At 44.2% G+C, this 54,197-nt stretch carries 39 protein-coding genes (1 of these 39 only partly in view); 11 read left to right on the top strand and 28 right to left on the bottom strand.

Annotated features, from left to right (window positions below; translation table 11 throughout):
- Positions 1–400: 400 nt before the first annotated feature.
- The 3 genes from AAC854_RS00415 to carA form a co-directional block, all read right to left on the bottom strand.
- Complete coding sequence (locus AAC854_RS00415; protein ID WP_340615397.1) at positions 401–1,081, bottom strand: tyrosine-type DNA invertase; 681 nt, start codon at positions 1,079–1,081, stop codon at positions 401–403.
- Positions 1,082–1,274: 193 nt separating this feature from the next.
- A complete protein-coding gene (carB, locus tag AAC854_RS00410) occupies positions 1,275–4,499 on the bottom strand; it encodes a carbamoyl-phosphate synthase large subunit (RefSeq protein WP_340615394.1) in 3,225 nt (1,074 codons plus the stop codon).
- Positions 4,500–4,517: 18 nt separating this feature from the next.
- Positions 4,518–5,678 (bottom strand): glutamine-hydrolyzing carbamoyl-phosphate synthase small subunit, encoded by a 1,161-nt coding sequence (carA, locus tag AAC854_RS00405; protein ID WP_340615393.1) that lies wholly within the window; start codon positions 5,676–5,678, stop codon positions 4,518–4,520.
- 197 nt (positions 5,679–5,875) lie between these two features.
- On the opposite strand from carA, the gene AAC854_RS00400 reads away from it, so the two are divergent.
- Positions 5,876–6,001 (top strand): hypothetical protein, encoded by a 126-nt coding sequence (locus AAC854_RS00400; protein ID WP_340615392.1) that lies wholly within the window; start codon positions 5,876–5,878, stop codon positions 5,999–6,001.
- A 115-nt stretch (positions 6,002–6,116) separates the two neighbouring features.
- Here the strand turns inward: AAC854_RS00400 and dapB are convergent, their stop codons facing one another.
- The gene (gene dapB, locus AAC854_RS00395) at positions 6,117–6,938 is read right to left on the bottom strand and encodes a 4-hydroxy-tetrahydrodipicolinate reductase (RefSeq protein WP_340615391.1); all 822 of its coding nucleotides are present in this window, start codon (positions 6,936–6,938) and stop codon (positions 6,117–6,119) included.
- 565 nt (positions 6,939–7,503) lie between these two features.
- On the opposite strand from dapB, the gene AAC854_RS00390 reads away from it, so the two are divergent.
- Positions 7,504–8,175 (top strand): GNAT family N-acetyltransferase, encoded by a 672-nt coding sequence (locus tag AAC854_RS00390; RefSeq protein WP_340615390.1) that lies wholly within the window; start codon positions 7,504–7,506, stop codon positions 8,173–8,175.
- A gap of 155 nt (positions 8,176–8,330) precedes the next feature.
- Here AAC854_RS00390 and ispH read toward each other — a convergent pair whose 3' ends face one another.
- The 5 genes from ispH to ribF all read right to left on the bottom strand — a co-directional run bounded on the left by ispH (position 8,331) and on the right by ribF (position 14,177).
- Positions 8,331–9,284, bottom strand: a complete 954-nt coding sequence (gene ispH, locus AAC854_RS00385; protein WP_340615389.1) for a 4-hydroxy-3-methylbut-2-enyl diphosphate reductase — start codon at positions 9,282–9,284, stop codon at positions 8,331–8,333.
- Positions 9,265–9,735, bottom strand: coding sequence for an FKBP-type peptidyl-prolyl cis-trans isomerase (gene fkpB / locus AAC854_RS00380; protein ID WP_340615388.1), 471 nt, complete (start codon positions 9,733–9,735; stop codon positions 9,265–9,267). Before fkpB ends, ispH begins: the two co-directional genes overlap by 20 nt.
- A 151-nt stretch (positions 9,736–9,886) precedes the next feature.
- The gene (gene lspA, locus AAC854_RS00375) at positions 9,887–10,393 is read right to left on the bottom strand and encodes a signal peptidase II (protein ID WP_340615387.1); all 507 of its coding nucleotides are present in this window, start codon (positions 10,391–10,393) and stop codon (positions 9,887–9,889) included.
- Positions 10,393–13,206 carry an isoleucine--tRNA ligase gene (ileS, locus tag AAC854_RS00370; protein ID WP_340615386.1) on the bottom strand — a complete coding sequence of 938 codons (2,814 nt, stop codon included), beginning with the start codon at positions 13,204–13,206 and terminating at the stop codon, positions 10,393–10,395. The genes lspA and ileS overlap by 1 nt, the downstream gene beginning before the upstream one ends.
- A gap of 26 nt (positions 13,207–13,232) precedes the next feature.
- A complete protein-coding gene (gene ribF / locus AAC854_RS00365) occupies positions 13,233–14,177 on the bottom strand; it encodes a bifunctional riboflavin kinase/FAD synthetase (RefSeq protein ID WP_340615385.1) in 945 nt (314 codons plus the stop codon).
- Positions 14,178–14,525: 348 nt separating this feature from the next.
- On the opposite strand from ribF, the gene rpsT reads away from it, so the two are divergent.
- A complete protein-coding gene (rpsT, locus tag AAC854_RS00360; protein WP_340615384.1) occupies positions 14,526–14,786 on the top strand; it encodes a 30S ribosomal protein S20 in 261 nt (86 codons plus the stop codon).
- A gap of 158 nt (positions 14,787–14,944) precedes the next feature.
- Here the strand turns inward: rpsT and AAC854_RS00355 are convergent, their stop codons facing one another.
- The 5 genes from AAC854_RS00355 to nhaA all read right to left on the bottom strand — a co-directional run bounded on the left by AAC854_RS00355 (position 14,945) and on the right by nhaA (position 28,178).
- Positions 14,945–20,947, bottom strand: coding sequence for a non-ribosomal peptide synthetase (locus AAC854_RS00355; RefSeq protein ID WP_340615383.1), 6,003 nt, complete (start codon positions 20,945–20,947; stop codon positions 14,945–14,947).
- Positions 20,944–25,047 (bottom strand): amino acid adenylation domain-containing protein, encoded by a 4,104-nt coding sequence (locus AAC854_RS00350; protein WP_340615382.1) that lies wholly within the window; start codon positions 25,045–25,047, stop codon positions 20,944–20,946. The genes AAC854_RS00355 and AAC854_RS00350 overlap by 4 nt, the downstream gene beginning before the upstream one ends.
- A gap of 75 nt (positions 25,048–25,122) precedes the next feature.
- Entirely contained in the window at positions 25,123–25,380 is a 258-nt protein-coding gene (locus AAC854_RS00345) for a hypothetical protein (RefSeq protein WP_340615381.1), read from the bottom strand.
- A gap of 479 nt (positions 25,381–25,859) precedes the next feature.
- A complete protein-coding gene (gene nhaR, locus AAC854_RS00340; protein ID WP_340615380.1) occupies positions 25,860–26,801 on the bottom strand; it encodes a transcriptional activator NhaR in 942 nt (313 codons plus the stop codon).
- Positions 26,802–26,993: 192 nt separating this feature from the next.
- Positions 26,994–28,178: a Na+/H+ antiporter NhaA gene (nhaA, locus tag AAC854_RS00335; RefSeq protein WP_340615379.1), complete on the bottom strand. Its 1,185-nt coding sequence runs from the start codon at positions 28,176–28,178 to the stop codon at positions 26,994–26,996.
- A gap of 206 nt (positions 28,179–28,384) precedes the next feature.
- Here nhaA and AAC854_RS00330 point away from each other — a divergent pair, with 206 nt between their 5' ends.
- Positions 28,385–29,230, top strand: a complete 846-nt coding sequence (locus AAC854_RS00330; protein ID WP_340615378.1) for an EamA family transporter — start codon at positions 28,385–28,387, stop codon at positions 29,228–29,230.
- A 13-nt stretch (positions 29,231–29,243) separates the two neighbouring features.
- On the opposite strand, the gene AAC854_RS00325 is transcribed toward AAC854_RS00330, so the two are convergent.
- The 3 genes from AAC854_RS00325 to dnaK all read right to left on the bottom strand — a co-directional run bounded on the left by AAC854_RS00325 (position 29,244) and on the right by dnaK (position 33,470).
- A complete protein-coding gene (locus tag AAC854_RS00325) occupies positions 29,244–29,984 on the bottom strand; it encodes a hypothetical protein (protein WP_340615377.1) in 741 nt (246 codons plus the stop codon).
- A gap of 334 nt (positions 29,985–30,318) precedes the next feature.
- Positions 30,319–31,455, bottom strand: a complete 1,137-nt coding sequence (dnaJ, locus tag AAC854_RS00320; protein WP_340615376.1) for a molecular chaperone DnaJ — start codon at positions 31,453–31,455, stop codon at positions 30,319–30,321.
- Positions 31,456–31,559: 104 nt separating this feature from the next.
- Positions 31,560–33,470: a molecular chaperone DnaK gene (dnaK, locus tag AAC854_RS00315; protein WP_340615375.1), complete on the bottom strand. Its 1,911-nt coding sequence runs from the start codon at positions 33,468–33,470 to the stop codon at positions 31,560–31,562.
- Between the two features lie 350 nt (positions 33,471–33,820).
- Between dnaK and satP the strand changes: the two genes are divergently transcribed.
- The gene (gene satP, locus AAC854_RS00310; protein WP_340615374.1) at positions 33,821–34,393 is read left to right on the top strand and encodes an acetate uptake transporter; all 573 of its coding nucleotides are present in this window, start codon (positions 33,821–33,823) and stop codon (positions 34,391–34,393) included.
- 72 nt (positions 34,394–34,465) lie between these two features.
- On the opposite strand, the gene AAC854_RS00305 is transcribed toward satP, so the two are convergent.
- The 10 genes from AAC854_RS00305 to AAC854_RS00260 form a co-directional block, all read right to left on the bottom strand.
- On the bottom strand, positions 34,466–35,737 hold the full coding sequence (locus tag AAC854_RS00305) for an MFS transporter (protein WP_340615373.1): 1,272 nt from the start codon (positions 35,735–35,737) through the stop codon (positions 34,466–34,468).
- Positions 35,738–36,037: 300 nt separating this feature from the next.
- Positions 36,038–36,613 carry a flavoprotein gene (locus AAC854_RS00300; RefSeq protein WP_340615372.1) on the bottom strand — a complete coding sequence of 192 codons (576 nt, stop codon included), beginning with the start codon at positions 36,611–36,613 and terminating at the stop codon, positions 36,038–36,040.
- Between the two features lie 21 nt (positions 36,614–36,634).
- A complete protein-coding gene (locus AAC854_RS00295; protein ID WP_340615371.1) occupies positions 36,635–37,492 on the bottom strand; it encodes a metallophosphoesterase family protein in 858 nt (285 codons plus the stop codon).
- Positions 37,493–37,560: 68 nt separating this feature from the next.
- The gene (locus AAC854_RS00290) at positions 37,561–38,025 is read right to left on the bottom strand and encodes a group II truncated hemoglobin (RefSeq protein ID WP_340615370.1); all 465 of its coding nucleotides are present in this window, start codon (positions 38,023–38,025) and stop codon (positions 37,561–37,563) included.
- A gap of 72 nt (positions 38,026–38,097) precedes the next feature.
- Positions 38,098–38,967, bottom strand: a complete 870-nt coding sequence (locus AAC854_RS00285) for a GNAT family N-acetyltransferase (protein ID WP_340615369.1) — start codon at positions 38,965–38,967, stop codon at positions 38,098–38,100.
- A 48-nt stretch (positions 38,968–39,015) separates the two neighbouring features.
- Positions 39,016–40,152: an acyl-CoA dehydrogenase family protein gene (locus AAC854_RS00280; RefSeq protein ID WP_340615368.1), complete on the bottom strand. Its 1,137-nt coding sequence runs from the start codon at positions 40,150–40,152 to the stop codon at positions 39,016–39,018.
- A gap of 24 nt (positions 40,153–40,176) precedes the next feature.
- Positions 40,177–40,902, bottom strand: a complete 726-nt coding sequence (locus tag AAC854_RS00275) for a thioesterase II family protein (RefSeq protein WP_340615367.1) — start codon at positions 40,900–40,902, stop codon at positions 40,177–40,179.
- Entirely contained in the window at positions 40,892–42,553 is a 1,662-nt protein-coding gene (locus tag AAC854_RS00270; RefSeq protein ID WP_340615366.1) for a GMC family oxidoreductase, read from the bottom strand. Before AAC854_RS00270 ends, AAC854_RS00275 begins: the two co-directional genes overlap by 11 nt.
- A 3-nt stretch (positions 42,554–42,556) precedes the next feature.
- On the bottom strand, positions 42,557–45,955 hold the full coding sequence (locus AAC854_RS00265) for a non-ribosomal peptide synthetase (RefSeq protein ID WP_340615365.1): 3,399 nt from the start codon (positions 45,953–45,955) through the stop codon (positions 42,557–42,559).
- A gap of 670 nt (positions 45,956–46,625) precedes the next feature.
- On the bottom strand, positions 46,626–46,985 hold the full coding sequence (locus AAC854_RS00260) for a carboxymuconolactone decarboxylase family protein (protein ID WP_340615364.1): 360 nt from the start codon (positions 46,983–46,985) through the stop codon (positions 46,626–46,628).
- A 506-nt stretch (positions 46,986–47,491) separates the two neighbouring features.
- Between AAC854_RS00260 and trxA the strand changes: the two genes are divergently transcribed.
- The 5 genes from trxA to AAC854_RS00235 all read left to right on the top strand — a co-directional run bounded on the left by trxA (position 47,492) and on the right by AAC854_RS00235 (position 53,313).
- A complete protein-coding gene (gene trxA, locus AAC854_RS00255) occupies positions 47,492–47,812 on the top strand; it encodes a thioredoxin (RefSeq protein ID WP_340615363.1) in 321 nt (106 codons plus the stop codon).
- A gap of 101 nt (positions 47,813–47,913) precedes the next feature.
- Positions 47,914–48,864 carry a thioredoxin-disulfide reductase gene (trxB, locus tag AAC854_RS00250; RefSeq protein ID WP_340615362.1) on the top strand — a complete coding sequence of 317 codons (951 nt, stop codon included), beginning with the start codon at positions 47,914–47,916 and terminating at the stop codon, positions 48,862–48,864.
- Between the two features lie 97 nt (positions 48,865–48,961).
- Positions 48,962–50,365 carry an MFS transporter gene (locus tag AAC854_RS00245; protein ID WP_340615361.1) on the top strand — a complete coding sequence of 468 codons (1,404 nt, stop codon included), beginning with the start codon at positions 48,962–48,964 and terminating at the stop codon, positions 50,363–50,365.
- Between the two features lie 514 nt (positions 50,366–50,879).
- On the top strand, positions 50,880–52,088 hold the full coding sequence (locus AAC854_RS00240) for an MFS transporter (protein ID WP_340615360.1): 1,209 nt from the start codon (positions 50,880–50,882) through the stop codon (positions 52,086–52,088).
- Positions 52,081–53,313, top strand: a complete 1,233-nt coding sequence (locus tag AAC854_RS00235; protein ID WP_340615359.1) for an MFS transporter — start codon at positions 52,081–52,083, stop codon at positions 53,311–53,313. Before AAC854_RS00240 ends, AAC854_RS00235 begins: the two co-directional genes overlap by 8 nt.
- Before the next feature lie 180 nt (positions 53,314–53,493).
- Here AAC854_RS00235 and AAC854_RS00230 read toward each other — a convergent pair whose 3' ends face one another.
- Positions 53,494–53,991 (bottom strand): DUF2938 domain-containing protein, encoded by a 498-nt coding sequence (locus AAC854_RS00230; protein ID WP_340615358.1) that lies wholly within the window; start codon positions 53,989–53,991, stop codon positions 53,494–53,496.
- A 134-nt stretch (positions 53,992–54,125) separates the two neighbouring features.
- On the opposite strand from AAC854_RS00230, the gene AAC854_RS00225 reads away from it, so the two are divergent.
- Positions 54,126–54,197, top strand: partial view of an ArsR/SmtB family transcription factor gene (locus AAC854_RS00225; protein ID WP_340615357.1) — the start only. It continues 570 nt past the right edge of the window; only the first 72 of its 642 coding nucleotides appear in the window; it begins with the start codon at positions 54,126–54,128; its stop codon lies off the right edge, out of view.

Genomic DNA, 54,197 nt, shown 5'->3' with positions numbered 1-54,197 from the left:
AATCCATAGAATGCAAATGTCAGATTGCGATGCGCCTGTTAGGGCGCGGCTGGTAAGAAAGCCTTATAGGCGCATATGAAAAACCCCCGGCTATGCCGGGGGATACTTATTATCATCCTTAAACTGCTTCTTTGGGAAGCAGTGGTTGTTTAAATATTAATCGGAAAATCTCAGACAAGAAACTGCCGAATGGTTAACAATTAGTACCAAACTGTTAACCCAGGATGATTAAACTTAGTTTGAATATTATTTTGGTTTATTACTCCAACATCAATGGTGGTTTTAATTTATACAGCTTTCGATGTCGAGCAATATAAACTTTTGTTCAACGTGATAGCAAAAAAGGAATATTTTGATAAGGGGAAAACAAAGTGTGGGGTTCGAGTAAGAGGGGGATTTTTTAAGCTTGAATCAAAGAGTTATTTTGATTCTTGCGAAAGACGTGAAGATAAATAGTGTTGAAAAAGTGGGAAAATTTATTGGTTAACAGTTTGGTACTAATTGTCGACAATTTTCGTTTCCCTCTTTCTTGCCATATCGTCTCGAAGCGGCCTGCATTACTCGCGGTGTAGCGAACGGTATGACGAATGTTTCGATGGCCTAAGTAGTCCTGAATCAAGCGGGTATCCACGCCATTGTCCGCCAGCGCATAGCCGCAAGAATGTCGTAACATGTGCGGATTCGCGCAAACCGCTAACTTAGCCTTTAAGCTGGTTTGCCGGATGATCTTATAAAACTGTTGGCGTGACATACGCGCCCCGGTTCGTGACAAGAATAACCAATCACTTTGATCACTGTTTTTATAGCGCTGGCGCAGTGAAAGCCATTTCCGTATTAATTGAATTTCCCGCGCTACCATTGGATGGATCGTGGAAAAACCATTCTTCAATCGTTGCACCCGCAGCTTTTTGCCCTCCAAATCGATATCAGACAGTTTCAAACCCAGCAATTCAGACACCCGGAAACCGTGGATAAAACACATAAATATCATGCAGATGTTTCGATCTGCGTGAGGGTGTTTTTCCAATTCCTTCAGCAATACTTCAATTTCCGAGTGGGTTAAATATTTACGCTTTAACATGATGTTTGACACAGTATTTGACTCCCTATGATTATCAAAGATGCCTACTATGATTGTTGCTGATTATTCCCAGACTGCAATATTAAGCATCATTAATAAACAAAACACCAAATAAAACGGCTTCCTTATTCGTTGGATTTCCAACTTTGGGGAAGCCGTTTTTTAAGCGAATACTGTCAGGAATGACGGTATGTTATTTAACAATCCTTGCGTGCATTTCTTGTACAGAAATAACTTGTTCAGTAGGATCTGCGCTGAGTGCCATGGTAGTTGCGAAGCCACCGTTCAGGGTTGTGTCATAGTGCACTTTATATTGCAGTGCGCTACGACGCAGCAGTTTTGAATCTTCAATTGCCTGACGGCCTGCGGTGGTATTGACGATATAGTCATATTCACCGTTTTTGATTCTGTCCTGAATATGTGGGCGTCCTTCGTGAACTTTATTGACCAAACGTGGATTGATCCCTGCTTCACCCAAGACGACTGCCGTACCGTGAGTCGCATCCAGTTCAAAGCCATGTTTAAGCAATTTAGCCGCCAAATCGACCACACGCTCTTTATCACCTTCACGTACTGACAACAATGCACGGCCTTTTTTGCGCATGGTGGAGTTACTGCCCAACATGGCTTTTGAGAAGGCTTCTGCAAAGGTACGGCCAACGCCCATGACTTCACCCGTAGAACGCATTTCTGGCCCCAGAATTGGGTCAACGCCCGGGAATTTATTGAATGGCAGCACCACTTCTTTTACGGAGTAGTAAGGTGGAATGATTTCTTCAATTGCACCTTGCTCAAGCAGGGTTTGACCCGCCATGACACGTGCCGCGACTTTTGCCAGCGGCAAACCTGTCGCTTTGGAAACGAATGGCACAGTACGCGCCGCACGTGGATTCACTTCAATCAGGTAAACTTCGTTGTTTTTCACTGCAAACTGAACATTCATCAGACCACGGACACGCAGTTCAAAGGCCAGTTTTTTAACTTGCTGGCGCATAACATCCTGAATTTCTTTGCTTAAAGTATAAGCCGGCAAAGAACATGCAGAATCACCAGAGTGAACACCTGCTTGTTCGATGTGTTCCATGATGCCGCCGATCAAAACGCGCTCACCATCACAGATGGCATCTACGTCTACTTCAACTGCATCATCCAGAAAGCGATCCAGCAGAACGGGGGCATCGTTGGATACGCTAACCGCAGTCTGGAAGTAACGGCGCAGGTCAGACTCGTCATACACGATTTCCATTGCGCGTCCGCCCAATACATAAGATGGGCGAACAACCAGTGGATAACCCAGCGCATTACCTTTCTCAACCGCTTGTTCGATAGTTGAAACTGTGGCGTTCGCGGGTTGTTTCAGGCCAAGGCGATTAACGGCCTGCTGGAAACGTTCACGATCTTCCGCGCGGTCAATGGCATCAGGGCTGGTGCCGATAATAGGGACACCCGCCGCTTCCAGCTCACGTGCCAGTTTCAGTGGAGTCTGGCCGCCATACTGAACGATCACCCCTTTTGGCTGTTCAACACGCACGATTTCCAGTACGTCTTCCAGTGTCACCGGTTCAAAATAGAGACGATCTGACGTATCGTAATCGGTAGAAACCGTTTCAGGGTTACAGTTCACCATGATAGTTTCATAACCGTCTTCACGCAGGGCCAGTGAAGCATGGACACAGCAGTAATCGAATTCAATGCCTTGCCCGATACGGTTCGGGCCACCACCCAATACTATGATTTTTGGCTTATCATTGTTCGGATTCGCTTCACATTCGTCTTCGTATGTGGAGTACATGTAAGCGGTATCGGTGGAAAATTCTGCCGCACAAGTATCAACACGCTTGTACACGGGATACAGGTTATAGTCATGGCGCAATTTGCGGATCTCTTTATCAGAGATGCCTACCAGTTTCGCCAAATGTGCATCGGCAAAACCTTTGCGTTTAAGCTGACGCAGGAAATCAAAAGTCAGGCTGTTGACGCCCTGCTCTGCAACTTGTTCTTCCAGACGGATTAATTCTTCGATCTGAACCAGAAACCAGCGATCGATGTTGGTCAGGTTGAAGATACCATCAACAGACATGCCGGCGCGGAATGCGTCTGCGACATACCAAATACGCTCAGCGCCTGCACTTTTCAGCTCGCTGCGAATTTTGGTTAGAGATTGTGGATCATCCAGATTGACTTTAGGATCGAATCCGGTCACACCCACTTCCAGACCGCGCAAGGCTTTCTGTAAAGACTCCTGAAATGTACGGCCAATCGCCATCACTTCACCAACAGACTTCATCTGAGTGGTCAGACGATCATTGCTGCCGGCAAATTTCTCGAAGTTGAAGCGAGGAATTTTCGTCACAACATAGTCAATAGAAGGTTCGAAAGACGCTGGAGTACGTCCGCCCGTGATGTCATTCATCAGCTCATCAAGGGTATAGCCCACCGCCAGTTTTGCTGCGATTTTCGCAATTGGGAAACCTGTTGCCTTGGAGGCCAGCGCCGAAGAACGGGATACGCGGGGGTTCATTTCAATGACGATCAAACGACCATTTTTCGGGTTCACTGCAAATTGTACGTTTGAACCCCCGGTTTCTACACCGATTTCACGTAAGACCGCCATCGATGCGTTACGCATGATTTGGTATTCTTTGTCGGTCAGTGTTTGTGCAGGTGCAACGGTGATGGAGTCACCAGTATGGATGCCCATTGGGTCGAAGTTTTCAATGGAGCAGACGATGATGCAGTTATCGTTTTTATCACGCACCACCTCCATTTCATACTCTTTCCAGCCAATCAGGGATTCATCGATCAGCAGTTCATTGGTTGGAGAGAGGTCTAAACCACGTTCACAAATTTCTTCAAATTCTTCGCGGTTGTAGGCAATACCGCCGCCAGTTCCGCCCATGGTGAAAGAGGGGCGGATAATACAAGGGAAACCAACTTCTTCAGCTACCGCCAACGCTTCTTCCATGGTGTGGGCGATACCAGAACGTGCTGTGTCCAAGCCGATTTTTTTCATCGCCTTGTCAAAACGCTGGCGATCTTCGGCTTTATCAATGGCATCAGCCGTTGCACCAATCATGGTGACGCCGAATTCGTTCAGGACTCCCTGACGCTCCAGTTCCAATGCGCAGTTCAGGGCAGTTTGTCCACCCATCGTTGGCAAAATTGCATCCGGACGCTCTTTTTCAATGATTTTGCGTACAACTTCCCAGTGGATTGGCTCGATATAAGTTGCATCCGCCATTTCCGGGTCGGTCATAATGGTTGCAGGGTTAGAGTTCACCAGAATGACACGATAGCCTTCTTCCCTCAGCGCCTTACACGCCTGCGCACCGGAGTAGTCAAACTCACAAGCCTGACCGATAACAATCGGGCCAGCACCTAAAATCAGAATACTTTTAATATCAGTACGTTTTGCCATTTTTTCTTTTTCTCCTGATTATTTAGTGTTCTGAACGTTTGTCTGGCGATATTGCTCAATTAACTCGATAAAGTGATCGAACAGCGAAGCGGCTTCATGCGGGCCTGGGCTGGCTTCAGGATGCCCCTGAAAACTGAATGCCGGCTTATCAGTACGGTGAATGCCTTGCAATGTGCCATCAAAGAGAGATTTGTGGGTCACGCGCAGATTGGCTGGTAATGAGTCTTCATCAACAGCAAAGCCGTGGTTTTGCGCAGTGATCATGACAACATCACGATCCAGATCTTTAACGGGATGGTTGCCACCGTGATGACCAAATTTCATTTTCACGGTTTTTGCACCACTGGCGAGGGCCAGTAATTGGTGACCTAAACAAATGCCAAATACAGGGATTTCGGTATTCAGGAAAGTTCTGATTGCTTCAATAGCATAATCACATGGCTCTGGATCGCCGGGACCATTGGACAGGAAAATGCCATCTGGCGCCATTTTCAGTACTTCATCAGCAGACGTTTTTGCCGGAACGACAGTAACGCGGCAGCCGCGATCGACCAGCATACGCAGGATGTTGCGCTTAACACCAAAATCGTAGGCCACGATGTGGTAAGGTAATTCTTGTTCTTTACGCGCTTCAGGCAAGCCACCTTCAAGTGTCCAGCTGCCTTGTACCCATTGATAGGATTGTGCTGTTGTGACCTCTTTTGCTAAATCCATGCCTTTCAAGCCGGGGAATGCTTTTGCTTTTTCCAGTGCAACTTGGGCATCTGCCTCATTACCCGCGATGATACAGCCGTTTTGTGCCCCTTTTTCTCTTAATAGACGGGTCAGTTTGCGTGTATCAATATCAGCGATGGCTACAATATTATGGCGTTTCAGGTAATCAGACAGATTTTCTTCACTGCGGAAGTTGCTGGTCACTAAGGGTAAATCGCGAATGACTAAGCCTTGGGCTTGAATGGCGGGGGATTCTTCATCAGCGGCATTGATGCCGACATTACCAATATGAGGATAAGTAAGAGTAACAATTTGGCGGGAATAGGAAGGGTCGGTAAGTATTTCTTGATATCCGGTCATTGAGGTATTGAAGACCACTTCTCCAACAGCCACACCTTCTGCCCCAATGGCGCGACCGTGAAATTGGGTTCCATCTTCTAGAACCAATATAGCTGACTTAATCAAAACGCCCTCCAGAATGAATAATAAATCGCATTTACTGCATATTAATTCAGAATTAATCCTTAAAATCAATGCCAATCATGATTTTTATCAAAATTTTGACAAATTGCGCGCATTCTAATGATGAGAGGGGGGCTTGTCTATAAAAAATGGCATTTTTATTGTTTTTTTTACAACTCTTAGCCTTATATTGAGTCAATATGGCTGAAAATCATAAGGAAAGAGGGGGAGATATTCGATTAGTACGAGAGAAAACTGAAAAACGTGAAAAAAGTGTGTCTTTTTTCATGTTGATGGAAGAAAGGCAACAAAAAGGCAAGTTATGACCATAAAAACATAAGATAATGTTTGTTTTTTATATAAATTTATTAATTGCTTGTAATTACGCAATTTTATGATAAAAAATCACGTAATTACAAAGTATTATGAATTTTATATATATTAAATATTTTCGAGATTAAGTACGTCTTTCATGTTGTAAAGCCCGTAATTTTTATCTTTTATCCATATTGCTGCCTTAATCGCACCATTAGCGAAAGTCATGCGACTTGAAGCCTTGTGACTTATCTCTACACGCTCACCAATATCTGCAAAGATTGCAGTATGCTCCCCAACAATATCTCCTGCTCGTATGGTGGCAAACCCAATGCTCTTTGGATCCCGCTCTCCGGTATGACCTTCACGGGCATAAACTGCACAGGTTTTAAGATCCCGGCCTAACGTATTGGCGATAGATTCTCCCATTGCGAGTGCTGTTCCTGACGGGGCATCCACTTTATGGCGATGGTGAGCTTCAATAATTTCGATATCCGCATATTCCCCCATCACCGTGGCGGCTTTTTCCAGCAATTTCAGTACCAAATTGACACCGACACTAAAATTAGCAGCAAAAACAATCGGGATTTCACGGGAGGCTTCTGCAATGGCATGCTTACCGGCATCATCAAAGCCGGTTGTGCCAATGATCATTGACTTGCGATACTGCCGACAAATAGCGAGGTACGTTAATGTGCCTTCAGGACGGGTAAAATCGACCAGTACATCAAACTGCTCAATAACCTGATGCAGATCGTCACTAATTGCAATTCCATTCTTACCGATACCCGCTAATTCTCCGGCATCACTTCCCACTAAAGAGGAACCGGAACGTTCCAGTGCTGCACCAAGTGTAACACCATCCAGTTGTTGAACAGCCTGAATAAGGTTGCGTCCCATGCGACCACTTGCACCTACGATAGCCACGCGAATATCTGTATCAGCCATAAGACCCTCTCTGTAAATCGTTTTTAACTGCGGTGACAAAGAAAATTGTTTTACAGCTTAACTGGCAAGGACTGGCAGCGCCAGATTTATAGCCTGATCATAAGAAAAACAGGGATCATGTTGGAAATTATCAAATTTATCTATCTTCCTGACTCTGGCAATTCGTAATAATTGGCTGAATGACCTTTGGTCAGAAACGCTATGAATACACTAAGCTTTTGTGGTAAACAAGGAAGTAAAGGCAGATTATTAGTGCAATACAATGTGGTATTTCCATCGTAATTCACTTATTGTAGTAAATACTTATTCTTTTTTATTTGAATCTAAAATTTAATTAATCTCCTAACACTCTTTTATATTTTTCTACGATAAAAATAATAAAAACATCTTGATGAGATGATATAAAACAGTAAGTTACTCTGTTACATATCATGATCTGACAAAGTTAATTTATTTTTACACCAATACAAATCATAAGTTATTTTCATTAAATGAAGTTGGTTGTTTATCATGATATTGAGATAATGAAAATCTAATTAATTAAGCCATTGTATGGGGTAGCATAATGTTTAGATCAAAATCTTTTAATATTAATCGGCCTACAATATTGGGTTCCTTAATTCATGCCAAGTCTGTTTTAGGTATAAGTTCAGTGATGGATGCCAGAATGTCTATAAAAATCAATGAAGTTAGTGCAAGTGAAGCATTAAATGTAACCAATATAATAATGACAGAAACCATGGATTGTGAATGGAAATGTGATGATTCCGAACACTGGCTTGATAATCAACAAGAAAAATGGAATAAGAGATATGATTCTGCATTTTCTATTTTTGAACTTGCGCATAATAAAATCTCTCGTTTTATTAAGGAAAAAAAAGCATCAAAAATAAATTCATTATTTTTTGCTGCTTATTTTAAAGGCGTTCCTATCGGAATTTTATCACTTTCTTTTGCAAGTGAAGCTACTTTTGATATGCCTGAGGTCGATTATTTAGCAACTCATTGCGGTATTCGAGGTTGTGGGGTTTTATTGATTGAACAGGCAGTAAATAAATCACAACAATTGGGGAAGAACGGTAATCTAAAACTTAATCCATTATCTGAAGCTGTACCGGCATATATGGAGATGGGATTTGTTGAGACAGGATCTCACATGGAATTACATCCAATTGAGAGAAATGACAAATGGAAATATGATGGGACAACTAAAACTTATAGATATAGGTTCAAATAAATTTCAGACAGAGCACTTAAGAGTTCATTATGTATTCGGATTTTTGTGGGAGATCGGGTCGGGATTAATTTCTTCTCTTTCCCAACCCATCTTCCAATTCCAACCTGAAAAAGCCGAGATTGAATTTGCCTGATCCTGAAAGCGTTGAGCTTAAGTTAATTAACCTCTTTCACTTCAACGCGTAATTCTTTTGGTACTTCGAAAACAATGTTTTCTTCTCGCCCATGCAATTCATTAACTGTCTTTGCACCAAAAGTTTTCAGGCGTTCAATAACTTGCTGCACTAAAATATCCGGTGCGGATGCACCTGCTGTTACACCTACTGCGCTCGCGCCGTTAATCCATTCTTCTTTGATATCATCTGCGGAATCAATCAAATAAGCGGGCTTTCCGACACGTTGTGCCAGTTCAGCCAGCCGATTTGAATTTGATGAATTTTTAGAGCCAACGACTAAAACGATATCAGAACCTGACGCTAAATCACGGACAGCTTCCTGACGGTTAGTTGTGGCATAGCAGATATCATCTTTGCGTGGGCCGACAATATTGGGAAACCTTGCGTTAAGGGCATCAATCACTTCTGATGTGTCATCAACAGAAAGTGTTGTTTGTGTCATAAAGCAGAGGTTGTTTTCATCTTTAACTTGCAGTTTCCACACATCTCCCGGCGATTCTACAAGATACATGCCACCTTTAGGGTTATTGTATTGCCCCATTGTGCCTTCCACTTCAGGATGGCCGGCATGCCCGATCAAAATCGCTTCTTTACCTTTGCGACTCGCCCTTGCCACTTCCATATGGACTTTAGTGACCAGCGGGCAGGTTGCATCAAACAGCATGGTTAGATTACGGGAACGGGCTTCTGCACGAATGGCTTGAGAAACACCGTGTGCAGAGAAGATCAGAATAGCACCATCAGGAACTTCTGATATTTCCTCAATAAAAATAGCGCCACGATTTCTAAGGTTGTCAACCACATAGCGGTTATGTACCACTTCATGGCGGACATAAATAGGAGCACCGTATAATTCCAGTGCTCGCTCTACGATGCTGATGGCACGATCAACACCAGCACAGAAACCACGTGGGTTAGCCAGTAATATTTGCATGGGTTTCCTCCAACTGAGGGTCAATTTCCAACACTTCAATATCAAAAGTGATGTTTTGTTCAGCCAGTGGATGATTAAAATCAACAGTGATGGAACCTTCAGCAACTTCCTTGATAAGCCCGGGCATTTCACTGCCGTTTATGGCGGTAAATAACATGATGGTTCCTACTTCAGGGATACCCGCGTCGGAAAAATCACGGGGAGTGAAATATTGGACTAAATCAGGATTGTGTTTGCCGAAAATGGTTTCTCCCGTCAGCGTGAACTGATGTTTATCGCCAACCGTTAAACCAAGAAGTTGCTGTTCTAATGGGGATGAGAGGCTACCATCACCGAGACGGAATAATGCGGGCTTACCCTGACTATAAGTCGAGTCTGCCGTTGAGCCATCATCCAGCTTTAGAGTGAAGTGTAATAAAACCGCACTGTGCGCTTGCACCTGCATTGACATGTTACTCAAACCTTTTACTTAAAAATGATTGCAAGTATACCGCTATTGGATTGGGTATAGATGAAATTTATCAGCCCCAGTTTTGTTCACTGGGGCTGGTTTATTATCATTTTTTCAATGACTGTTTTTCAATGACTATGTTTTTAACGAGCTATGTTTTTGGTGCTGCTTTTTTGTCATTCGGACTGATAAAGCTCTCAATGATGATGAGAGCTGCACCGATGCAGATTGCAGTATCCGCAATGTTAAAGGTAGGCCAGTGCCATTCCCCGACGTAAAAATCGATGAAATCGACAACAAAGCCATGCACCAGCCGATCGAACAAATTTCCCAATGCCCCACCAATCACTAAAGCGTAGGCAATATTGCTCAGTTTTTGCTTAACACTGGAGCGATACATCATCACCAGCAAAACCGCCGTGATAGCAATGGCTATCAATGCAAAAAACCAACGCTGCCAGCCACCTTTGTCAGCCAGAAAGCTGAACGCCGCCCCCAAATTCTGGGCATAAGCCAGATTGAAATAAGGTATTAATGGCATGGATTCGTACAAAGTGAAGTTTTGCAACACTAAGTATTTGCTTCCCAAATCCAGTATCAATACCACGACAACCAGCCAAAGCCAACGGAGTCCCGTGGAACAAATGGGTTTATTCATTAGGCAAATTTACGCTCTTCACCGTTACCGGCAACGTTAGTCACACAGCGGCCGCAAAGTTCTGCATGTTCCGCCACCAAGCCCACATCTTGAGTATAGTGCCAGCAACGTGGACACTTTTCTCCATCCGCTTTGCGGAAGGTCACTTTAAGGCCGGCAAGCTCGCTTTGCTGCGCATCATCACCTGCTGCTGTATAGGCCGCAACTTCCGCCTGAGAAGTCAGCAGGACAAAACGTAGTTCGTCGGACAGCTTGTTGAGTTTTGCTGCCAGAGTTTCATCTGCATAGAGCGTGACAGCCGCTTCCAGTGAACTGCGGATATGTTTGTCAGTACGAGCCTGTTCCAGAACTTTGTTGACTTCACCACGTACAGCCAGCAGATCAGCCCAGAAAGTATCGTCCATATTTTCGCCGTTTGCCAGACCAAATAGCCCGTCGTACCACTCTTCAGTGAAGACATATTGAGCACGTTTGCCCGGCAGTTCATTCCAGATTTCATCAGCAGTGAACGATAGGATTGGGGCCATCCAGCGAACCAATGCTTCTGCGATATGGAATAATGCAGTCTGACAACTACGACGAGCAAGGCTGTCGCTTTTCGCGGTGTATTGACGATCTTTAATGATATCCAGATAGAACGAACCCATTTCCACGGAACAGAACTGCATTAAACGCTGAACGACGGAGTGGAAATCATATTCGTCATAATATTTGAGGATATCAGCCTGAGCCGCCTGAGCACGACCTACCGCCCAGCGATCCAGAGTCACCATATCTTCTGGTTTCACCCTATGTTGTTCTGGGTTGAAACCGTTCAGGTTTGCCAGCAGGAAGCGGGCCGTGTTACGGATACGGCGGTAAGCATCAGCAGAGCGTTTCAGGATCTCGTCAGAAACCGCGATTTCACCGGTATAATCGGTGGCAGCTACCCACAAACGCAGAATATCTGCGCCCAGTTTGTTCATTACGTCTTGTGGGCTGACAGTATTGCCGATGGATTTGGACATCTTACGTCCTTGCTCATCAACGGTGAAGCCGTGAGTCAGCACTTGACGGTAAGGTGCTTTGCCTTTGATTGCGGTAGACAGCATCAGTGAAGACATAAACCAGCCCCGGTGTTGGTCAGAGCCTTCCAGATAGATATCGGCTGAATTGCCGTTGAATTCCGGACGCGCATCAACAACGGAGGAGTGGGTACTTCCTGAGTCAAACCAAACATCCAGTGTATCTGGAGCCTTGGTGTAATCAGCCGCTTCACTGCCCAGCAATTCTGTTGCGTCCAGATCCCACCACGCCTGAATACCATCAACTTCAACACGCTTGGCAATTTCTTCGATCAACTCAACGGTACGAGGATGTGGCTCTTGTGTCTCTTTATGAACAAACAGAGACATTGGTACACCCCATGTACGCTGACGGGAGATACACCAGTCAGGGCGGTTTTCGACCATCGACTCAATACGTGCTTGCCCCCAGCCTGGGATCCACTGCACATCTTTGATCTCTTTCATTGACTGGGTACGCAGGCCGTTTTTATCCATGCTGATAAACCACTGTGGCGTTGCACGGAAGATGATCGGTTTTTTATGGCGCCAGCAGCAAGGGTAGCTGTGCTGAATTTTGGCCAGATTGAGCAGCGCGCCTTTTTCTTTCAACAGCTCAACGATGATATCGTTCGCTTTGAAAACAAACTGACCATCCAGTGAAGGGTAGGTGCCGGAGATATAGCAACCGTTCGGGCCAACAGGGTTCGCAATCTCAAGGCCGTATTTCAGGCTGATGGAGTAGTCATCAGGGCCGTGACCACCCGCAGTATGCACCGCACCGGTACCTGCTTCAAGCGTTACGTGATCACCCAGAATGGCTGGAACATCGAAGCCCATAAATGGATGGTTAAAACGCATCAATTCCAGATCTGCGCCAGTACAATCACCCATGACTTCCCATGACGTAATATTTGCACGCTGCATGATCTGTTCAACTAATTCAGCCGCCAGAATCAGGCACTCGTTATCAACTTTGACTAACTGGTAGGTAATTTCCGCACCCAATGAAATTGCACGGTTAGCAGGCAATGTCCACGGAGTGGTTGTCCAGATAACCAGAGAGACAGGCAGCCCCTGCGGTTGTACATCAAATTTAGCGTACACGGCACCTGCATCAATGGCAGCAAAGCGTACGTCAATGGAAGGGGAGGTTCTGTCGTAGTATTCCACTTCGGCTTCAGCAAGGGAGGAACCACAATCAGTACACCAGTGAACCGGTTTCACCCCTTTCAGCAAATGCCCATTTTTGATAATGCGGCCTAATGCACGGATGATGTCGGCTTCAGTTTTGAAGTCCATCGTCAAATAAGGTTTATCCCAGTCGCCCAGTACACCCAGACGTTTGAAGCCCGCTTTCTGTGTTTCGACCTGAGTCATCGCATATTTTCGGCACTCAGCACGGAACTCAGCAGCGGAAAATTTTTCCCCGGGCTTACCGATAATTTGCTCAACCTTGAGCTCAATTGGCAACCCGTGGCAATCCCAACCAGGAATATAAGGCGAATCGTAGCCTGATAATCCTTTGGACTTAATAACAATATCTTTGAGAATTTTATTAACTGAGTGACCAATATGAATATCGCCATTTGCATAAGGAGGGCCATCATGCAAAATAAACGATTTCTTGCCAGATTTTGCTTTTCTAATTGCCTGGTACAAACCTTCTTTGTACCAACGTTTTAACATATCTGGTTCGCGCTTGGCTAAATCCCCGCGCATCGGGAACCCTGTTTCCGGTAAGTTCAGGGTATCTTTATAGTCACTCATTATAGATTCTCAGTTCCAATTTTCCGCTAGATACATGACTCGGATCGCTGCAAGAGATAATCCCTCGCAGCAACCACATCATTTGCGATTTGCTGTTTTAGCGCATCAAGCGAAGCAAATCGCTGCTCATCACGCAATTTTTTGCGTAATACCACATCGATATGATGCCCATACAGATCCATTTGGGTATCAATCAAATGCACTTCCAGTTGCTGTCCCTGACCCGCAACTGTGGGGCGGTTGCCTATATTGGCAACGCCCGGTAAGGGGGTGTGGCCCAATCCATGGACTTCAACAGCATAAACGCCTTTAACAGGGGTAACCAAACGTTTCAATGGTATGTTGGCCGTGGGAAACCCGATGGTACGTCCCAATTGGTTACCATGAACGACTCTGCCACTTATGCTGTATGGATGACCCAGTAAGATTTCCGCCAGAGCCAGATCATCGTTTTGCAATGCCTGACGAATGGCTGTACTGCTGATCCGAAGACCGCTGTCACAAAAACTGTCGGTGCTGGCGACATCAAAATTGTATTCTTTACCTGCTCGCTGCAAATAGTGGAAATCTCCGAGGCGATTTTTGCCAAAACGGAAATCATCTCCTATTGCCAGAAACTTAACACCCAGTTTTTCAACGAGCAACTGTGAAACAAAAGCTTCAGGAGAGTTGGCTGCAAAGTGCCTGTCAAATTTCACACACAAGAGATAATCAACGCCATTCTGGGCCAGATATTTTACTTTATCTCTCAGCCGTGTCAGGCGGGCTGGTGCTCTATCTGCAACAAAAACTTCCAGAGGCTGCGGCTCGAAAATCATGACCATCGTCGGTAACCCGAGGCGCAGCCCTTCTTGCTTCAAGTGTTTTAATAAAGCCTGATGCCCGCGATGGACACCATCAAAATTACCAATCGTCAGCACGCAACCATGGTGACGCGCCCGGATATTGTGTATACCGCGAATTAGCTCCATAGCTGGCTCAATACCGTGGAAATTGCCGGATTATACCTTGTACAAAGCACAAGGTTAACCCACGATCACAAAGGGTTTTAATTAATAACCTGATTCATACAATAAAAATAGGCTAGATGCCCGAAAAATATTTAATTTATCGCATTTCTCTGTGATTCATTCAGTTTTTTATTGCGAAAGACTGTATTCCCTTTCAGTAAGCTGATAAAATCCCGCCCCATCACAACGTAACCAGCGTCGTTGTACAGCGACGCTTATTTGCACAAATCCATTGACAAAAGAAGGCTGAACAGGCATATTCCTCGGCCTTTGAATTGTCCTCGATAGAATATATTTGGGAGTTGGACCTTGGCTAATATCAAATCAGCTAAGAAACGCGCCGTACAGTCTGAGAAACGCCGTCAGCATAATGCAAGCCGTCGTTCTATGGTGCGTACTTTTATCAAGAAAGTATACGCGGCTATCGCTGCTGGCGATAAAGAAGCTGCACAGAAAGCATTTAATGAGATGCAACCAATTGTTGATCGTCACGCCTGTAAAGGTCTGATCCACAAAAACAAAGCAGCACGTCATAAATCTGCTCTGGCAGCACAAATCAAAGCAATGTAATTATTGTTTTGGTTATGCTGAAAAAACCGGCTTTAAGCCGGTTTTTTTTCAGATTTTTGGCGGGGTAGTGGTTTTTTATCCAGTACTCCGCCAAAGCCGCGTTGATGATAGTTAGCGCGTTGGCGCGATTTTCAACAGAGATTACCAGTGGTCTGATATCAGTGATAAAAATGACTAATGCTTTCTTTCTCCCGGCCAGTTATGATGACATCAATTAACTGTTCATAATGCCTGATCAGGCTATCAATAGATTCTTCAGAGTACAGTTCTGTATTATATTCAAGCCCACATATGATATTTTTTGGCTTGTTGAGAATATACATCCCAAGTGATTCGAAAGGCGTCGGATCAATCATTATTGGCTCTATGCCGAGGTTCTCGAATAATTCCTTTTCGTCATTAACTACATCCAGATAGTTATCCATATAGTTAAAGACAATGTTAAACATAGCATCCCTTGCTTTTTCACCGACAGAATCAATAACCATCGACATATGAACATCTAAGTTTTCCAGCGCATTGTAGGTAGCCCGGCTAATTTGTTGAATGATATCATGTAAGCTCATCTCCTTATTAAGGCTGGATTTGACGAGCACGGCATTCAAAAACAACCCTATTACTTGCTGGCTTTCGATACTGTCGCGTTCAAATTGTGGTGAAGAAGTCATTATCTGTGACACGCCTGTGTGCATAAAAATACAAGTATGGAACAGAGCCATAAATAGCATATATGGCGTAATTTTATTAACTTCACAATATGGTGAAACCACTTTATTTAATGAATTGGGTATATTGATATAGCGAACTTTAAAGTGACCTTTTGACGCTGCATGTGTACTGAAATCAGCCAGAGAATCAGACTGCATATTGAAATCAGCAAACTGGTTCTGCCAAAACTTAAGCTGTTTTTGACATTTTTCTGCTTTATGGCGTTCTTGCGAAGCATGAATGTACTCAGAATATTGCATGGCAACGGGGGGAAGTGTAGGGGCTTCTCCTTGTGAATAGGACGCATACAATTGTAAAAACTCTTTCATAAAGAGATTGATTGACCAACCATCAAAAATCATATGGTGAATATCAAACAATAATGCAGCATTTGTTTCCGAAACAGGAAAAAAGAATGCTCTGATTAATGGATCATGATAAATATCAAAAGGTATTTTCTGTTCCTCTTTCCAAAATGCTTTAATTTCACTGATTAATTGTTCTTTTTCCATTCCTTCTGGCTGTAATGCAACAATCTGAAAGTCAATTGTCATCTCATTGTCAGGCTGTACGAATATCTGCTCATTTTCTTGATAGAATTTTAAGTGCAAACCTTCATGCCGCCCTAAAAGAGTATTCAAACTTTTTTTCAAAGCATTGCTCTCAAATTTTCCATTTATCACTAAAGCAATTGGTACATGGAAGCATCGTTCTATTATCCCTTTTTGTGTCAACGGCAAAAATGCTTTTTGACAATTATAGAGCGGCATTTTCCCATCAAAAGCAGTTTGTAATGAGTTTAGTGCCGATATTTCAGCTTCTTTAGTGCTCTTAATTATATCTGCAATTTGAGTGATGGTCGGGCTGGCGAATAATTGATGCATACTGAAATTACAGTTCAAACTATTTTTAATGGATGCCGTAACCTTGGCAGCTAAGAGTGAATGCCCTCCCAGTGCGAAGAAATTATCATGAATACCCACTCGATTAATTTTCAACTGTTCTTGCCATAACTGACAAAGTTTTTCCTCAATTTCATCTCTTGGTGCAACGTAATTTTTCTGATGTAAGTCACTTTCTTCCGGAACAGGCAGAGCTTTTTTATCCACTTTATCATTCAATGTGAGCGGCATTCGCTCCAGCGGAATATAAAGGCTGGGCAGCATATATTGCGGCAATTGCTTTCTCAGCGCGGATTCAAGGAGTTCTGAAAGTTCACCGCCAATAGTCGAGATTTGCGGGTAATTGGCTAAGTAGGTTTGTTTATAGTCATAGCGGGCCTGCACGGGCGGCAATTCACCCCGGCTGAAAATCACATCCAGCAAATCAGGCTGCTGTTGTGACCAAGTCACGCCGCACTGGTAGCCACATTGTTCAGCGTATTGAAGCAGTGATTCAAATGATTGAACCTGTTCCATCGCTTCTGAAGAGAAACTGCCGGAATATTCTGATGGGGATATGACCTGATTTGCCGGCCAGTGGCGTAACCCTTCCGCCAATGCAAGATCATCTTTGACTCTGCTGTTTGGAATGCCTGAAACCCCAAACGTGTCATCTGCTCCTGTCTGTAATAGATTTTGCAGATTATCAAAGGCGTCAAAATCATACCAGTTTAAGGGCAAATCCCGACAGAACTCTGCCTTTTCGTCTCGTTTATGCAGAATGACATCGTAACGATAACGCAGCATTTCATTGTCACCGATACCTCGTTTGATCAGGATATCAACCTGACTGATTTCCGCATAACGGGATGGCAACTGAGCAAAATAGGTCGGGCTGAGCAAAAACTCCGGCTCTTGTTGCAGACGGCGTTGAATACGATTTGCCAATATCCCGGCTTCAATACGTTGCCCGTTCAGTCGGCTTTGTTCGATGGCCGTCACATGCGCCGTTAACAAATCTAAGTTGCGGATATCGCCCAGTAAGATTTTTCCTCCTGCTTCGACGGCGGGGATGAGCTGTGCAATCACTTTGTCCATATATTGAATATTAGGGAAGTATTGGACGACGGAGTTGATCACAACGGAATCGAATTCACCGCCTGTCAATCCGCTTAAATTGAGCGCATCTCCTCTTCTTAACTGGACATGTGACCAACCGCGCTGTTGCAGTATCTGCTGATGCCGGTTTAGTACTTCAGCCGAAATATCGGTTGCCAGCACATATTCACATTGCCCGGCATAGTGATACAGCAATAATCCCGAACCACAGCCAATCTCCAATAAACGGCGGGGATGCAACGCGTTAATCCGGTGCATAATACCGGCCTGCCACTCTTTCATCTGGTCAAGGGCGATCGGCTGTTCGGTATAACTGCTCATCCAGCCACCGAAATCACTGCCTGCTTCGCGGTTATTGATGACAACATCAGGTTCATCATGTCCGGCTGTTTCCTGACGGTATTGCCCATCAAAGATTTCTGTCCAGTTATCCAGATAGTCCTCATTATATACCGCCGATTTTTCAGCCAACCAAGCTGCGGTTGGCGTGACATAGGCAATGAGTCTTTTATCCTCATTGTTTTGACTATAGGCGATCACGGCGGCACTGCTTAAGGCGTCATGCCTGCTCAAGGCAGTTTCTATTTCACCTAACTCGATACGGTGACTGCGAATTTTGATTTGAGAATCTATACGACCAATAAACTCCAATTGACCATCCAGTGTCCAACGGACTAAATCGCCTGTCCGATAAAGTCTGTCTTCTGAATCACCGAGTGGATCGCGGATAAATTGCTTTTCTGTGATTTCTGGTGAATTCCTGTAACCACGTGCTAACTGAACGCCACCGATATGCAGCTCTCCGACAGCACCAATCGGGACTAGGTCTCCTTTTGGATCAAGAATACGTATCACGACGTTAGGCAATGGCTTACCAATCGTAATCTTGTCATCAGTTAATAAACCGGCTGTGACAATGGAGGTGCATTCTGTAGGGCCGTACACGTTAAACAATTTTCTGCCTTGCTGCCAATGAACCGCTATTGTCGGGGGGACAGCTTCGCCTGCCAGCAATAAGGCTGAGACTGAACGCCACTGTTCGAAGTTCAAATGAGGCAGTAATGCTGGTGGCAATACCGCATGGGTAATCTGATATTTTTCGACAAAATCATCCAGTAGTTCCGGGATCCGCCGCTGGGTTTCGGAAATCAAATACAATGTTGCACCATAGGCCAATGACATCGACATCTCTAAGATCATGGCATCAAAGCTCCAGGAGGCAAACTGCAATATCCGGCTGTTTGCGTCAGCACCAAATAAGGCCGCTTGTGAGAGTGCCAGATTGACCCAACCTTTATGCTCCAACATTGCCCCTTTTGGTTTGCCTGTAGAGCCAGAGGTATAAATCACATAGGCCAGATGATTTTCCATCAAGGGAAGCGGACGTTCAGTGATATTCTCTGTGGACAGATTTTGTAGATGTGACTGCAATTCCTCTGTATCCAGACAAAACACCTTTTGCTGGCTGATAGGCAACTTTTCCACCAGATGGGTTTCGGTCAGGATAAATTGCGCTCCGCTGTGCTCTAACATATATCGCAGACGTTCTTCCGGGTAGTCGGGATCGAGTGGCACATACGCTCCGCCCGCTTTCAAAATACCCAGCAATGCCACAACCGCCCGTAATGATCTCGGAATGCAGAGTGCCACTGGTGTATCGAGCTTAATCCTCTGCTCAATCAGATAGTGTGCCAGTTGGTTCGCCTGCTCATTTAATGTCCGGTAAGTTAAGGCGTTATCATTAAAATTCAGTGCCGTTTTTTCAGGATGCTGAACGACCTGCTCTTCAAATAACTCATGAAAACAACGCCCTCGTTGGCTATCATCCTGCGGCCCATTCCACTCGTGCATTAAGGTGTGTATTTCAGAGGCAGACAAGAGCGGGATATCATGAACAGAGGGTTCTACAGTGCCGGCAGGACGTTTCAGTATATTGATAATGTTGGCAAGCAGTGTTTCATAATTGGTGAGTAACCGGCTAATCGTCTCGTATTTAAATAAGTGAGTGTCCGCGATCCATACAATGGATAACCCGCCTTCATGTTCATCTTCATAAACATGGACTTCCAAATCAAACCGAGGGGTCAGAAGCGAACCCTCTTTGGTGGTAATAACGGAGGTAATAACGTTAGAGTGTTCCAACTCTGTATTTTGTTGGTTATTTTGACCGGCAAAGACTATCTGGAAGATAGGGTTATGATTTAACGCCCGCTCCGGACTGATTTTTTCTACCAATGCCTCAAAGGGCAGATCCTGATGGATATAGGCATCCAGAATGGTGCGACTGTTCTGTTTTAACAGTTCGCTAAAAGTCGGTTGGCCGGATAAATCTGTTCTGATAACCAGCATATTGACAAAGAGTCCAATGAGCGGCTCAACGTCGCGGTGCATTCTTCCTGCCAGTGCGGTGCCAACCAAAATGTCTTTTTCATTACTGTAACGGCTGAGCAATACTGAAAACGCCGTTTCCAGAAACATAAACAAGGTTACTCCATGTCTGGCACATAATGCTCTGATTTCTTGTGTCAGATGCTTTGAAATATGCTGTAAATGGGCATACCCTTCAATATTCTGTTTTTCCGGGCGTGGGTTATCTAATGGAAAACGGTGAACCGGAGAAATACCGGCTAATTGGTTCTGCCAGTAATTGAGTTGTTTTTCCAGAATATTCCCTTGCAGCCACTCCTGTTGCCACCGGGCGTAATCGCTATATTGGATTTTTAATGGTGGCAGCGGATTTTCCTCATTCTGACAATAAGCCCGGTATAGCGTAAGAAGCTCTCTGAAAAATATCTCCATCGACCAGCCGTCACAGGCAATATGGTGAATGGTATAGAGGATGACATAATCCTCTTCGGCCATTTTTATCAATCGGATACGCAACATCAGATCTGTTCTGAGGTTAAAAACTTGTTGTATTTCTTCTTTGCAAAGTTGTTTTACCTGATATTCTTTCTCGCTCTCTGAGAGTTCAGACAGATCATATTGTGTAATCGGCAAGTCGTAGGAAGTAGCGATAACCTGCCGTGGCTCGTTATCAATCATTTTAAAATGGGTGCGTAAAGATTCATGGCGTTCAAGCAGGGTTTTTACTGCCGCCTCAAACGCCTTGATATTCAACACTTCTTTTATTCTGAAATCCGCCGAAGTATTGTACTGCGGGCTGCCTTCAGCCAGTTGGTCAATCAGCCATAAACGTTGTTGGGCGTAGGAGAGTGGATAGTGTTCTGCATGACTATAACGCGGAATATCCGGCAACTGTTGTGTGTCGGTTTCTTCTGCATCAAGCTGATTCAGAAAATCGATCAGCTCTTGTTTATGGTGTTTCCATTCACTGAGCAGCTCAGGGGGAATACTGTCGCGTTGAGTTCTGTATCTCAATTTATTACCAGAAACAAATAGAGTAATTCCTTGATTTAAAGCTTCATTAATAATTTGTGCTGCATTTCTCATATATCACCTTCCAATAGTTCCAGCGTTGTGTTTTGCTCAGTCGGGAAATTCTTTCTTTTTTCTTTGATGAGATGAACTGTGATGACTTGTGACAACTGCTCAAGCGTCGGATGTTCGAAAATGCTTATTAACGGTACTTCTATCTTCAACTCATTGCGTATTGAACTGATAAGGCGTGTGGCTTGTAATGAATGTCCGCCCAGCGTGAAGAAGTTGTCATCAATACCAACTTGACTGACATTCAATAATTTCTGCCATAACTGGCTGATTTTTTGCTCTATTTCATCTCTTGGCGCGACATATGTTTTGCGATGAAAATCCTCTTCATTGGGTGTGAGAAGCGCTTTTTTATCCACTTTGTTGTTAGGTGTGAGTGGCATTCGCTCCAGCAGGAGATAGAGGTTGGGCACCATATATTCCGGCAATTGCGTTTTCAGGAAAGATTTGAGTAATTCTGACAGTTCGCCGCCGACGGTGGAGATTTGCGGATAGTTAGTCAGTTGAGATTGATTATAGTTATGACGGGCCTGCACAGGCGGCATTTCATCACGGCTAAAAATCACATCCAGCATGTCCGATTGTTTTTGTGACCATGTTACGCCACACTGATAACCGCACTGCTGCGCATATTGAAGCAGAGATTCGAATTCCTGAACCTGTTTTGCTGCCTGTGGGGAGAAGCTGCCAGCATACTCTGTTGGCGATATCATCTGAGTTGCCGGCCAATGGCGTAGCTCCTCCGCAAAAGTCAGATCATCTTTCACGCGGGCATTGGGTATACCAGAAACACCAAAAGTGTCGTTCACACCCGAATGCAACAAATTACGCAGGTTTTCAAAGGAAGAAAAATCGCACCAAATTAAGGGTAAGTTGCGGCTGGATTGCGTATTTTCACCCCGTTTATATAAGATGACATCATAACGGTAACGCAGCATTTCGTTATCGCCCACACCACGTTTTACCAGAATATCGACCCTGTCTATCTCTGGGTAATGTTCAGGCAATTGAGCAAAATAGGCCGGGCTGAGTAAAAGCTCTGATTCTTGTTGCAAACGGCGCTGAATGCGGTTTGCCAATGCTCCCGCCTGAATGCTCTGCCCATCCAACAGTTGGCTTTGTTCTATGGCGGTCGCATGGGCGGTTAACAGATCTAAGTTGCGGATATCTCCCAGCAGGATTTTTCCACCTTCAGAGATAGCCGGCATTAACTGTTCAAGCACTTTTTCCAGATATTGACGATTGGGGAAACAGTGAACAACGGCGTTAATGATGACAGTATCGAACTCATCGGTGCCCAAAGCGCCTAAGTTAAGCGCATCCCCTTTTCTTAACCGGACATGCTGCCAGCCGCGTTGTTGCAGGGTTTGCTGATGCCGGTTCAATATTTCAGCCGAAATATCGCTGGCCAGTACATACTCACACTGTTCAGCATAGCGATACAAATGTAAGCCCGTACCACAGCCAATTTCCAATAACCGGCGCGGCTGTAGTGCGTTAATTCGGTGCATGGTGCCAGCCAGCCACTCTTCCATCTGCTCACGGGCAATCGGTAGTTTGGTATAACTGCTCACCCAGCCAGTGAAATCACTGTCGTATGGTGCTGGGTCGTCAGCGATGCTTTGGCGGTATTGTTCATCAAAGATTTCTGTCCAGCTTTCAATGTTGGCTGTATTAAATTCTGCCGCTCTTTCCCCCATCCACTGTTCATTCGGACAAACGTAAGCAATCAGTCTCTTATCTTCATTGTCTTCACCGTATGCGATCACGGCAGCACTACTTAAAGCATCATGGCGGTTCAGGGTATCTTCAATTTCACCCAATTCAACTCGATAACCACGAATTTTGACCAATGAATCGGTACGACCGATGTACTCCAATTGACCATCTGATGTCCAGCGGGCTAAATCCCCCGTCCGGTAGAGCCTGTTTGTGGCATTGTCATCCGCATAGGGATCGCGAATAAACTGCTTTTCTGTGATTTCCTGTGCATTCCGGTAACCTCGTGATAGCTGACTCCCCCCGATATGCAGTTCCCCAATGACCCCTATAGGAACCAGTTTTCGGTCCGGATCAAAAATACGGGCCACGATGTTAGGTAAGGGTTTGCCAATCGTAACCCGATCACCATTTAATAATCCTGCGGTTACCATGGAAGAGGTTTCTGTAGCGCCATACGCGTTAAAGAGTTTTCTGCCCGGTTTCCAGCGAGTTGCTATTTGTGGTGGTAGCGCCTCTCCCGCCAACAGTAAGGCTGAGACAGAATGCCATTTATCGAAGTTCAGATGAGGTAATAGGGCTTGCGGCAACATGGTATGAGTGATTTGGTATTGTTCAACCACATCATCCAGCAGGTCAGGAGTATGTTGCTGTTTTTCTGAAATCAAACACAGCGTTGCGCCACAAGGAAAAGACATCGCCATTTCTATGGTCATGGCAACAAAGCTCAAGGAGGCAAACTGTAATACCCGGCTGTTTATATCAAGCCCGAATAGCGCCGCCTGCGATAACGCCAAATTAACCCAGCCTCGATGTTTCACCATCACACCTTTTGGTTTGCCCGTCGAACCGGAGGTATAAATTACATAAGCCAGATGCTCTTCTGTCAGAGGAATCGGGCGGTCAGTGATATTCTTTGTTGGCCGTGTTTGCAGGTGTGACCGTAGGGTCTGCGTATCCAGATAAATCACTTTTTGCTGACTGACAGGCAATTTTTCGACCAGATGGGTTTCAGTCAGGATCAGCTCAACTTCGCTGTGTTCCAGCATATACTGAAGACGAGCCTGCGGGTAAGTGGGATCTAATGGTACATACGCCCCGCCTGCTTTAAGAATACCTAACAGCGCGACTATTGCTTGTAATGATCTCGGTATAAAAAGTGCAACCAGCGTATCAGGCTCAACCCCCTGTTCAATCAGATAGTGTGCCAGTTGGTTGCTTTGTTCATTGAGTTCCCGATAACTCAGTGAATCGTCCCCAAAAAGCAGTGCTGTTTTCTCAGGTGTCAACACGGCCTGCTCTTCAAACAATTCGTGAAAACAACGCGCGGGTCGATAATTTTTCTGAGGGCCATTCCACTCATGCAATAACGTATGCTTTTCAGTATCAGATAAAAGCGGGATGTGATGAACAGAAGGCTCCGACCCTCCGCTAATATGTTGTGTTAACGCATCAACGATATTGGCAAGCAGGGTTTCGTAATTGGCAGTTAATCTCTCAATCGTAACGCTTTCAAAGAGGTGAGTGTCATAACTCCATAAAAGAGATAATTCACCTGTATCTTCTTCATAAATCCGAATGTCTAAATCCAGCCGATTTTTTAAAGACAGATATTCTTTGCTATCAATGTGATTATCTTGCTTCAAAGCCGTATCTTGTTGGTGGCTCTTTTCCGGAGTAGAAGTTTCCAGAGTAAAAGCGATTTGAAAGATAGGGTTATAATTTAAATTTCGATTCGGATTTATTTCTTCCACCAACATCTCAAAAGGAAGATCCTGATGTGCATAGGCATCCAAAATAGTGTGGCTATTTTTCTTTAACAATTCACTGAAAGTGGGTTGACCGGATAAATTTGTTCTGATAACCAGTAAGTTTGCGAAAGAACCAATTAAGGAATCAATATCATAATGCTTTCTTTCTGTAAGTAGTGTTCCAACCAGAATATCTTTTTCATTATTGTAACGGCTCAGCAGCACAGCAAAAGCGGTTTCCAGAAACGTAAATAATGTTACTTCATGTCTGGCACACAATACGCTTATTTCTTGTATAAGATTCTTTGGGATGCGTTGCTGACGTGTACACTTTTCGAAGCTTTGTTTTTCTGGGCGTGGGTTATCCAAAGGAAAATGGTGTAATAGAGAAACACCTGATAATTGTTTCTGCCAATAATCCCGCTTCTTTTCCAAAATTATATATTGTGTTTCTTCTTTTTGATAAGGTTGATTGAGAAGGTCGATTAATTTTTTTTTGTTATTTATCCATTCCTTGAATAATTCTGATGGAATGCTGTCACGGTTGGTTTCGTATTTTAATTGTCCATTATCAATAAATAATTTAATGCCTTGATCACCCGCTTCCTTGATCATTTGTGCTGCATTTTTCATATATCACCTTTAAATAATTTTTATTATACCTTATTAGAGATGTTTTATTGTTAAGGGTCATATACCCTATAGTTTTCAAGTTGCATCGCAGAGAATAGTTGACATATTTTCTAATGTACTGGCATCGGCATAAAAATTATTCACTCCTCGGTCATTAATAACTCTTAATCTTTTATCCTGTCTTTTCTGCCAGTGGTTAACGATACAAAAGGCAGAAAGAATGATAGCTATCATTTTTCTCTCTGTTATACCCAATTTAATTTTATCTAATATCGCTAAACTGGATGAGAAAATAGTTTTTGGATTAAACTGAATCTTCGACAATTTGACCATTTGTACTAACCGATATGCTTTTCAATTTATTCTCCTAATTTATTATAAACACTAAGGCTAATGTATGAGATTTTTTTGCTTTTTTTCTTTATGTGTGAATTGAATAATAAAAGTTCATTATATAAACACACCAAAGAAGCTCATTCACCTTTATGGATTAGGAAAAACTATGTGGCTTATTTAATGAGTGCTCATGCGTTAATCCTACTATAAATAAATCTGGCAGAGGGTAAGGAATAATAACGAATAATAATAAAGATAGCCTATATCATTATTCGAATAACAACAAATATTATTGATTAAACATTGTGTGATCTAAATCCTGTCCCAATTCAGCAGTAAAAATAAAGAGTGAGGTATTAAATATCGGAATTAAAAACTAAAAAATATTTTATTACCTCCTTCTGTGAAGGTAATACCGCTCGCTTAAGTTCGTGCGGTATTATTCTATGAAGGGGCTTTTTACTTCTATTTTTTACTTACAAAAGTTGTTCAGGACGACTTTTAGAGGGGGAATGGAGAAGAGGTGCATTAAACAGCGCGGAAAAATCTTTGTTACATACGCGCTGAACGGCGGGATGCTGGATCATCCGCTCTGCAAAGATAACGTAATACTCTTCCTGCACTGAATCCAATCTGCCTACCTCAATAATGTCGCTGTCAGCGAAAGTATCATTGGCATAGAAAGAGGGGGCGATGAAAATGGCATTATGGTACATGCCAAATGCCTTCATCAATGCGGCATCGTCGAATTCTCCCAATACTTCAACTTGCAGGTTTTTATTGCGTATCCATGTCAGCAGTTTCCTGCCCAGCATTGAACGGCGTCCGGGGATCAACAAACGGCGTTCTTCCAGACATTCAGGGAATGGTTTTTCCGGGATTGGCGCACGGCAGTAAAAACTAATGCTGCATTCGCCCAACTTGACAGAAAACAAGCCTTCCTGCTGGGTGGAGTCAACCGGGCAATCTGATAAGATCATATCCAGCTTATGCTGGCTGAGTTGCTCAAGTAACATTTCATGCGTTGATTCAAAACAACGCAAGTGGATTTTCTCATGCTCTACCACGGTGGTTTCCAACACTTTGCTGACTAAGCGCTTGGATAGAGCATCAGCGACACCAACATCAAACAACAGGTTTGATTCCCTGCTGTAAGTGACGATATCCAGCATTTCCTGACTGAGTGTAAACATTTTATCTGCGTAGCGGAAAATCAACTGCCCCAGTTCAGAGGGCACCAGACCTCTTCCTTGACGTTTAAATAACTTCCCCCCCAGGCGTTCTTCCAACGCCTTGATTTGCCCGGTAATGGTCTGTGGTGTTAGGTACAGCGCTTCTGCTGCACCTACAACAGAGCCTTCCCTACAAACATGCCAAAAGTAATAAAGATGGTTAAAGTTTAAATGTGAAACCCGCATATATTTATCCTTGTATTGCCTCACATCTGTACAACAGCCGTGACCAACATTTCAGGCCGCCAGATTATGGCGTTCTCCTATTTTTTGATATGAAATATTCGCGGTACAACATGTTCAATTGCTATACCTCGAATATTAAGAGGATGAATTACTTCGGAAATTACTTCTGATTTTGTGTTTAAATTAGTCTATTCATTTGCTTTTGGCTACGTTTTTTTTCTTCGGTAATAGTATGTTTAATAATCCATAACCGACGAGGGCGGCGGTTGTAGAGCCAATCAAAATACCCAGACGTGAGTAGGTACTGAAAGTGTCATTTAGACCTTCAAACGCCAGACCGGAAATAAAAATAGACATGGTAAATCCGATTCCGCATAAGACAGAAACCGCGAAAATTTGTTTCATGCCAATTTTTTCCGGTAATTTAGCTATTCCCAGTCTTACTGAAATCCAGCTAAACAGGAAAATCCCCAATGGCTTGCCGATGAACAGGCCTAGCGCAACGCCCACGGGCAGCATGCTTATCAGGCCATCCAAAGTGACACCCTGCAATGAAACACCCGCATTGGCAAAAGCAAACAGTGGCAGAATTAAATAAGCGACCCAAGGATGTAGTTCATGCTCGAGTGTTTCGGAAGGGGAATCACCTTTTTTATCGCGCAGAGGGATCAGGAACCCAACGATAACCCCGGCCAGCGTGGCATGAATGCCGGATTTTAAGATACAAATCCATAAAACAACACCGACAGCCAGATAAGCGGATGTTTTGGCTACCCCTTTTTGGTTCATCCAAGCCAGAAGCGCAATCATTGCGGCAGCCAGACCTAATGCTCCTAAAGAAACGGTTTTGGTGTAGAATAGGGCGATGATAATGATGACACCTAAATCATCAATAATTGCTAACGCAAGCAAAAATACTTTTAACGCGGTAGGAACGCGTCTTCCCAATAACGCCATAATGCCAAGCGCAAAGGCGATATCTGTCGCTGCGGGGATCGCCCAACCTTGCCGAGCGATGTCATCACTACCATTAAACAGTAAATAGACCAGAGCGGGAGCCAGCATACCTCCAAGGGCAGCAATGGCCGGAAAAATTGCTTTATCACGACCCGCAAGCGAACCTTCCATGAGTTCACGTTTTACTTCCAGCCCGACAATGAGGAAAAATACCGCCATTAATCCATCATTTATCCATAGTAATAATGGTTTATTAATTTCCAGTGCCGCGAACTGCACTGCGACAGGAAGGTTGAGAAATTGATGATAAATACCCTGCAATGGCGTATTCGCCATAGCCAGCGCAATGATGGCCGCTATGATGAGGAGAATTCCTCCTGCTGCCTCTAATTTCAAGAATTGGCGAATGATTGCAGTCATGAATAGATAACCTATAGAGATGGATCAAAACGGTAATGTTATGTCAGTCATGATATCGGAAAAAGCAGATTATTTGTGCTAAATGAATCGGTAAATACGAATCATAACTTTATGAAAGTAACATATTTTTCAATATTGATAAATTGCATTAGATAGTAGATGATGTTTTTATCACCTATTGTGTTAATAATTGAACAAAATACTTCATGACGACTTTACTTTTCTTGTTTGTCCTCTGCGCAGCTTTATTGCATGCTAGTTGGAATGCTTTAGTAAAGATTAGCGCTGATCGGTTTTTGGGTATTTCAATTATCGTCTTTTTTGCCGGGTTGATTTCAACATCAGGATTATTCTGGGTAGGGTTGCCGGCATTCTCATCTCTACCGTGGCTGATATTATCCGCCATTCTGCATACCGGTTATTGTCTGTTTTTAAGCCGCTCTTATGCCACGGGAGATTTAAGTCAGGTATATCCGATTGCCAGAGGGTGTGCACCCCTCATTACTGCTTTATTAAGTTGGTTAATTCTGCGGGAAGCGTTACCTCCCGTTGCCATGTTAGGGGTGGGGTTAATCATTGTAGGGATCATTTTGATTGCGTTTCCACAAGGGAAAAAATCTTTTTACTTGGATCGCAAGACATTGGTTTCCGCAATGATTACATCAGTATTTACTGCCTGTTATACCCTGTCTGATGGTGTCGGCTCCCGTACCAGCGATAATGCCTTAACCTATATTTTGTGGCTATTTGCTATTAATGGCTGGGTAATGGGTGTGATTATGTATTTCAAGTATTGGAATATGGCTGGAAAAAATATTCGTCAATACTGGAAGCAGGGTTTGATGGGAGGGCTGATGCAATTATTGAGTTATGGCATTGTTATTTGGGCAATGAGCCATGCTCCTATTGTACTGGTGGCTGCATTGCGAGAAACCAGCGTATTGTTTGCCATGTTATTGTCAGTTTTTATCTTGCGGGAACCGTTTAGCAAAATGCGATTATTGGCTTGTGTTGTGATAGTAGCGGGAGTGATTGGGACGAAACTGGGGTAACGAGTATATCTCGTTACCCTTGCGTTATATCAACCTTGCCATCAGGGGATATTGTTGCTATATGTATCACCCTTTTTTTGCTACGCGTAATTGCAAGATAGTTAGCATGTCTTAATGGTGATGAAGAGTCTCTCATCTGATCATCTTGATGTACCGAAGTTGATTTTTCTACCAGATGCCATCTCAGCATTTTAACTTTCCATCTAGTAATATAGTCTTCAGATGGACAAACGATATTAGCCCATGGATCACATACCCAAGAATTATCAGGCAATGCATCATATATTTTATTTATCTCAGGGAGGTCTTGAGTTTGTTCAGGGAGAGTAATAACAGCAATAGTATGATCATAAGGATCATCAAATGCGATAATCAGTATATAAACAGGGATCATTTTATTATTAATATTCCGTTTTCCACTGCTTATAAACGAATTTAAAAGATCATCAACTCGATGTGTAGTTAAATAGCCCAATATTGAGAGTGTTAATTCACCACAATTCCCAATTAACACCTCACCGGCATCTGATTTATATAAGGCATGGTTATACCTGTCCATAATATGTTCTTTCAATAAAAAATCCTCTAAAAATTCATCATGTATATTTTCCTTTTCTTTGATACGTTGAGGGGTATACATTGCTCTTTTATTTTCAGGTAATCTTTCAATGTTAAGATACGTTTTATTCGTTGTTTTTCCACGGAAAAGATTCCGTGCATGCCTAATCGCATCGAGTAAAATATTTTCAGTCATAATTTGCTCCTGTTATCGCTTAGAGTTTTATCTGGTATAGGTTTGTATAATTAAATTAAGCAATTTTCTTAATGTTATTTATTTATTTATTTATTTATTTATTTATTTATTTATTTATATAGATAGGATGCTATTTTTAAGGAGCCCAGAAGAGCCTAGAAGTGATACTTTCTGCTATTTTTAAGGAAGTTTCAAGATTAATCAGATGATGGCGTTGCTTTAAATGGCAAAAATAGAGGGAAAATCAATGAATAAAAAAATAAGCTCCTGATTATCAATAAATTAAATAATAATCAGGAGGAGCTATTATCAGAGATCTTAAAAAAGCATGAAATTACTTAGTCAGATCATCAAAAAATTTCTTCACGCCATCAAGAAAACTCTTGGAGCGGGGGCTATTGGTTTCACCGCTTTTCCCGCCAAAAGAATCTCCCAATTTACGCATCAGCTCTTTCTGCTCTTCATTCAATTTGACCGGTGTTTCTACTACAACACGGCAGAGCAAATCGCCTTGAACGCCACCACGAACAGATTTAACTCCCTTACCCTTCATGCGGAACAATTTACCCGTTTGGGTTTCCGCAGGGATTTTCAGGCTGACACGGCCATCAAGGGTAGGGACTTCTATTTCGCCACCTAATGCCGCGGTTGCGAAGTTGATAGGAACTTCACAATAGAGGTTGCTGCCATCACGCTCAAAGATATGGTGAGTTCTGACTTGAACCTGAACGTACAAATCGCCGGATGGTGCGCCGTGTTCACCTGCTTCACCTTCACCACTCAAGCGAATGCGATCACCGGTATCGACGCCTGAAGGGATCTTAACAGACAGGGTTTTGTATTTTTCAACGCGTCCATGTCCATGACATTTGCCGCACGGATTTTTGATGATTTTTCCGCGGCCATGACACTGAGGGCAAGGCTGTTGAACCGCAAAGAACCCTTGGCGCATTTGTACTTGGCCTGCACCGTGACAGGTTGAACACGTTTCCGGGCTGGTGCCTGCTTTTGCTCCGCTGCCATGACAAGTATCACAGGTTTCCAATGTCGGAATACGGATCTCTTTGGTCACACCACGGACAGCTTCTTCCAGGGTTAATTCCATGTTGTAACGCAGGTCTGAGCCACGGCTAGGGCGCTGTTGACGGCGACCACCACCGAAAATATCTCCGAAAACGTCACCAAAGATATCGCTAAAGTCAGCTCCGCCACCGAAACCACCTGCGCCACCACCCATGCCACCATGTTCAAAGGCAGCATGACCATATTGGTCATAAGCAGCGCGTTTCTGAGAATCCGTCAGGATTTCATACGCTTCTTTAATTTCTTTGAATTTACTTTCTGCATCTTTATCGCCCTGATTACGGTCAGGGTGATATTTCATTGCCAGACGCTTATAGGCTTTTTTGATCTCTTTTTCGTCTGCAGTTTTGGATACTCCCAAAACTTCGTAATAATCTTGTTTTGCCATCGTATTGTTTACCCTTAACACGCACGCACGGGCGTAGAGTTACCTCAACGCCCGTGTCAGTTAACAAGTAACAGGCGCCCTGTTACTTTGCCCGCTAAGGGCTATTATTTTTTGTCTTTAACTTCTTCGAATTCAGCGTCTACAACGTCATCTTCTTTTTTCGCGTTGCTTGCGCCAGCGTCAGCAGCACCAGCCTGAGCTTGTTGCTGTGCGATTTCCAGCAGTTTCTTAGATGCTTCAACCAGAGCTTGGATCTTCGCTTCGATGTCAGCTTTGTCTTCGCCTTTCGCCGCAGTTTCCAGCTCAGAAGTTGCTTTCTCGATTGCTGCTTTATCGTCTGCAGTCAGTTTGTCACCCGCTTCTTCAACTTGTTTACGAGTGCCGTGAACCAGTTGGTCAGCCTGGTTACGAACCTGAACCAGCTCTTCAAACTTACGGTCAGCTTCTGCGTTTGCTTCTGCATCGCGTACCATCTGTTGGATTTCTTCTTCGTTCAGACCAGAAGAAGCCTTGATGGTGATGTTTTGCTCACGACCTGAATTTTTGTCCTTCGCAGAAACATGCAGGATACCGTCAGCATCGATGTCGAAAGTCACTTCGATTTGCGGAGTGCCGCGCATTGCTGGCTGAATGCCATCCAGATTGAACTGGCCCAGAGATTTGTTATCACCGGCACGTTTACGCTCACCTTGCAGTACGTGAATAGTTACCGCAGATTGGTTGTCTTCTGCTGTAGAGAACACTTGGCTATGTTTAGTTGGGATAGTGGTGTTCTTATTAATCAGGGAAGTCATCACGCCGCCCATGGTTTCAATACCCAGAGACAGAGGAGTAACGTCCAACAGCAGAACGTCTTTCACGTCGCCTGCCAGTACGCCGCCCTGAACTGCCGCACCCATCGCAACAGCTTCGTCCGGGTTCACGTCTTTACGTGGCTCTTTGCCGAAGAAGTCTGCAACGGCTTTCTGAACCATTGGCATACGAGTCTGACCACCAACCAGAATAACGTCTTGAACGTCAGAGACAGACAGACCAGCATCATTCAGAGCAACTTTCAGTGGCTCGATAGAACGTCTCACCAGATCTTCAACCAGTGATTCCAGTTTCGCACGAGTCACTTTAACGTTCATGTGCTTAGGACCTGTTGCATCTGCGGTGATGTATGGCAGGTTCACGTCAGTCTGCTGTGCAGAAGAAAGCTCGATTTTCGCTTTTTCTGCGGCTTCTTTCAGGCGCTGCATTGCCAGCGGATCGTTACGCAGGTCGATGCCTTGTTCTTTTTTGAACTCGTCAACCAGATAGTTGATCATACGGCTGTCGAAGTCTTCACCACCCAAGTGAGTATCACCGTTGGTTGCCAGAACTTCATAGGTTTTTTCGCCATCAACTTCGTCGATTTCGATGATAGAGATATCGAAAGTACCGCCACCCAAGTCATAAACAGCGATAGTGCGGTTGCCCACTTCTTTGTCCATACCATAAGCCAGAGCAGCAGCAGTGGGCTCATTGATGATACGCTTAACTTCCAGACCTGCGATACGGCCGGCATCTTTAGTTGCCTGACGCTGTGCATCGTTGAAGTAGGCAGGAACAGTAATAACTGCTTCGGTTACTGGCTCACCCAGATAATCTTCTGCTGTTTTCTTCATCTTTTTCAGAACTTCAGCAGAAATCTGAGGGGGTGCCATTTTCTGGTCTTTCACTTCCAGCCATGCGTCGCCGTTATCCGCAGCCATGATTTTGTATGGCATGATGGATTCGTCACGCTGAACTTCTTCGTCCTGAAAACGGCGGCCGATCAAACGCTTGATAGCGAACAAAGTATTTTGCGGGTTAGTAACAGCCTGACGTTTAGCTGGTTGACCAACCAGAGTTTCACCATCCTGAGTATATGCGATGATTGAAGGTGTGGTACGGTCACCCTCGCTGTTTTCAAGCACACGAGCTGTCGTGCCGTCCATAATTGCTACACAAGAGTTGGTAGTTCCCAAGTCGATACCAATGATTTTACCCATCTAAACGCCTCCACAAAGAATTCATATATTCGGTCAAGTTACTAAGCTATATGAGGACGAATGTTTGCTTTTCAATGGCATTGATTGCCAGAAATTCCTCATTTGATGTTTTCAGTTGATACTGAAATATCCGTAGTAACTGTAGTTGATACTTAGATGGGGCCATTCATCGCATCATCAAGGGGCAGATTGAAAAAAAATTGAAGTTTAATGAAAAATTTTTTTCTAAGGCCATTGTGTAGTTGATGCCATCACATTATGATTCGCCGCCTTTTATAGTTTCTTGGCGAAATAAAGTGCCTTGATAACTTTTTTAATATTTTGTTTTATCTGTATTTTTCAGGGGAATTATGAACTCTAGTAAGTTGGCGAACCCAGGCCCGTTGGGCTTAATGGGTTTTGGTATGACGACCATTTTGTTGAATTTGCATAACGCAGGTTTTTTCCCATTGACGTCGGTCATTTTGAGCATGGGCATTTTTTACGGTGGATTGGCTCAGGTGCTGGCAGGCATTTTTGAGTACAAAAAAGGAAACACTTTTGCTGCGACCGCATTTACTTCTTACGGTATGTTTTGGTTGAGTCTGATTGGTGTGTTTTTCCTGCCGACGATGGGACTGGCAGAAGCAACCAGCCGTGAATTTCTCGGCGTTTACCTCGCCTTGTGGGGCATTTTCACTTTGTTTATGTTCTTTGGTACGTTGAAAGCCAACCGTGTCCTGCAATTTGTGTTTGGCAGCCTGACCCTGCTGTTCGCATTATTGGCGATTGGTAATATCACGGGCAATGCCAGTATCTTGACGTTCGCGGGTTTTGAAGGCGTTATCTGTGGTGCGAGTGCTTTCTATCTGGCAATGGCTGAAGTTCTGAATGAACAATATGGCCGTACTATTTTGCCAATTGGTGAAGTGAAACACGCTTAACCGTTTTTAGACAGGATGAGTATTCGTACTCATCCTGTTTTATGTCAGTTAGCTCACTTTGCCTGCTTTTTCTTATATTGCTTTTTTTCGCAAATAGAATCCCAATAAGATACCGACAGCCGATAACGTCATCATATAGTAGGCGGGTGCCAGTGAAGTATATTTCAACAGCAGGGTAACGAGAATCGGGGTTAGTCCCCCAAAAATGGCATAGGCCAGGTTATATGAAAATGAAATGCCACTGAAACGTACTTCCGGCGGATAACTTTTAACCATAACGAATGGTGCTGAGCTAATCACACCAACAGCTAATCCGGTAATGGCATAAACACTAAATAATTTGAGCGGTTCATCGCTGATATTATGATAGAAAAACCATGTTGCGGCAGCTAATAAAATACAGCCGACGATCAACACGATACCAGCGCCACACTTATCACATAAATAGCCTACAAATACACAACTCGCCGCCAGCGAGATGATCGCAAGGCTGTTTGCTTTCAGGGTAATTGATTGCTCCAGATGAAATACCGTCTGCATATAGGTGGGTGCCATCAAAATAATGACCACGATACCAGCGGAAAGCAGCCATGTTAATAGCATAGAGACCGTGATGGCGCGTTTGTGATTAAAGATAACGGATTTTAGGGGCAGTTCTTCCGCCAGCGCTTTACGTTCCTGCATTTCCTTGAAGATAGGGGTTTCATGCAGCCAACGGCGCAGGTACATGGCACACAGACCGAAAACACCACCCAAAAAGAAGGGGAGACGCCATGCCCAATCCAGGACTTCCTGTCTGGAATAAATGGAAGTAATCATGGTTGCCACTAGAGAGCCAAACAAAATACCCATGGTCAACCCTGCTGTCAAAACGCCACAGGCAAAGCCTATGCGCTTATGAGGGACATGCTCTGCCACAAAGACCCATGCTCCGGGTACTTCTCCCCCAATCGCAGCTCCCTGCATGATTCGCATCAGCAAGAGCAGTACGGGAGCGGCAATACCAATCGTATCATAGGTGGGCAGCATTCCAATGAGCAGTGTTGGTACAGCCATCAGGAATATACTGAGTGAAAACATCTTCTTGCGCCCAATAAGATCACCAAAATGAGCCATGATGATCCCACCTAACGGCCGAGCTAAATAGCCGGCAGCAAAAATACCAAATGTTTGTAGTTGCCTAAGCCATTCAGGTATATCCGCAGGGAAAAACAGTTCTCCAAGCGCAACGGCAAAGAAGACAAAGATAATAAAGTCGTAAAACTCCAGCGCACCACCTAAAGCGGCCAAAGACAGAGTTTTATAGTCCTGCCTGTTTAATGAACGATTTTGATATTGTGACATAAGTTACCGATTTATAGTTATAAAATGAGGTTTTTTATTATTATTTTCAATAAGTCTATTTTTTTTCGACGAATGAAAATAAAACTTATCCTATATTAAAAGGTGTTTATTCTGCAATTTTTTAAATGAACCGATTCTGTGATATGTAGCATAGGTTTGGGTAGAAGGGGAGCTTACGTCTGTATATCAGTTTGTATATCAGGAGAATTTTAGATGGAAGAATACTCAGCCCACACGTTAAATAATCTTTTATCAATTAAAGTGCGGAGTGCTCTTCCACAGAGATATTAATATCAGGGATTATTTTTCCAGATGTTGTTTCAGCAGTGATATAACCGTTTCAATATCCGGTAATGAGGGATGTCCCACCATACGTTGCAATGACGCGTCAAAATTTTCGTGCCAAACGGGATCAACCACGAAATAACCATCTTCTTGCAGCCGGGCAATATTGCGGAGGGTCGCCTTTTTTTCCCACATCACGCTTCCCATTACAGGGAAAAACAGCACCGGAAACGTGGAAGCCAGAACCACGGTCGTTAATCGGTTGGTCGCGCCACCGTGGGCAGCGGTCGCCAGTGTGTTAGCAGTGGCAGGTAAAACGGCCATAATGTCATGATCCGCTACAATGCGTGAAGGTTTATCTGTTGGCCAATCGTGTGGTGACTCTCCGCTGATAACCCGGTCTGCATAAAGCGCAACAGTTGATGCGGGTAAAAAAGTGGTGGCGCTGTTTGTCATCAATACCGTCAATGTACAGTCGATCGTTGCCTTAATTGCTGAAAGGTATTTTGGAAGGAGGGTAATATCCACTGATCCAGTTGCACCAATTAAGATCCGAGGTTTTATCTGTGGAATTATTTCAGCATTTTTCATCGGTAAATTAGCCTCTTATTATTATAAAAATGGATGATTAGGGGTTGCATTAGCGTGTTCCAGCAACCCATCTAGCTGCACCAAGTAAGAATCTCTGCCATGTTCTTGCCATTCCCGCGGATATCCCAAAGAAACTTCCAAATGAGCAACATCTTGAATATATTCGAGATTAGGGATGTGTAAGTGTCCGTATACCACCATGCGAACTCCTTTTCCTGATGCCCACTGATGAGTTTTTTCACTGCCACACCAAATGGAAAATTCAGTATTGCGCAAAGATTCAAGCGGTTTTCGGAGAAGGGGAAAATGGCTTATAAGCACAATATCTTCACCGTCTGGAATAGTGTTTAAACGTTGTTCGGTATATTGGAGACGTTCCCGACACCAGTCGATAATATTTTTATGGGGGTAGGTTTTCAGAAAGAATTCGTCAGAGCTGATGACACCACAGCGACGGGCGCGTTCTATGGCCTGCTCCGCCGTATAGTCATCAATATTTCTGAATGAATAATCATATAGAGTAAAAATAGGGGCAATGGTAACGGTTTTACCATTCCCCATGCGGTAATGGCGAAACTCATCTTCAGGGGTGAGTACGTTATGCTGTCGGCAAATATTGACCAGATGTTCATAACGCAATACGCCGGGTAACTTTAATTGATCTCTTGGCGTACACCAGAGTTCATGATTCCCCGGCGTCCAGACGACTTGGGAAAACCGCTGAGAAAGCATACTGATGGCCCATGTAAAGTCTGATTCCTGCTCTGCAATATCACCTGCCAGCAGAAGCCAATCATCGGGTGTTGATGGCCTGAATGATTCGACTATAGCTCTATTTGTTGCATGAGATACATGTAAGTCACTGATAGCCAGCAGCATGAGCTCACCTCTTTGTTTCTTATTTTCCTAACATCCTATTTCCCTGACATCCTGAGTTTCCTGAAAAATCAGGGTGTTCCCGGAGGGGCTTCTCCCCATCCCCAGTTGGGCACGGTTTCGCGACGTGAAGGTGCGGCATTGGGTTGAGAATTGGCTTCAGCCCTGCGTGAACCCCATTCGATATAGCCTGCAAAGGCGGCACGAAATTCAGGATCAGATGGCAGGCCGATTTCATCAGCAGACTGCATCAGCAAATCTACCCATCTTTTCCTTTGTTCTGGCTGAATGCTTCTGCCTCTGTGACGGCTTAACATGACCTTGAAGCCACCGCGCTCATCGGTATAGCGCTTTTCGCCACCGAGCACTTCTTCCAACCACATGGCGACATGGCCGGGGTGATCGGCTTTCATGTGTTGGAACAGCGGAGCGAGTAGCTCATCTTTTTCAACTTTGGCATAAAAGATGGTCATGAGTTTCATGAGGGCCTCACGACCTCCCATCCATTCAAATAAGGTCGGTGCTTCATTTGCCATAATATAACCTCTCATATGAAGATATTTATTAATGATGTTGCGATTCAGGCAACGGCTATGTGTTGATATCCGTTACCCCAACTCCAAAGACGCAATGGCCTTAACCTTATCTATCTGCCCCTTTGGGATGAAATTGCCTTTGTACATTCTGTATGTGTTAAAGAGTCCCTTTAACCCATACTCGTTAGCCAGTTGGAGAAAGTCGTTGTTATCGGTTTCGGGAACATCCGCCGATATAGGTAAACCATCAGAGGCTTGTGCGAATGCGGTAAGAGCCAGCGTTTCAACAACTTCGGCATTGTCGGCATGGAAAGGGCCTATTCGGTAACCATTTTGGGATCGCCTTATGCCTATGATCCCGGAAATTCCTGTTCTGGAATAAGTACAAAATCCATAACGCTCTTTTCCCCAGAACCAATTGGCAAGCAATGCGCCCCGATAAACGCCGGTGCATTCCGCATCATATTTAATGACTTCATCAATATTGGCTGGTGTGATCAGAATAGCGCCTGCTGGGGGTGTGATTTTTTTCTGGATGGCTCCAGAAAGCCGGACATTACGATAATGTTTAACAAATCCTCTTTTTTCGTAGAGTGAGGTTTTATCCCAGTTACCATCACAGCCAATGGTGCGATGTTCTGCGTAATCCATAGACCATTTCCATATTTTCCCTGCACAAACACTATTGCGGAATTCCGGTGGGATGAGGAAGCTACCACCGAATGTGTAATGGTCTGAATAACTTACCATCGACATTGATGCGATAGGTTGCATATTATGATAGGCGATAAAGAAAGCATCTGGGTCTACATTAAAGAAACAAGCCGTATCGCCCGAACTAATATCCCAGTTTTCATTATTTGCCCAATTGAGAACGATAGAATTCCATTGACTCAGATTCACCGAACGGATGAGACACGTTTGAGTGCTCCTTTCATTCATAATCAATATATCCTCTCGAATAGGGTTGAGTACCAGTATGGTGTGGTCTTAAAGTCCAAGTGATTTACTGATGATTTCCTGCAGTACTTCGCTGGTTCCACCATAAATAGTCTGGGCACGGCTATTCAGCCAATTTTTGCCGGCAGTGGAATCACGCAGGTAGCCCAGCCCTCCGTGCAATTGCAGGCAGCGATCTGCCACTTTCATTTGAAGTTCAGTCGTCCACCACTTGATGCGGGCGGCATCCACCAGGCTGAAAAGGCCTTGGTTAAAGAGTTCAACGGCGTTATCAAGGTAGATGCGGGCAATTTTTACTTCAGTATCTAATTGCGCGAGCATAAAACGGTTGTATTGAAAGGAGCCGATTGGTTGATTGAAAGCCGTTCTTTCTTTCACATATTCCAGTGTGCTCTGCAATATATGTTCTGCACTGGCAACCGCCACAGTTGAAATACTGAGGCGTTCGCGGGGCATCGCTGACATGAAGTAATAGTTACCGAGGTTTTCACGGCCAAGCAGGTTGGTAATGGGGACTTTGCAGTCATGGAAAAAGAGTTCAGCCGTGTCGCTGCCATTCCAGCCAATTTTCTTCAATGGCTCCCCTCTGGTGAAGCCGGGCATATCCCGTTCTATTGCCAACAGGCTGATGCCCTGACCTTGTTGCCCTTGTTCTGTTTTTACAGCGACTACGATCAGATCCGCGTTGATGCCATTGGTGATATAAGTTTTGCCGCCATTGACCAGATAGTAATCACCCTGACGTGTAGCCACAGTTTTGATGTCGGCGGTATTGGAACCCCCACCGGGTTCTGTCATGGCAATAGCAGCAACTCGTTTTCCGCTACACAATTCCGGCAGCCACCTTTGTTTCTGTTCCTCATTACCAAGGGCAAAAATATAGCTGGCAACAACATCATTATGGGCAACGATCCCCGGCACAGTCACACCTGATTTGATGAGTTCTTCTGTCAGAATTACCGCGAATCGGTAATCGCTTTTTCCCAATCCCCCAAATTCGGGAGTGACACTCATGCCTAATAAGCCTGACTGACCTAACTTCTCCCAAAAGGAGCGTTCAACTAGCCCATTTTCTTCCCACCTTTGATGTTCAGGGACGATTTCTCTTTCAAGAAATTCACGGCAGGATTTCCGGTAATTATCAAAACTATCAATCTCAATACGCATATTCACTCCTGATTCTGTGTCAGCTCATTGCTTACTCAGCAGTATTTGTTTGATGACATCCCAGTGTTGGTACACAGCAAAGTGATCCCCTTCAATGTGGATGAGTGAGGTATTGCCAGCGGTGTAATTTTTCCAGGCTTCCATGTCCGCCAAAGTGACATGAATATCGTGGGTAGCGGAAATCAGCACCAGTGGGTAATTCACCTGTATCTTGCCAAGCTGGGGAAATTGGCTGCGTATCCGGTAATCACTGCGCAGTTGGCGGATGATGGGTTTTATTAGCGCAGGCTCGTTCAAAATGGCTTCGGGCGTCCCTTGATCCTCTTTGGTTTTCTGAATCAATTGCTCATCTGTCCATTCATGCCGTTCATCTGCTGGTTGGCGATGAGGGGGGACAGAACTGGACATCACGCCAAACAGGGGAGCAATGCCATGGTTTTTCATTAATGCCTGACCCACCGCGAGACTCAGCACACCACCAAAGCTATGGCCAAAGGTGATCCACTCTGTAATGCCCTGTGCCTGTTTTTGTTGGAAGTCGGCCCAAATATCTGATGCCAGCCGTTCAACCAGTGAATCGAGATCGTGAATTTCAGGCTCTTTAGCCAGATGACCACGACCTGGGATCGCAACAGGTTGTAAAATTGCGGATTTGGTTGTCATAAGATCATTTAGCCAGCGGCGATAGATGGCTGTTGTTGCCCCGGCATGTGGAAAGGCATAAATCACCCGCCTGCAATTAGTGTCCATTTGTTCTCCGATCGCTGGTGGTTTCTCTCTCTGCTTCTCTTTCTATTAAGAAGCTGACAATGCGTTCCGCAACCATAATGGTTGTCAGATTGGTAGGCATGGAGGGAATAGTGGGAAACAGGGAGGCATCAGCGACTGTCACGCCAGTAATGCCATGCACCCGACCGTCTTCCTGTGTGGCGCTATCCGGATCACTACTGCTGCCCATTCTGAGCGTTCCGGATGCGTGCCAGCCGGGATTGACAAGGTTCTTGATTGCACTGTTCATGATTTCGTCGTTATAAATCATGGAGTGTGACCAGAATTGGATGCCATCAAGGAAGGCATCCACTTCTGCATGGTGCAAAACCTCCCAAATTTTACGCACTCCGCCTATAAGGCGAGCGATATCTGATGGGGTACGGGTCAGTGGCAGATCAATTTGGGGCAATACCGTAGGCGTGGCGGAACTGATGAAGACCTGTCCTTGAATCTCCGGACGCATCAACATGACGGAAGCGCCAACTAACATTGGATAAGCAACACGATCCCTGAATCCCGGCACAGTGTCACTGGCAACATTGTTCAGCAAGCCGATTTGCACATCGACTTTTTCGTCATGACCGCTGCTGATGCGGGCAGCAATTTGTCGCCACGGCAGGCCCGTTGTACAGACACCTGCTTTAGGTAGCGCCCAGAGTACCACTGAGGCATGGTCAGTCAGGTTCCTGCCAACGGCAGGCACTTGTGCAACAATAGGGATACCTAATCTGCTCAGGTGTTCTGGATCCCCCACACCTGAGCGCTGCAATAACGTTGCCGAGCCAATTGCACCAGCGCAGAGAATAATCTGTCTGGCCTGATAAACCCGCTCTTCTCCTGCCTGAATGATTTTTATCCCCGAAGCGACGGTGCCGTTAAAAATGATCTGCGTGACCAGTGCATCAGTCATCACGTGCAGATTTTCTCTGTTCAGGATCGGTTCAAGGTATGAACGATAAACATCCACTCTTTCTGCGCCATTAATGACATTGGCGGGCACAGGGCCGACGGCGGGATCTTCACCGATATTGAGATCATCGACATAAGGCACACCAAACTGTTCGCAGGCACGGGCAAAAGCCATATCAAGGGGATGGATCTCGCCATCCGGAGGTCTGCGCAGGCACATCGGTCCCTGTGAACCGTGGTTATCATCACCGATACGATCGGTATCATTTTCCAGATGCTTAAACCACGGTAGAACCTGCTCCCAAGACCAATTGGGGCAACCCATTTGGGCCCATTTATCGAAATCGCTCGGAAATCCTCTCAGGGCAATGGCACCGTTGACTGCGGAGGAACCACCAAGTACTTTTCCTACCCGATAATTGAACGGCTTGCGTTCCTTGTATTTGCGAGTCTGTTGCGTGTCATCTTGTATATGAGCGGGAGGGGCAATGAGAGCGGCGAACCGATCATCATTGCGCACATTGGCTTCGTAATCCCAGTTATATCCTTCCAATACCAGTCTTGAGGCATCTCTGAGTGGACTGGCGGGGTTGTGTACATCAGATTCGTGGCCTGCTTCAATCAACAGTACGGATTTCATGCTGTTTTCAGACAGGCGTGATGCTGCCACGCATCCTGCTGAACCGCCACCTACCACGATATAATCGTATGTTTTGGTCATAGTTCATTCATCCGCTTGAGATTGAACGATTGTTTCGATGATGCGAGAGAAAGACTGAATGTTGGAATTCATGAACAATCCTTCGATGATGTCTTGTTCGCCAACAGGCGTAATGTTAAATTCCTGTCGCAGTGCGCTAAGTAAACCAACGGCATGCAGTGAATCACCGCCAATATCAAAAAAGCCATCGGTGACATCAAAATCATCATGCTGAAGTTGTGCTTGCCAGAGTTTCAGGATCTTTGCTTCTATCTCATTAGCGGGTTTAACCGGCGCATCAGAGTGTTCTTCGGTATCAGACCAAGGGATAGGCAGCGCTTTACGGTCAATTTTTCCATTACTGGTTAATGGCATATGGGGCAATAAGACGTAATAACTGGGCACCATATATGAGGGCAGCGTTTTGCGGGCAATCTCCCTCAACTGGTCTTGAAAATGGCTAGGGGTATCCAAAATTTCTACCGTTTCAGGCACAACATAGGAAACGATATGCCGTTGCCCGGTTTTGGGATGCACGGGAGCATCAATAACGACATGGCTGGCATTTTCATGGCTCAGGAGACAGGCTTCAATTTCACCTAATTCAATGCGGTATCCATTGATTTTTACCTGATTATCTTCGCGTCCTAAAATTTCTATCAAGCCATCGGCAATATATCGTCCCAAATCTCCTGTTCTGTACAGCCGCTCACCCGTGACGGGATGAGTAATAAAGCGCAGTGCCGTTTTTTCTGCGTCTCCCAAATAACCTTGGGTCACCCCGTCTCCGCCAATATAGAGTTCCCCTGTTACCCATTTGGGGCAGGGTAGAAGCCAATTATTCAAAACATGAAAAGTTTGATTTGCCAGCGGTTTGCCATAAGGAATGCTTTTCCAGTTTTTATCAATTTCCTTGATTGGATAGTGTATCGACCAGATAGAGCCTTCAGTCGCTCCCCCGAGGCTGATGATCGCAGTATCTGGCAGGCTTTCCCGAATACGTTCTGGTAGATCGACAGGTATCCAGTCTCCGCTCATCAGGATTAACCTTAATTTGGTCTCGGACAGTGCGGAACCATTTCTGTCTACCAGTACTTTCACGGGAGCCGGAACACTATCCCAGATAGTAATTTGATGTTTGATTAGCATGTCTAACCAGATTTTTGGGTCATTGGCCGTTTCAGGCATGGAAAAAATAACTTTTCCTCCAACTCCCAATAGCCCGAAATAGTCATAGACGGACAAATCAAATCCAGCCGGTGCGACGGATAATACAGCGTCTTTTTCTGTGACGTGGAATTTATGGTTAATATCAAACACCGTATTTGCCGCATTACGGTGAGAAGCCATGACACCTTTCGGCTCTCCGGTTGAACCGGAGGTAAAGATGACATATGCCAGATCATCTAATCCCTGTACTGAAGGCATGGAAGACCAGTGTGTTGTATCCATGGCGTTGTGCATAGGGCACTCATCCAGGTTTATTCGGAGCAAACCCGTCAATTCACCATGTTCAAAAACTGTGCTGCCAGTGATAATCCCTTTGGCTGAACAGCGACTGAGCAAATTCATCCGGCGTTCGGCAGGGAGCTGGGGATCAATGGCCACGTAAGCTGCACCTGACATCAGGACACCCAGTAATCCGATTACCAATTCTGGGCTTTGTGGCAAGGATACAGCGACAATATCATTGGGATGAATTTGGGCCGAGGTTCGAAGTTGTTGCGCGATTACGATGGCTTTATTGACCATTTCCGCATAGGTAACTTGTTTTTCTCCCTGAATGAGCGCGATTTCATTGGGGAATTTGGCGGCGGCCTGCAAAACCATTTCATGTAGCAGTTTAAGATCGAACGCGATATCGGTTGCATTGGATTTTGCCCGCTCTGCCAGATCTGATGCGGGCAATTTCACCAATGATGCACTTGTATCCCATACGGAATCATCTTCAGCGCAAGTTGCAATCAGCGTCAGATATGTATCCAACATGGCTTCTACCATGCCATCAGGGAACAATTCACTGACAGTGTTCCAGTTAATTTGAACAAGACCATCAACCCGAACAATTTGGTTCTCTAACCAGACTTGTGGGGTTTGATTGCTGTTATAAATTTGGGTAGCGTCCGTCCAACCGATATCTGTTACCACATCGTCCAAATTGGCCGTCAGGGTATTGCTAAATACTACGGGAGCTGTTGCTGCCCGGTTGTTATGACCCCGGCGGGTCAGCTCTCTCAAAACCTGAACACCATTATAGGAACAATGCCAGCGATTCATCATCAAATCAGTCTGGATTTGCACTAAACGATCATTGAAGCTTTCTTCTTTTGTTCCCCGTATTCCCAGCAACATGGGTTGAAGAAAATTACCGACAACATTTTCGATGCCGTCAAAATAGGGACGCCTCCCGAATTGAGTGATAGTCAGCGTAAAAATTTGGTGTTTCGACCACTGACGAAGGACTTCTGTATAAATGCCGAGAAGTACCGTTTCCAGCGTTAGCTTGTGTGCTTCCGCTTTCTGCCTGAGAGCCAGCAATGTTTCAGCAGCGATTTTTCTACTGTAACGCTTGGACACAGGAGAGGAAATCATCTCGGGAATTGTTTTCAATGGTAACTCTGGCGGTTGCGGTAAAGTATCTAACTGTTGTTCCCAGTAGGCTTTGTCACGTAGCCCTTGTAATTGCCCTTGTAGATAACGCTCTGAGTTTATATAAGTGTGAAAATTCATATTAGCAGCTAATATGGGTAACTCGTGACCCTGATAAATTTTCCACCAATCACGTAATATCAGGCGGATACTATGAAGATCCACAAACATCATATCGAAATAAACATGCAAGCGAGTAATATCATCATTAATTATTGTTGCTCGTATATCGAATGTAGGGGCTTTATCAAGGGGAAGTAATTGTGTTTCCATTTCCTGACGAATATTTTCCAGCATTTTATCTTTTTCTGATGCTGACCATTTTCTACAATCCTGAATAGGAATGGTGTAATTTAATGGAACAGGTAAAATCCGCTGTTGCCCATCTAAAGATAAAGTCGCCCTTAACATAGGGTGATATTCAATAATTTTGTTCAATGCGTTATTTAATGAATTGATATCTAATGATTTAATATCTAATTCAGTATATAGACAACTGGTTAACCCTCCTAGTTCCAGTCCGGGGTTACGTCCAATTAAATAGGCATATTGAATATCTGTTAATGGAAAATGTTCTGTCTCACTAGTTTCTTCTTGTAGCGTTATAGGGATGGTTATATTTATTAATGGTAATCTATTTTGAAGCATCCCATTAACCTGTTTTTTCAATTGAGATAACTCTATTTCTGAATTTTTGTTTTCTGGTTTATATAATTCAGGAGAGGTAGAAATTTCTAATCCGGATTCTTGTAATGCCTGGAGAAAATTTTGCATGCATTATCCCTTAGTATTTGGTTGATAAGTTGATTTATATTTTTTTGAAGTTATTTTTTATCTTTGAAATAAAATGGCACTGGGAATATGGTTGAACCTCTTAACAAAGAATCCATTTACAGTTCACCAATTTATTTTGGTGAAAATAAACATCATTTACTATCAAAATAATATATTGATTCACGAGCTTAAAATAAACGAAAAGCAGTGCATATTCAGACACCTCATTAATATTAGTAAGGTATTTAGTTTTATTTGTTGGTTTGCCCTTACGCAAAAATAACACTTTTATAACTAAATGTAATATCAAATAATAACATTTTATTAATGATTATTGTTATGTAAAACATATGGATACTGACTAAGTTCAAGTTTGTAATAGCATAATAATTCCTGACGCCTAACAAACTTGCTAATCTTCTGTGGGTAAATTAATAACTTCCGGGCAATGCGGCATACAAGAACTGAAAAAATAGGTCAGATGTCTGGAAATTGAAAAAAGTATCCTGAAGCAGGCCGCTGTGCTGATGAGCGAACTCTGCAATGGAATTATACGTTGATCACACGGATGAGCCTTTGATGGCGTGACCGAATCGTGTTGATGAACATGGTCAGTCGGAGAACTGGCTAAGATCTGCCGGGATTTTGAGATTTTTAGCCAGCTCAATTGTCAGCGTTTATAACTGTTTTTATCAAGATCATATATAGTTAACGCTTTTGCACTGTAAATAAAAGCATTTTCACCTTTCATTAATATTACTACGCCAATCCCCTCAACTAACTCTTCTCGTGTTAATCCACTTTCTATACCAGAACGAATGTGGTTTCTGAGTGATTCGTCAGAAGCAGAGGCTATAGCGATTATGATGGCAATTAACTCTTTGAATTTTTGGGGAAGTTTTCCATTATTCAGTGTTGTAGTGTAAAGTTTTTCAAATGCAGATGCGATATCAGATGAAGCATGAGTCATAGTGGAAATAGCGTCAGAAAAAGTGTGAATTTGTTTATTCACTGTTTGTGTCTTACTCATGTTTTCCTTCCTTAATCTTATGTTAATAGACATTCTTCATTGAAGCTGGTGAGTGTCCATTTCACCTGAATTTTCATTCAATTATATTATTGAATATCTGATTGTGGTCAATGGTTGTTTTCCTTGAAGACTAAAACGTGTGGAGAAGAACGTGACTCAAACTCCAATAATAATTTATGTGGTTGATTTTTTTTTGGTAATTGTATTTATCCGATACTACTTAGATAATTTTTGTGTCATTTGTTTTAAGGGTTTTAATAACTAACCGTCATTAATTGATAGCCTATCCCTATCTTTCTGATAGGGAAAGATCTATTGATCTAACTATAATATTCAATATAATAATTGAATTACGGGTGTCGAGTATTCTGAGTTAGCGATTATCTTGTACATGGCTTCATAAAACGAATGTTCCAATATTAAGTTAACAAATTTACATTCGCATACCCCACATTTTATTTATAAGCTGTGTTTCAGTAACTTGAAAATTTTGTTGAGGATTGAATATGAGTACATTAATTGAATTAACCGAAGATAATTTTGATAGTGTAGTCGATACTAAAGGGATCTGTGTTGTCAGATTCTGGGCACCATGGTGTGGCCCGTGTCGTGCGGTAGCACCAACGTTTAATCAGTTATCAATCGATATGAAAGATAGTGCCACTTTCGGGGAAATCAATATTGATAATGCTAATAATATCGCTATGAAATATGGCATTCGCAGCATACCAATGACAATAGTATATAAAGATGGGCAACCTGTAGATTCTCTTGTTGGCGTTGCTTCATTGACACAATTCAAGAATATGGTTTCTCAAAATTTGTAGTTCAGGTTGAGTTAAATTTGAGGGTTTTAGGAGCCTGCCTTACCTAACAGTCCAAACCAATATCATCATTTGCTTTTAATTGGTAAAACAAGGAGCATTTAATGTCTGTTTATACGAAAGTATTAATTATAGGAACTGGCCCTGCTGGGTATACTGCGGCGATATATGCGGCTAGGGCAGGTCTTTCTCCTATTGTTGTCTCCGGTTTGGAACTGGGCGGGCAATTAATGAATACCACTGATGTTGAGAATTGGCCGGGAGAGCCGGGAGGGACAACAGGCCCTGAACTTATGTTAAGAATGGATAAGCATGCGAAAGAGTTTATTCCGGAAATAACTAATGACCATATAGTTTCAGTCGATTTTGATTCTAAACCCTTTTTGGTTTCCGGGGAGAAAAATGAATACCGAGCGGAAAGTATCATTATTGCAACAGGATCAACGGCACGTTATTTGAATCTGCCTAATGAAAATAATTTACATGGTAAAGGGCTCTCATCCTGTGCGACTTGTGATGGTTTTTTCTTTAAAGGTCAGGATGTTGCAGTAATAGGTGGTGGCAATACTGCCATTGAAGAAGCATTATATCTTGCTAATATAGCCAGGCGAGTTTTTCTGATTCATAGGCGAGCTGAGCTAAGAGCTGAAAAAATCCTACAGGACAGACTGATGGCTAAAGTCAGTGAAGGTAAGATTGATATACTCTGGAATACAGAAGTGAAAGGGTATATAGAATATCAGAATGAATTTAAAGGACTCGCTTTAATAAATACATTTGATGATATCTTATTTGATCTTCCTATCAGTGGCTGTTTTATGGCTATAGGCCATAATCCGAATACGGATTTTTTGAAAAATAAATTAAAGCTGAATAATGGATATATTATTGTTAATGGCAGATCTCATCATTTTGAAACAATGACATCAATCCCCGGGGTATTTGCAGCAGGAGATGTTGCTGATGACAAATATCGTCAGGCAATAACATCAGCAGGTTCAGGGTGCATGGCGGCACTTGATGTAGGGAAATGGCTACAGTTTAATAATTTATAATATTATTAACGCATTAAGACCATTCAGAAATGTACTGGGGCATGACTCCAAAGGGTTGTAGTGGTGTTTTTCAATCTACAAACAGACGAGGTAGTCCATGAGTTCTAACAATGCCCCCACTTGGGGAGAACTGCTTTCCGGACGTAATGGCTTGCTTTCAATTGCGCTTGCAGGGGGAGTTGCATTACATGCGATTAATATCTATATCGCAACGACAATCCTGCCATCCGTTGTACGAGACATTGGTGGACTTGAATACTATGCATGGAACACTACGCTATTCATGGTCGCGTCGATTATTGGCGCGCCATTGTCCAAAAACGTGCTAAGTCGTTTCGGGCCGCGTGTTGCTTATCTCGTTGCTCTCGTAGTGTTCTGTGGAGGAACACTCATATGCGCTAGTGCGAAGGACATGATGTGGATGCTTGTCGGACGGTTTATTCAGGGCTTCGGCGGTGGCATTTTGTTTGCACTTAGCTACGCACTCATCCGTATCGTATTCGATGAACGGTTATGGCCCCGCGCGATGGCGATGGTCTCCGGTATGTGGGGTATCGCAACGCTCTGCGGGCCTGCAGTTGGCGGGATCTTTGCGCACGCCAACACCTGGCGTCTCGCATTTATAGCACTTTTGCCGGTTGCTGCTGTGCTTGCGGTGATTGTGCTCATCCAATTAGCTGCCTATCAGAAATCTGATACCCAGGCAGAGCGGGCTGCAATTGGCAAGATCCTGCTGCTCGGTGTATCAGTACTTATTATATCGGTCGCAAGTCTGTCGAAGGCGACTTTTGTAAATATCGCCGGTGTCGTTGTTGGCCTCGCGATCGTCGCATTGATTGCACGCTTTGATCGTGAATCTAAAATTAAATTGCTGCCGACCGGCGCTTACGATATACGTGCGCCTCTTGGTGCAATCTATGCCTGCATGAGCCTGCTTGTAATTGGTATGACAACCGAGATATTCGTGCCGTATTTTCTGCAAACCATCCACGGCTATCCTCCGTTAATTGCTGGCTATGCGACTGCACTGATGGCGGCTGGTTGGACGGCTGGCTCATTGTTCAGCTCCGGACGCAGCCCACATACTGCACAGTTACTTGTGCGACGTGGCCCGATTCTCGTTGTACTTGCGCTCATCGTGCTCGCAATCATCATGCCATCACAGCACCTGCTCAGCCCGGCACTTAGTCTTACACTGATGTGCATTGCGCTCGCAGCGGTTGGAGCTGGTATTGGTGCCACCTGGCCGCATCTGCTCACACAAGTGTTTATGAGCGCACCTGCTGGGCAGGAAGATCTTGCGTCGACATCGATCACGACCGTGCAACTGTGTGCGACAGCCATTGGCTCAGCACTTGCCGGTATCGTTGCAAATCTTGCAGGATTCACAGACCCCGGTGGGTTGGCAGGCACTCAGAGTGCTGCTATATGGCTGTTTGCAGTCTTTGCGATTGCTCCGGTGCTCGCGACGTTTATCGTGCGCCGTGTCCGCGTCGCATGAGCGGGAGGCTAATCATGGTTCCAGTGACTGGAATCGACCTGTTTAAGGCTTTAAATAACAGGTAATAAAAATGCGCGTGGATTCAGCTCTACGCTTGAAAAAAATCACCTCAGCCTCTTGCGACAGCCTCTGAAGGACAAGGTCTTACACACTGGATAAGGAATAAAGCGGCATAGATTGTTTATCGTTGACTAAAATTTCAAGCCAGACCAATCTATCATTCAATAATTATATTGAATGCTTTAATAAGAGCATTGTGCCTCATGCCGCTTTTATAGAACAGGAGTTTTTATAATGTCGCCTAACAACATACCCTCTACAAGCAACGATACATCACAGATAAAACCCCATTCAAATCAGTGTCTGGCGTTTATGGTTCTGGCAATCGTACAGTGTATTCTTATTTTCACGATTGCAATCGTTACAGTTCCACTTCCAAAAATCGCGATGGAGTTCAACCTCACATCTGCTTCTTGTTCTTGCTGCTTACGGGCTCCCATTCAGTGGATTACTATTGTTTGGAGGGCGGCTGGCCGATAAGTTTCAGGGACGACGGATGTTTGCCATTGGTTTATTCATCTTCGGTATATCTTCTGTTATTGCAGGTTTCTCTCCTACTTTCGAGATGCTTGTTGCCATGCGGTTTACTCAAGGGATAGGTGGAGCCTTAACAGCACCGGCTGCAATGGCTGTGCTACGTGCTTTATTCCCGGAACCCAATGCCTTTGGCAGAGCAATGGCCACATGGGGAGGGGTTTCCGTTTTGGGTGCCGTCTTAGGATTTGTCATCTCTGGTGTAGTAACAACGTGGGTTTCCTGGCGATGGATGTTCGCCGTACCTGTTCTGGTTTCAGTCATAGGTTTGCTCAGCACCCGCAGTCTACTTCCAGCCGGAATTGATGAGTCTCACCAGCATCGGTCGAAATTAGACCTGATTGGTGCAATATTCGCTACGTTCGGTATTTCCTTAAGTAGTTATGGCCTGATATTAACTGGCGATCATCCGTGGACATCATCAGTGGTACTGCTTCCACTACTGATCGGTCTTGGCTCATTAGTTGCCTTTGCTGTGCTCGAGCGTTTCGTCCGTGACCCACTCCTTCCTCCCGGGTTTATTTTCGAGCGGAATAGAATCACAGGACTATTTGGCATGTTTCTGGCAGCCGTAGGCTCAGGAGTTGTCAACTTCGTTTTATCCCTCTATTTGCAGCAGGAACTGGGATGGACACCGCTCATGACAGCCGGCGCATTCCTGCCGTTCGCAGTCGCTCTCATTGTGACCGGACAAATGACAGCACCTTTAGTTGGTCGCATAGGGGCTGCACGGGTGACAAGTCTGGGGTTATTTATTGCTGCTATCGGGCTTGGATTGTTGGTCGGAATTGACAAAAACACAACTTACGTCGTGGGATTACTGCCCAGTCTGGTTCTTGTCGCAATAGGTATTTCACTGGCTTTTTCAGGCTCTGCGGTACTTTCCACAATGAATGTTCCACAGCATCAGGCGGGTCTGGCTGGTGGGGTCATGAACACAGCCATGGAGCTCGGCCCGACTGTAGGGCTGGCAGGATTAATGGCTGTGGCTGCAACACAAATAGAGATCATTGATGGTTACGTATGGGCGTTCGGAACTGCCGCCGTTATTTATGTCATTGCAGCACTACTGGCGATTTTACTCACAAACCGTAATCATGTTGCATTAGGGAAACCTCACCATGAATAAAATTCAATCAGAGGAAAAAAGCCCGAAAGCCTCATCGGGAACAGCTCCACCAATACAAAAGCAGCGTGATATACCTGTCTCCATTTATTTGCTCGGACTGACTATATTCGTACTCACTACTTCTGAGTTTATGGTTGTCGGTATGATGCCATCGTTAACCGGCGTGTTTGGAGTCACTGTCGCAGATATCGGCTACCTGATTTCACTCTACGCTATCGGTATGGTTGTCGGTGGGCCGATACTGACAGCATTGTTTGTTACGTTACGGGTTCCCAACAAGCAGGCACTACTTTGGCTACTGGCTCTCTACAGTGTTGGCGGCATTATAGCCGCAACAGCAGGGAGTTATCAGTCGATGGCTATTGCCCGCGTTATCACTGGCGTTGCCGGCTCTGCCTGTATCGGTATCTCTTTAGCGATCTGTGGTGAAGTCGCCAGAACAGAGATGCGGGGAAGAGCCTCATCAATTGTACTCAGTGGCATGATGTTGGCGACTGTTTTAGGCGTACCCGCCGCAACCGTTATTGATCAGAACATGGGCTGGCGTTTGAGTTTTTGGTTGGTTGTTATATTCACTGTCATTTGTGCTTTGATTATATGGGCGCTGGTGCCTGCTTCACGTAATACTTCGGATATTCGTCTTGGTGATCAACTTACATCGTTTAGAAATGGGAAACTCTGGGCAGCTTATGCGTCAAGTGCCCTTATCATCGGAGCATCTTACGCAGCTTTCAGCTACATTTCAGCAATTTTGACTGAAGTGACAGGATTATTGCCAGCCATAGTGCCTATTATACTCGGCCTTTATGGTGCAGCGAATGTAATTGGCAACACGATTACCGGCCGTTTTGCTGATAAGCATACTTTCGCAGTACTGACCATCGGGATTAGTATTCTGGCTATATCGTTACTGATATTCGCGCTTTTTCCAGAAAGCCGCTACATCAGTGTCATCGCCTTTTTAGTGATTGGTCTTGTGGGGGTTCCCATGAGTCCAGCAATGATTACACGTGTTATGCGTGTGGCAAATGCAGGTCCTCTGGTCAACAGTGTCCATGTCTCTATTATTAACAGTGGGCTGGCATTTATTGCATGGGCAGGAGGGGTAAGTATTGGTGCAGGATACGGGCTGATATCACCATTATGGATCGGTCTGATTCTGGCTATCTTTGCCTTGCTTTCACTCACACCACTTAGTGTGAGGATTTCAATGAAATCATCTTAAAATAAATGAATAGTGGGGCAATAAATAAACATCTTACAAGATAATAGCGCTGGTGTTCACAAATACAGCGCTATTTATTAAAAAACTTCAAAATAACGTTCGGACACCTCAAAAACGTTCCATTAGGCTATTTTCCCAGCAACTCCTCCGACGGATTAAGTTTTGCCTGATCCGATACCGTTACAACAAATAACTAAAAAACAGAGCGGCTAAATAGAGGCCAACACCATAAGAAGTATGTGCCATTAAACTTCTCAGTCTTAGGGTATTAGGTGCGGGGGCCTTGGATGCAGCCATCCCCATTCCCAGACCCGGCTGCATAATAAAAAAAGGTGCAATGACAGTAACGATCCCCATGATTAATGCAGGAAGGAACGTTGGGTTTTTTGCCCAATCCAGTCCCAAAATAAGCAACAGAATGCCCGCAAAAATGATGCCAATAAGATAGTGAGCAAACCAACCAATCCCTCTTTCCCCTTTCACAGGTTCGGCCTGTAGAATGCTTGTATGGGTAAATTGCCCTTTGGGCATGTGTCCAATCCAGCGTCCTACCAGGCTATAATTCAATGAGGGAATGCCGAAACAACGTTTTATGAAAACAGCCCAAAGATCCATGACAACCGTTGAACCAACACCAATCAATACAGAATAAACAATAAACTCCAGTCCTTCATTCATCGGTTACGCTCCTCCGAATTGTGGTTATCCATAATGGTCAATCAATCAGCAGGTACTCGAAATGGCACAGAAACTCTGATACCATTACATTCAATTAATGCATTGAGTGTAATAATGGTGGAAGTGTAAAGTCAATGTTTGATAAACAACTTATTGTCGAGATTGCAGAAATTGCCAAGGTGTTAGGAAATATTCATCGGTTGGCA

The organism is Xenorhabdus entomophaga (assembly GCF_037996725.1).
Taxonomy (GTDB): Bacteria; Pseudomonadota; Gammaproteobacteria; order Enterobacterales; family Enterobacteriaceae; genus Xenorhabdus; species Xenorhabdus khoisanae.
This window is presented reverse-complemented; position numbering and strand designations above follow the sequence as displayed.

What these genes read in the sequence shown, in the direction of transcription:
- trxB (WP_340615362.1), top strand. Translation starts at nt 47,914, where the DNA reads ATGTCTGTTTATACGAAAGTATTAATTATAGGAACTGGCCCTGCTGGG.
- AAC854_RS00355 (WP_340615383.1), bottom strand. Translation starts at nt 20,947, where the DNA reads ATGAGAAATGCAGCACAAATTATTAATGAAGCTTTAAATCAAGGAATT.
- AAC854_RS00265 (WP_340615365.1), bottom strand. Translation starts at nt 45,955, where the DNA reads ATGCAAAATTTTCTCCAGGCATTACAAGAATCCGGATTAGAAATTTCT.
- AAC854_RS00285 (WP_340615369.1), bottom strand. Translation starts at nt 38,967, where the DNA reads ATGAATGAAAGGAGCACTCAAACGTGTCTCATCCGTTCGGTGAATCTG.
- AAC854_RS00415 (WP_340615397.1), bottom strand. Translation starts at nt 1,081, where the DNA reads ATGTTAAAGCGTAAATATTTAACCCACTCGGAAATTGAAGTATTGCTG.
- AAC854_RS00280 (WP_340615368.1), bottom strand. Translation starts at nt 40,152, where the DNA reads ATGCGTATTGAGATTGATAGTTTTGATAATTACCGGAAATCCTGCCGT.
- ribF (WP_340615385.1), bottom strand. Translation starts at nt 14,177, where the DNA reads ATGGAGCTAATTCGCGGTATACACAATATCCGGGCGCGTCACCATGGT.
- dnaJ (WP_340615376.1), bottom strand. Translation starts at nt 31,455, where the DNA reads ATGGCAAAACAAGATTATTACGAAGTTTTGGGAGTATCCAAAACTGCA.
- AAC854_RS00270 (WP_340615366.1), bottom strand. Translation starts at nt 42,553, where the DNA reads ATGACCAAAACATACGATTATATCGTGGTAGGTGGCGGTTCAGCAGGA.
- AAC854_RS00305 (WP_340615373.1), bottom strand. Translation starts at nt 35,737, where the DNA reads ATGTCACAATATCAAAATCGTTCATTAAACAGGCAGGACTATAAAACT.
- satP (WP_340615374.1), top strand. Translation starts at nt 33,821, where the DNA reads ATGAACTCTAGTAAGTTGGCGAACCCAGGCCCGTTGGGCTTAATGGGT.
- carB (WP_340615394.1), bottom strand. Translation starts at nt 4,499, where the DNA reads ATGGCAAAACGTACTGATATTAAAAGTATTCTGATTTTAGGTGCTGGC.
- ispH (WP_340615389.1), bottom strand. Translation starts at nt 9,284, where the DNA reads ATGCAAATATTACTGGCTAACCCACGTGGTTTCTGTGCTGGTGTTGAT.
- AAC854_RS00295 (WP_340615371.1), bottom strand. Translation starts at nt 37,492, where the DNA reads ATGCTGCTGGCTATCAGTGACTTACATGTATCTCATGCAACAAATAGA.
- dnaK (WP_340615375.1), bottom strand. Translation starts at nt 33,470, where the DNA reads ATGGGTAAAATCATTGGTATCGACTTGGGAACTACCAACTCTTGTGTA.
- AAC854_RS00230 (WP_340615358.1), bottom strand. Translation starts at nt 53,991, where the DNA reads ATGAATGAAGGACTGGAGTTTATTGTTTATTCTGTATTGATTGGTGTT.
- trxA (WP_340615363.1), top strand. Translation starts at nt 47,492, where the DNA reads ATGAGTACATTAATTGAATTAACCGAAGATAATTTTGATAGTGTAGTC.
- AAC854_RS00275 (WP_340615367.1), bottom strand. Translation starts at nt 40,902, where the DNA reads ATGGACACTAATTGCAGGCGGGTGATTTATGCCTTTCCACATGCCGGG.
- dapB (WP_340615391.1), bottom strand. Translation starts at nt 6,938, where the DNA reads ATGGCTGATACAGATATTCGCGTGGCTATCGTAGGTGCAAGTGGTCGC.
- AAC854_RS00235 (WP_340615359.1), top strand. Translation starts at nt 52,081, where the DNA reads ATGAATAAAATTCAATCAGAGGAAAAAAGCCCGAAAGCCTCATCGGGA.
- nhaA (WP_340615379.1), bottom strand. Translation starts at nt 28,178, where the DNA reads ATGACTGCAATCATTCGCCAATTCTTGAAATTAGAGGCAGCAGGAGGA.
- AAC854_RS00390 (WP_340615390.1), top strand. Translation starts at nt 7,504, where the DNA reads ATGTTTAGATCAAAATCTTTTAATATTAATCGGCCTACAATATTGGGT.
- AAC854_RS00350 (WP_340615382.1), bottom strand. Translation starts at nt 25,047, where the DNA reads ATGAAAAATGCAGCACAAATGATCAAGGAAGCGGGTGATCAAGGCATT.
- AAC854_RS00300 (WP_340615372.1), bottom strand. Translation starts at nt 36,613, where the DNA reads ATGAAAAATGCTGAAATAATTCCACAGATAAAACCTCGGATCTTAATT.
- lspA (WP_340615387.1), bottom strand. Translation starts at nt 10,393, where the DNA reads ATGAATAAACCCATTTGTTCCACGGGACTCCGTTGGCTTTGGCTGGTT.
- AAC854_RS00325 (WP_340615377.1), bottom strand. Translation starts at nt 29,984, where the DNA reads ATGACTGAAAATATTTTACTCGATGCGATTAGGCATGCACGGAATCTT.
- AAC854_RS00330 (WP_340615378.1), top strand. Translation starts at nt 28,385, where the DNA reads ATGACGACTTTACTTTTCTTGTTTGTCCTCTGCGCAGCTTTATTGCAT.
- ileS (WP_340615386.1), bottom strand. Translation starts at nt 13,206, where the DNA reads ATGAGTGACTATAAAGATACCCTGAACTTACCGGAAACAGGGTTCCCG.
- nhaR (WP_340615380.1), bottom strand. Translation starts at nt 26,801, where the DNA reads ATGCGGGTTTCACATTTAAACTTTAACCATCTTTATTACTTTTGGCAT.
- AAC854_RS00345 (WP_340615381.1), bottom strand. Translation starts at nt 25,380, where the DNA reads ATGGTCAAATTGTCGAAGATTCAGTTTAATCCAAAAACTATTTTCTCA.
- AAC854_RS00260 (WP_340615364.1), bottom strand. Translation starts at nt 46,985, where the DNA reads ATGAGTAAGACACAAACAGTGAATAAACAAATTCACACTTTTTCTGAC.
- AAC854_RS00245 (WP_340615361.1), top strand. Translation starts at nt 48,962, where the DNA reads ATGAGTTCTAACAATGCCCCCACTTGGGGAGAACTGCTTTCCGGACGT.
- AAC854_RS00400 (WP_340615392.1), top strand. Translation starts at nt 5,876, where the DNA reads ATGGCTGAAAATCATAAGGAAAGAGGGGGAGATATTCGATTAGTACGA.
- fkpB (WP_340615388.1), bottom strand. Translation starts at nt 9,735, where the DNA reads ATGTCAATGCAGGTGCAAGCGCACAGTGCGGTTTTATTACACTTCACT.
- AAC854_RS00290 (WP_340615370.1), bottom strand. Translation starts at nt 38,025, where the DNA reads ATGGCAAATGAAGCACCGACCTTATTTGAATGGATGGGAGGTCGTGAG.